Genomic DNA, 57,671 nt, shown 5'->3' with positions numbered 1-57,671 from the left:
TGTTCCAATGACCAAATATAATTAGAAGTTTTTTAATATTTTTATTACCGGCACCTAATGAGTATCTGTCAATTTACAATTATTTAATACAATTTTTTGATAAATTGTCGGTTTTCCTGAATCTGACAATTTGTATATATTTTTACTATTTAGTTTGTATATTCCAATAGAATCATTTTGCAAAAGAGACATTGTGTGCTCATTGGAGATTTGATTTGCAATATTATTTAATAAAAATCTATTTATTCCAATAACTGGTAATTCTTTGAGTGAGTCCATCATTCCACAATCATTGATTGATTTTTTAATACAATAATCCATAATAAAATAGTCATGGAATCTAGGGTATTTCATTGTATACTCGTTTAGTAGTTGAGCACAGTATTGCACGAGTTTATTGTTGGGTTTTGCATAAAAGAAATATGATATCCAAAACTCAGAAAAAACACCATAATGAGATGGAGAATCATGATGTAAACTATTAAAATCAAAATTAAAAAAATTATTATTTATGGGTCGAGTCATGAAAACTGTTGCATCTATCCAAAGTCCACCTTGTTGTGAAATTAGATTCATTCTTAATAAATCTGAAAAATGAGTCTTACTAATCTCATTGTTATGAAATCTATTCCAAACATGGTCCGGGAGTGTAAGAAATTCAGAAATATTCTGTTCTGTTAGTATTGTAATGGTGTGATTAGGAAAACTGTCTTGAATACTCTTTATGCAACACTTAACTAATTTAGGTGCATGTTCCTCACCTTGAAGCCAACAAATCCAAATACGTTCCATATATTTATTTGGAGGAGATAATTTGTAAGTTTTAGATACAGGTAATTTATCTAAGAGATTAAATATGAGCTTGTTTTTTATTCTTGCAAGTTTGTAGGTCAAATTATTTAAAATTTTGTATTTTTTTGTACAAAGAAATAGTAATGTTAAAAATTTTATCAAATAATACATAGAACCCTCGATTGAAGTTTGAATTAATTTTTTCTTTTCAGAAAAATTTGAAAATTTTGTTCTAGAAACATTAAGTTAATCACAAAAGAAACACAACTTATTGTTATAATACTATAAAAACCAAGTAGCCCCCAACTACTAATATTTGAAATTTTATTTGAAAAGGGTGTAATAAAAATACATGAGGTCAAAAATATAACACAATCAATTATTAATTGTCGAATTATATGCTTAATCTTGCAATCTAATATGTGTATATAACAATACCAAATATTGTAAAATAAACTAAATAAAAGTGAAATGCAAGTTCCGATTGCGACTCCAGTAAGATCAAATTTAAAAACCAATAAAACTGAAAACGAGAGATTCAAGACTGCTTCTAAATAACTTCCTAGTTGAGTTTCTTTAAACGCACCTGCTGAAAAAACTAAAGTCCGATATGGTAAACGTAATGCATATAGAAAAACAGCAAAGGTCATTACAAAGCCAAACACAGGTTGATTGTAATTTGCATCAGTAACCTGTTTGGTGTACAAAATTACAAACGGAGTAATTAATTGAAAAGTTGTACTTAACAAAATTGTTGACACTGTATGTAAAATCCATTCGATTTTTTGAAACTGCTCAATTAGTATAGTTTTGTCTTCCATATGAAGTGCACGACCAAAATATGGTCTCACCCCACTTGTTGCAGCATTTAGAAAGGTTTTAATACCTTGAAAAACTGTGTTGTATACAGCATAGACAGATACCGTAGATAGACTACTAAAAAATGACAATATAACAATATCGGTACTTTCTTGAATGGTATAGGCGATATGTTGTCCTATGCCATACCATTGTTGTTGCAATTTTAACTTTGTATCTCGATATTTCTTAGAAATATGATAGTGTTGGTGAACGTAGTAGCTAATAAAAACAGGGGGTATGATATAGACCAAAGCTGAAGCGAATTTTACAAGATAAATGGTGTGTCCACTATTTACTAAAATGACTGAAAGCAGTAGATTTGTAATATTTGCAAGTCCTTGTAATATTTCCTTTATAAATGCTTTTTGGTCAGAACCAAGAATAATTTGGCTAGTGATTCCAATAAAAAATTGCAACAAATGAGATAGGGAAAGAATTAAAATAAGTTCAATGATTTGGCTATTTGTAAAATTTCCAGATAGAGTCAGTGGAAGTAAAATGCACAGACCTGCAATATAAATAAGTAGACAGAAACCAATCCGATTAAAAAATTGTTGCGATTTATAATAAATTGCAGATAAAGTTGGAATGTCATCTTCTAACAAAGGTTTATACATACTTGCTTGAATGACAGCACCCATTCCTAAGTCAAGTAAACTGATTAATGTTAGATATTGTGTGATACTGGACATTAAACCATTTATCTCGGAACCATAGGCAGAAATAAAAAGTCGAGGTAATATCAAACTACAAATGATAGAAATACATTTATTCAATAAGGATACAATTCCGTTTATTTTTAGAGATTTTGTGTTCACGATGGCAACTTTCTTTGTAATGGAATAATATTTTCATTTTTTTTGGAATAAAGATAAAATATTTGATACAATAAATAAATGGATTAAATAAAAAAATATAGAGGGTAGTATGGCTATTATAACAGTATGTGTTCCAGTTTACAATTCATCATCTTTTTTAAAAGATTGCCTAGAATCAATTAGAAACCAGACCTTTTCCGACCTTGAAGTTATTTGTGTTGATGATGGCTCAACTGATAATTCTTTAAAAATATTAACAGAGTACCAAAAGATAGATTCAAGATTCAAGGTGATTGTTCAAGAAAAAAATATGGGTGTTGGCGCAGCACGGAATAGAGCAATCGATCTTGCAACTGGTCAATTTATGAGTTTTATTGATTCTGACGATTTTATTGAACCTGAAATGTTTGAAGAACTATATAAAAAAGCCATTGAAAAGGATGCAGAAATTGCAATTTGTGATGTCAACTTGTACAGTGATGGAGGTAGATTAGACAAAAGAAAATGGTTTACACCTATTGAAGGAAAAGCGACACCTGAAACCCTATATAAAAACACCCAACCCACCAATAAAATAGCATCATTGGATTTAATTAGACGAGAAGGATTTTATTTTTTAGAAGGAAATAGTGATGGAGTATATGTTGATTTAATGGTTGCCGCTAAAAATATTACTTCGGTTCATAAACCATTTTATAATTATAGAATTAGAGCAAATTCACTTAGCTCCGAATTTCGAGTAAAAAACATTCTTGAATCTGTGGCATCATGTAGATTATTACTATCTAACTGTAAAGCATATAAAGAATATTACGAATTCAAACTAATCGAGGCTCTATTACAGTTACTAATGGTTTCAATCAAAGAAAAAAATTATGAAACTTACAGTGCGGCTCGAAAAGAATTATCGGATTTGCGTTTTAAGGAAAACCATTATCTTTACTCTCTTTTAAAAAAAGAGCATTCCATTCCTGTATTTTGGGCAATGATAAACATTCTCCCACGAAATTATTTTATATCATCTATTCTGCTAAGAATGCTTCGTTAAAAAGTGTTTTTTTAGCATTAAAAGGTAAGAAAGAGATGAAACTCCAAAAAGTGAAGCGATGTAATAAAGAATTGGAACAGGCTTTGGCAAAGTCTTAATGGATTGTAAAAGATGTCTTCTCGTTGGTTTTATTTCCTTCAGTCCAAAATACCGCATAGCAAGATAATACTCTTGATAAGCTAATAGATTCGGTTCAGGAATGAGTTCTAGAGAACTATTTAAGATTCTGGCACGTTCAGAGACAATTTTATATCCTTGAACAACCTTTGAAACATTTTTTGAAATGCTATCATCTTGAACCTCATAAATAACTAGATCCTCTGCTAGTTTATAACCTTTACTAACTGTTAATAATTTTAAGAAGAGATCCCAATCTTGACAACTTGGTAGAGATTGATCCAAACCACCAACTTCCAAAAATAGCGATTTTTTTACCATTAGGGTTGAGAATCCCCCCAGATTATTTTGCAAGATAGTTTCTTTCAGTGGAATAATTCCTTCAGGTAAAACCTGTACCGTTTTTGCCCCAAAACCAGTGACGACAAATCCTACTTCGGGATATTGATTAAAGACTTTTAGCTGTTTTTCAAGTTTATCTGGTAGAAAATAGTCATCTGAGTCAAGAAAGGCGATATACTCACCTTTTGCATGGTCTACTCCTAGATTTCGACATGCGTTTGCTCCACTATTTATCTCTTGTTGAATAAGGAGCAAATTTGGAATAGATTTTTGTAAGTCTTGGATAATTGCAATAGAATTATCGGTTGATGCATCGTCAACAACAACGATTTCTAATGGTTGATAAGTCTGATTTAAGACACTCTCAAGTACCTCTTTTAATAGGTGTCCACGATTGAAGTTGGGAATTATTATAGATATAAGTGGTTTCATAATATCACTTTCTAGTCTTAGTTGTCTTTAATATTACTATAGGATAGTAATTTTTTCAAATAATATTCACGAAGGAAAGAATATGAATCTTCAAATAGAATCTCCATTGGTTAGTGTCATAATTCCTATGTACAATGCTACATTGTTTATTGAAGAGACAATACAAACCGTGCTACAGCAAACCTATTCAAATACGGAAATCATTGTTGTAGATGATTGTTCTACAGACTTATCATACAATGTTGTTTCGCAGCTTTGTCAACGGTATTCAAATATTACATTATTACAGAACAAAAAAAATAGTGGAGTAGGGATTTCTCGTAATGTTGGCGTTGCAAAAGCTACAGGAAGGTATATTTGTTTTTTAGATGCTGATGATTTATGGTTACCTACAAAGCTAGAGAAACAGGTAAAATTTATGCAAGAATCCGGCCATGCATTTACATTCACCTCATATGAGTTTGCTGATGAAAATGGAAATAAAATTAATAAAACAGTGGCAGTCCCTGAAAGAATGACTTATAAGGAAGCACTTCGAAATCATACCATTTTTACATCAACCGTAATGCTGGATATGCAACAACTAACAAAAAATCAAATCGCTATGCCTGATGTACGTAGAGGTCAAGATACAGCTACTTGGTGGAAAATCTTAAAAATTACTAAGTATGCATTTAGTTTAAAAGAGCCATTATCGATATATCGTCGTGTCAATTCGTCTTTATCTGCTAACAAACTAAAAGCAATTCAAAGGACATGGTATCTTTTCAGAAAAGTAGAGGGCTTATCCCTTTTTCAAACGATATTCCCTTTCTTGGGGTATGCGTATCATGCTGTCAAAAGGAGGATGTGATATGGTTATATTAATAGCAACAATTGATAATGAAAACGTTGAAAAATTGATTGAAACGATGAATCTTTCAAATGTTGATACAATTGTCATTAATCAGAATAGATCTGGTCGTAAGTATTCTGAACTAATAAAAAATGGCCGTTCCACAATTCTACAATCTAATCGTCTTGGCTTAAGCGCTAGTAGAAATGATGCTATATCACTTGCAAAAGATTCAGATATCTGTCAAATTGCGGATGATGATTTAGTTTTTGTCGACCAATATGAAAGAATTGTTGAGAAGGCTTACCGAGAATTTCCAGATGCAGATATAATTATTTTTGGGATGGATTTTCAAAATCATGCTATTCCTAAAAAAGAAATTGCAAAAGGTAGAATAGGATACTTGGCTTCAATGAAAGTTGTTTCATTTCAAATTAGTTTTAAAAAGTCAAGTCTCTCAAAAAAAGGAATTACTTTCGATGAAAGATTTGGAATAGGGGCAAAATATGGTTCTGGAGAAGAAAATATACTTTTGTTTGATGCTCTTCGAAATGGCTTAAAAATCTATAGTTATCCAGAAAAAATCGCAACTTTGATTTCTCGCCCCTCACAATGGGATCGTTCTAACTCACCTGAGGTTTGTAAAAAACGTGGAGCAATTTATAAAAGAATGTCCCCTCATTGGTATTGGATAATTATTATCCAATTTGCAATTCGTAAACGAAAAATGATGCCAAACGAGATTTCAATTCTCGATAATATAAAATATATGTTTGAAGGAGCGACAAAATTTATAAACAAGTAATAAAAAATAAGGTTAACGCAAAATAAGATAATTAATATGTTAAAGAATGCATATTATGTGACTTTTTTAGAAAAAAAGTATAGAATATTATAATAATTATAAAGCGTTATCATCAAAGAGGCAATTTGTTTGATGGTGAATCACTGATATAGTATGAGGGGAGGCAATTTTCTTGCTTGAGAAGAATGGTTTATGGTCTAATTTGGCTTACATCATTGAGGCTATTTTGATGATAATTGGTGTTACAGTAGCATTAACACCACAAAATGATTTTAGCCTTACATCCAGCAGTATTGAAAATTTCTTACCAACGATTCCTTGGTTAATTATTACCTATATTGTATTAAATAATTTTTTTGATACACATATTTATTACAATAGAACCAAAACAGTTATTATTTTATATTCTTTTTGTGTTCAACTAATTTTTTCATTTATTGTAACAGTAATTTGTCATATATATATAGATACATTTGATTTTAATATTTTTTTCCTAATTTTATATACCATCGTTGGGACCATTTTGTCAGGGACAGTTAATGTAGTTATTTTTACATACTTATCTCAAAAATCCAAGAGAAAAAAAGTATTAGTCATAGGTGATGCTCAATCAGTTTTTGAAGCATTAGATAACTTCAATGCTTCAAGAGAACCTCTTCATAGTATCTCTTATATTGTTATCGGTAATTATATGTCGCATCTTAAAGAAGTACTCGATCGTGTTGATGTAGTCTATATGGCAGGTCTTTTAGACAGAAATGAGAGTGCAGAAGTATATAATTTCTTAATTACGAAGGACAAGACAATATATTATACAGCAAACGTAGAGAATACGGCTGTTATCAATTCACGATTAATAAATATCACTGATGAAAGTATTATCAAGTTATCCCCCTACTCATTAACAATTGCGCAAGCAACGGTAAAACGCATATTTGATATAATAACTTCGTTAATCTTATTAGTTCTATTTTCGCCGATCATGCTATTGACTGCTATTGTCTTAAAAATAGAAAGTAATGGACCAGTATTTTATAGACAAGAACGTGTTACGCTAGGGAATAAAACATTTCAGATTTTAAAATTCCGATCGATGGTTGTAGATGCAGAAAAAGATTCAGGGCCTGTCCTTGCCGGAGCAAATGATTCGCGTGTTACCCGTGTTGGTAAATTTATTCGGGCAACCCGCATCGATGAAATGCCACAATTGATTAATGTATTGCGTGGCGAAATGTCGATTATTGGACCTCGACCTGAGAGACCAAAGTTTGTAGAGGAATTTACGAAAAGTAGTCAATTTTATCCACTCCGCCATAACGTTCGTGCTGGAATTACAGGATATGCACAAGTTTACGGCAGATATATTTCTAATTTTGAAAGCAAATTAAAATTCGACTTGCTTTATATAAAAAGCTACTCGTTAGGATTAGATATTAAGCTGATGCTGAAAACAGTTTTAGTGGTTTTTGATAAACTTAGTTCTAAAGGTCACGATGAATCACATTCTATGGTTCAAAATAATAATTTCTACAGCGAAGATGTCCAAATATTGAAATAATATGAAATATCTGTCATGAGCACTGATTTAATAGAGAGGCTTGCACTTGCAAGCTCCTCTTTTTTTGTGTAGAATAGAAACAGTGAGGTTTTAAAAATGAGTAAAAAAGACAAAAAAATTGAAATCCAGATTGAAGATGCAACTGTTGTTGTGAACAATGAAAAATATGATGGTTACCGTCTCGTCATTGGAAAAAAAGTTATTGGTGAGATCGCAGAATTAGCTGAAAATAATTTTACAATTGTTAAAAACGGAAATACCGAAGGCTTTTATAAAACATTGGAAAAAGCAGTCGGAAATATTATTGAAAATTATAATTTAAGCAACTAAAAGTATTGTAATTAGCTCTATTTTATGGTAGAATAGTGTCTGTTAGTGCACGGAGAGATAGCGAAGAGGCTAAACGCGGCGGACTGTAAATCCGCTCCTTCGGGTTCGGGGGTTCGAATCCCTCTCTCTCCATGTCTAAGATACTAAGGGCGTCAAACGCATAGTAAAAATAGGAAGTTGACTGCAAATCCTGATTTGCTAGGCGACTTATCTTTTTTACACAGCGTTTAGCCCGAGTTCATTTCAGAATACTATCTTAGAAAATTTTTTGGGGTATCGCCAAGCGGTAAGGCAAGGGACTTTGACTCCCTCATGCGTTGGTTCGAATCCAGCTACCCCAGTAAAGGTATTAGGCAAGTCCTAATTCGTCAAAGATGTCCAATTGTTGTCCTTGCGTGTGCCTTAATAAAATATATTTTATGTTGGGTGTAGAAACCCGATTGTCGGAGGTTTTTTTATAATGAACGAATTTGAAGATTTGTTGAACAGTGTAAGCGAAGTTACACCGGGTGATGTAGTAACTGCTGAAGTTTTGACAGTTGATGCTGGTCAAGCTAATGTAGCTATTGCTGGTACTGGTGTAGAAGGCGTATTGACTCTTCGTGAGTTGACTAACGACCGTGATGCTGATATCAACGACCTTGTTAAAGTTGGTGAAACACTTGAATTGCTTGTACTTCGCCAAGTTGTTGGTAAAGATACAGACACTGTTACATATCTTGTATCTAAAAAACGTTTGGAAGCTCGTAAAGCATGGGACAAGCTTATTGGTCGTGAAGATGAAGTCGTTACTGTTAAAGTAACACGTGCAGTTAAAGGTGGTTTAGCAGTTGAGTTTGAAGGCTTGCGTGGTTTCATTCCAGCTTCAATGATTGATAGCCGTTTCACTAGAAACACTGAGCGTTTTGTAGGTCAAGAATTTGATGCTAAAATCAAAGAAGTTGATCCAGCTGAAAATCGTTTCATCTTGTCACGTCGTGATGTAATTGAAGAAGCAGCTGCTTCAGCACGTGCTGAAGTATTCGGTAAATTGGCTGTTGGTGATGTTGTAACTGGTAAAGTTGCTCGTATTACTAGCTTCGGTGCTTTCATCGACTTAGGCGGTGTTGATGGTTTGGTTCACTTGACTGAGTTGTCACATGAGCGTAACGTATCTCCTAAATCAGCTGTAACTGTTGGTGAAGAAGTAGAAGTTAAAGTTCTTGCTATTGACGAAGTTGAAGGTCGCGTATCATTGTCATTGAAAGCTACACAGCCTGGCCCATGGGATGGCGTTGAGCAAAAATTGGCAGCTGGCGATGTAATCGAAGGTAAAGTAAAACGTTTGACTGATTTTGGTGCATTCGTTGAAGTATTACCTGGTATCGACGGTTTGGTTCACATTTCACAAATTTCACACAAACGTGTTGAAAATCCTAAAGATGCTTTGACAGTAGGTCAAGACGTAACTGTTAAAGTTCTTGAAGTGAATGCAGCAGATGAACGTGTGTCACTTTCTATCAAGGCTTTGGAAGAACGTCCAGCAACAGCTGAAGGCGAAGAAAAAGCTGAAAAACGTGCTCCACGTCCACGTCGCCAAAAACGTGAAGAAAAACGTGATTACGAATTACCAGAAACTCAATCAGGTTTCTCAATGGCTGACCTTTTCGGTGACATTGAATTGTAATTCACTTAAAAACTTGCCTCGGCAAGTTTTTCCTTTCCACCCTTAGTGTAATGGATATCACGTAAGATTCCGGTTCTTGAGATGGGGGTTCGATTCCCTCAGGGTGGACTAAATATACTTAAAAACCCTTGATTTACAAGGGTTTTTGTTATGTCTGCCCCAAATCATTGTAGTACACTAGAATAGAGGTGAACTACAATGATTGATTTTTTTATCCATAGAAGGACACAAAGAAGAGTATGATAGCCGTCATGCTTGGAAAACCCGCTATCCCTTATCTACTATTCTCTTTCTAGTTTTCGTTTGTCAATTGGCAGGGATTGAAACATAGAAAGAGATGGAAGATTTCATCGAAATGAACGAATCTGTCTTGGGAGAACACGTTGGCTTGAGTGTAGGCTGTCCTTCTAATGATACCTTGGAACGTGTAGTGAGTATCGTTAATCCAGATTTCTTGAAGGAAATCAAGGAACTCTCCATGAGGATATTGACCTTTAATTTAGTGATGCCAAAATATTATCTAAGTTGACAGAGAAAGGCTGTCATTATCAGACCATCGAAAAGGCACGCAGTCAGATTGAGGTGAGGGACTACTGGGTTTCTCACGATGTGAAATGGCTGAGCCAACGACACCCAAAATGGCATAACCTTCGTGGGATTGGGATGACTAAGAATACCATTGATAAAGACGGCATCATTATGGAAGAAGTTCGATACTTTATCCTCAGTTTCAAGGGTGATGTGCAAACTTTTTCTCAGGTTGTTCGTGGTCATTGGTCGATTGAGAGCCAACATTGGTTGTTAGATGTGATTTACTGAGAAGATAAGAACCAAACCCTAGATAAACGAGCCGCCTTCAATTTGAATGCTATTCGCAAAGTTTGTCTTCCTCTCCTACAAATGATGACATTCCCTAATGAGAAGTTGAGCTACCGTCGCAAACAACGCTATATTTCTGTCCATTTGGAGGATTATTTGCCACAATTATTTGGACATCGAGGATAAGGTGGGTGTAAAAAAGGTAGATACCCAGTTTAAAGCGGTTATTTCCGAGGACATAAGGAGAGAAGAAAGTTTTCATGCGTACGGCGTGAGTAATGCTGGGTGTTTATGATTTGCTAAAAGGAATGTGGTATAATAAAGATTATGAAATACAATGTAAAAATCAGTCATAAAATCAAGGAAATAGTTGGGTTAGAAAGTTCTGCAACTGATATTCTGATTCATGAAGAAAATCTTAAAAAGCATATGTTAAAAAGCAGACATCGAAAAATGATCAAATATATCCCAGATGTTACAGATATTTTGAATGCACCAGACTATATAGGTCAAAACAAGAACGTTGAATCAGAGAGTTTTGAAGCCATCAAAGTCCTTGCAGATAATGTTCTGGTCGCTGTCAAATTAGATAAGAAAAACGACTATTTCTTTGTGGCTTCGATTTATGACATTACAGATTCCAAATTAAACCACATGAAAAGAAATGGTCGCATCAAAGCATTTGACAAAACAGAAGATAAGTAGTAAACTAAATAAGATAAATGATAACGAGGTCAGAAAGGCTCCTGACGCACTCGAAAGAGTACCTGAGATGTTGGATACGCCGCCCAACCGCTATCATTGTATTTCAAAGCCCCTCAGCGATTGCTGGGGGATTTTTTAAAATCCTTGTTTTTGGATAAATAGACTGATTGCTCAAAATAGGTAAAATTGCTGTTTTTATGGGCATAAAAAGACCTTTTCCAGAGGTCTTGAAAAGTTGATTCATACAGTGTTTTTTGTGTGTCTGCACCAAATACACCACAAAGGGAAAAAATGAGTTGTTATGAGTATTAATTTCCTAAAATATTGCAAAGATAGGCAATTTTTGGTAGGATATATCTATTCACATTTTAGTCCCATTCGCTCAAGCTGGACTAACTATATTTAAAAACCCTTGTAGATCAAGGGTTTTTAAGTATCAACTTCCCAAAATTATAGGGGGAGTTTATTTTATACTGGAGGTATCTATGTTACATTTTGAAAATGATTATAATAAAGGTGTTCATCCTGCGCTTCTAGAAGCTATCATTGAAACAAACAATGAAGGGTTGTCTGGATATGGGACTGATCTTTATACTGTCCGTGCTGTAGAGAAAATACGCGAAGCAACGGATTGTCCGCATGCACAAGTTACTTTCCTTGCTGGGGGGACACAAACAAACCAATTGGTCATAAATTCAATGCTTGCATCATATGAGGGAGTAATCGCTGCAGACACAGGGCATGTGACAACTCATGAGGCAGGTGCTATTGAATTTTCTGGACATAAAGTTTTGGCTTTACCGCATTCACAAGGTAAGTTAGTAGCATCAGACGTTGAACAATACATAACTGACTTTTATGCTGATGACAATCACGAACATATGGTATTTCCTGGTATGGTCTATATCTCACATCCTACTGAATATGGAACCTTGTACACAGAACAAGAATTGAGTGACCTTGCTAGCGTTTGTAGACACTTTCAAATTCCTTTGTATTTGGATGGAGCTCGTTTGGGATATGGTCTAGCTGCAAGGGACACAGATCTCGATTTGAAAGCAATCGCTGCCTTAACAGATGTCTTCTACATCGGTGGAACTAAAATGGGAGCTTTACTTGGTGAAGCAGTTATTTTCACTAAAAATAATCAGCCAAAGCACTTTTCAACAATTGTAAAACAACATGGAGCATTACTTGCAAAAGGTCGTGTAGTCGGTGTTCAATTCGATCGATTTTTTACAGAAAATCTATATTTGGAAATTGGACGTCATGCGATTGAAATGGCAGAGCGTTTAAAAAGAATCTTGACTGAAAAAGGATATCAATTTTATTTGCAATCACCTACTAATCAACAGTTTATCATTGTTTCGAATACAGACCTAAAATATTTTGACAAATTAGGAATTGGTTATAGTTTTTGGGAAAAATATGATGAACATAGTACGGTAATTCGCTTAGCAACAAGCTGGTCTACAACTGAAGAAGATATCACTGAATTAGAAAGCTTGTTATAACATTACATTCATTTACACTGTAAATTTATAATCAAAACGAATAAAAATACAAAAAACAGTTGACAAATGTATAAATATGATTTAGAATAGCATAAACATACAAAAGTAACCACTGGTATGTTCGATATTATGATTTTTTATACAGGAGATTATTATGAAATTTAAGTCAATTTATAGGTTTGCAACTGTTTGTTTTGCCTCTACTATCCTTGTAGCTTGTAACTCAAGCTCAACTTCAAATACTTTGCAAAAAATTGAAGACAAAGGAAAAATTGTTGTTGCTTTAAATCCCGAGTTTCCTCCATTTGAATACAAAACCATTGTAGATGGAAAAGATACAATTGTCGGTGCGGATATTGAGCTAGCGAAAGCAATCGGGGAGGAGTTAGGAGTTGAAGTTGAATTCTCTAGCATGAGCTTTTCAAATGTATTAGCGAGTGTACAGAGCGGTAAGTCTGATATTGCCATTTCAGGTATTTCTGCAACCGAAGAGCGTGCAAAAATCTATGATTTTTCTGAGGCCTATTATCAATCGGTAAATAAAATGATCATAAAGAAATCTGACGCAACTCGCTTAGCAAGCGTTGAGGATTTCGTTGGTACATCAATTGGTACGCAAAAGGGTACCATTCAAGAAAGCGTCGGAAAAGAAGAATTCACTGGGGCTACATTGATTAGTTTAGATAAAAATGGCGATTTGATTCAACAATTAAAGGCTGGTCAGCTTGATGGTGTCATCTTTGAAGAGCCAATTGCCAAAGCCTACGTGGGGGTCAATAGTGACTTGCAAATAGTTGATATGGATATTGAATCTTCTATTTCGGATTCTTACGCGGTCGCAATGCCAAAGGGTAGTACCGAATTAAAGGAAAAAATTGACAAAGTCATTACTGAGTTAGTTGACTCTGGTAAAATGGATCAATTTGTTGAGGAAGCCTACCAGCAATCCATCAGTAATAATTAATTGTTTTTGAGAATAAATATTCAAATCGATTGGTTGACAACTGAATAAAAATACGATAGAATATTCACTATCGAATCAAAAAAGAATGATTTGGGAATGAATGAAAAGGAACTGTTTATTAATGAAATTGAAAAAAATGCTAACCCTTGCTGCGACATTTGTCGCTACCCTATCTCTAGCTGCTTGTTCAGATTCCAGCCAATCCACATTAGAAAAGATTAAAGAAAAAGGTACGTTGGTTGTTGCTACTAGTCCAGACTATGCACCATTTGAGTTTCAAGCCCTTGTTGATGGCAAGAATGAAGTCGTTGGTGCAGATATTATGCTTGCACAAAAGATTGCTGACGAATTGGGAGTGAAACTTGAAGTTTCAGCAATGAGCTTTGACAATGTGTTGTCAAGCGTTCAAAATGGAAAAGCCGACATCGCAATTGCTGGTCTATCTTACTCAGATGATCGTGCGAAAGTTTTTGACTTCTCAGAAAGCTATTACCAAATTGCTGATGTTTTGCTTGTCAAAAAAGATGATGCAAGTACCTTAACTTCAATCGATGCAATGTCAGGCAAAAACCTGGCTGTCCAAAAAGGTTCTACTCAGGAAACATATGCTAAATCAGAAATAAGTCAGTCTAAAATTGTTTCATTGACATTAATGGGAGAAGCAGTAAATGAACTAAAAGCTGGTAAAGTTGATGCTGTTTTGATGGATTCACCTGTCGCAGCTGGTTATGTTTCACAAAATTCAGATTTAGCCATTGCTTCAATTGAATTCCCAACTATTGATGAAAATTCAAAAGTTATTGCTCTTCCAAAAGGAAGTGATGACCTAAAAACAAGCATTGATAAGGTTATTAACGAAGTTAAGTCAAGTGGTGAATTTGATACCTTCTTAGAAAAAGCAGCCACTTATACAGCTGTTGAATAGAATACAAAAAACTTGTAAGTCTAAAAGTAGAGACTTACAAGTTTTTTTTACTTCATTCTCTCTAAATAGAAACTAGTTAAGCGTGGCATTGTTATCGTAACACCATTCTCATTTGGATAAATACTAAATGATTCCATTGGGATGGTACTAGATGAAAAGACTAGCTTATATTCGGATTCTGCAGGCAGATCCAAATGTACGTCGAAGAGTTCTTGGTCATTAAAATTATGGATCGTTAGAATTTCTTGGTCATCACTCATACGTGTAAATGCAAAGAGATTACTATCACCATCAATTTTTACCCAATTAAACCCTTTTTCGTAGGCTTGATAATCATACTTCCAAAAGGCATCGTTTTCTTTATAGAAAGTAGATAAGGTTTTCATCATTTGATAGAAGGATTGGTGAATTGGAAATTGTAGTAAATTCCAATCCATTTCAGTATATTCATGCCATTCACGAATATGTCCCCATTCATTGCCCATAAAGAGTAATTTTTTACCAGGATGGGCAAAATAGAAGCTATAGTAGGCACGCGCCAAATTAAATTGATCTTCATAATTTCCATCCATTTTCCCTATGATGGAGTGTTTCCCATGCACAACTTCATCATGTGAAAGTGGAAGAAGGAAATGCTCGTTTTGGTTGTAATACATTCCGAATGTTATTTCGTTTGAATGGTATTTGCGATAGACAGATGGGCGACCCATGTATTTTAGCGTATCGTTCATCCAGCCCAAATCCCATTTCATATCAAATCCGATACCGCCATCTTCTAAGGAATGGGTTACTTTTGGAAAGCTAGAAGAATCTTCTGCAATCATTAGAACACCTTTATAGTCCGTATGAACCATTGCATTGACACGTTTGATAAAATCGATGGCAGCATGGTTTATTTTGTCTTCAGTCGTTTCCCCTCGCCAATAAAGGAGATAGGATAGAGCGTCAACGCGTATGCCATCGAAATGGAAATATTCTAGCCAATATTTTAAATTTGAAAGTAAGAAAGACCGTGTCATTCCTTTACCAAGGTCAAAATTGGCAGTTCCCCACTGATGATTTTCTCGATCATGCTCATAAGGGTATTCATACAACCAACTACCATCAAACTGGTATAGACCATGTGCGTCTTTACAAAAATGTAATGGAACCCAGTCTAAGATAACGCCAATCCCAGCTTGATGAAGCTGATCAACTAAATATTTTAATTCGTCTGGCTTACCAAACCGACTAGTGGGACTATAATAACCTGTGACTTGATAGCCCCATGATGCATCTAATGGGTGCTCAGTAATTGGAAGCAACTCGACATGCGTATAGTTGTTTTCTTTGAGATGCTCGATCAAAAGTGGGGTGATATCCTTATAACTATTGAAGGCCTCTATCGGAGCCCCAGCCTCATTTCTATTGACGAATTTTTGCTTCCAAGATCCCAAATGCACTTCATAGATGGAGACAGGTTGTTCTTTGAAGTCATATTCCACTCTCTCATTCATCCAAGCTTGATCTTTGAATTTATAGCGTGAGTTGTAGGTGGTAGAAGCAGTCTCTGGGCGAACTTGACTGAAAAATGCGTATGGATCAGCCTTATACAATTCCCGACCGTCATGGGTAATAATCAAATATTTATAATTCTCAAGTGACTTTAATCCTTCAACATAGAGTTGAAAAACACCATCAATTTCCCACTGCATTTGATGACTTCTTTGCCACGCATTAAAATCACCAATCACAAATACTTCCCTAGCATTAGGAGCATAGACACGAAAATGGGTACCGAGTATCTTGTTTCTCTCTTTTACCATGTGTGCCCCCATCTTTTCGTAAAGGGTGGTATGTTCACCGGAATTCATATAATATAGGTCTAAATCAGTAAATTCTTTCATAGCAATCTCCATTGTGCAAAAGGAGTGGACGGGGGGTCTCACTCCAAATCAATCTTTATTTGTATTCTAACCACTTATTTCACGATAGAGCCAGATGTATTTTTCAGCCGAAGCAGTCCAGCTAAAGTCTCGTTTCATCGCTTGGTCAACCATCCTAAACCAATCTTCTGGCCGCTCATAGTAAGTTTGAAGGGCTAAATCGTAGACTTGACGCATATTGTAGGCATCACGTCCTCCAAAACTAAAACCAGTACCTTCTTTTGTTTCCATGTTATAAGGTGTGACGGTATCAACTAGCCCACCTGTTTCACGAACCAATGGGAGTGTTCCATAGTGCATAGAAATCAGTTGGCTAATACCGCATGGCTCAAACATAGACGGCATTAAGAAGAGGTCACTTGCTGCGTAAATTTGATGGGCGAGGGGCTCATTGTACCCACGATAGAAAGCGAATTTATCAGGATATGCCTGTTTGAAATGATTAAAGGCATTTTCAATGTCAGTTTCACCATTTCCTAATATCACAAATTGAACATGAGCTTGTAGAAGATGTCCGAGTACCTCTGTCAAAAGATAGAAGCCTTTCTGCCAGGTTAAACGTGATACAATTCCTACCAGAATGACATTCTCATCTTGTGGCAGTGCAAATTGGGCTTGTAATGCCAATTTGTTTGCTTTTTTCTCAGCTATATTTTCCAAGCTGTAATTCTTTACTAAATAGTGATCTGTTTGGCTATCCCAACTATCATAGTCTATACCATTGACAATACCGACAAGATCATGTTTACGCAACTCTAACACGTGTTGCATATTTTCACCAAATTCTTCTGTCAGAATTTCTCGCGCGTAGGTTTCTGAAACAGTTGTTACCTTATCAGCATACAAAATTCCTAATTTCATGAAACTGATGCATTCATCATGAAAACGTGCAATACCATCCAAGTAGTAGCTGTAGTCCATACCAAGTGCGGACCATAGTGCCTGCTTATGAAAAATACCTTGGAAGGCTAAATTATGAATGGTCAATACATGTTTGATGCTACGGAATTCCTCGCGGTAGCTATAGAATGTACGGCATAGGAATGGAAGTGCGGCTGTATGCCAATCATGCGTGTGCATGACATCTGGGAAGTAGTTCAGGGCTTCTAAGAGGCGACAAGTGGCATGTTGGAAATAACCAAATCGGATAGCGTCATCATCATATCCATATAATTCATCCCGTTCAAAGAAATCACGATGCTCAATGAAGTAGAAAGTCACACCATCAACGATTTGACGATAAACATTAGCCATGGATTGAATGTCGCCTGCTCGCACATCAAAGCTTGATACATAGTCAAAGTCAGAATGATTGTGTATTGCAATCTTTTTATAAAGAGGAAGGACAACCCTTACATCCAGACCTTGCTTAACAAGTTCTTTAGGAAGTGAGCCAATTACATCAGCTAAGCCACCAGTTTTGATGAATGGAAGTCCCTCAGACGCAACAAAGAGAACAGATTTTTTAGTCATATCAACTCCTAAATGATTTGATGAGGTTTCAGGTATGAAGGGGAAGTTTGACTTCCTTTGATGTCAATTGGGTGGATAATTTTGGTGGCTTTATCAACAATGGCATTTTCAATATTTGCGCCGGTCTTAATGGTTACACCATTGAGAATGATTGAGTTCTTTATCACAACACCCTCTTCAATGACAACATCACGGTCAATGACAGAATTTTCAACATGACCGTTGATATTCGCTCCATTTGCAATAATACAACCTTTTACTTCAGCTAGTGGACCATACAAGGTAGGAGAGGAGTCACTTGTCTGTGTATGGATAGGCCAGTCATGTTTGAAGAGCAATTTACGGGTATCCCGTTGAAGCAACTCCAGTTGAGTTGTAAAATAGGCTTCCACACTGTTGATACAAGCCACAAAATCTCGATGAGCATATCCCATGATTTTGTATTGGTCCACAACATCTCTTAGAATATCTTTAAGCCAGTATAAAGAAGAAACCTTATTCGCACGCTGAATCAATTCGATAAAGGTCGTACGTTTCATGAAGTAAGCTTCCAATGAAACGGGACGATTCTTGTATTTGCCATGATTTTCTTCAAATGCAATCACTCGACGGTCATCACCGAATTTCAAGGTTTGACAGCCGATGAAATTTTCCTTCGCATCTGAAACATTTTTATAGAGTACAGTGATGTCAGCTTCGTTTGCGATATGTTCCTCCATTACTTTTGAAAAATCTTGACTATAGATAAAGTAGGAAGGAGCGATTAAGACATATTCCTTCGTAGAGCTTTCGATATAATGGATATTTTCAGAAAATGCGTTAACATCATGCTGATAAACTGAGTTTGGATCTGTCACACTGTTCAGCAAGCGTAATGAGCCACGTTTACTGTTGATGTTGTAGTGTTTACCGGTACCAACGTGCTGAATGGTAGAACGCATTCTTGCAGGCATATAAACTTGAAATTCTGTAATGCCTGAGTTAGACATATTTGATAGCACAAAGTCGATTAGACGGTAGCGACCTAGGAAGCTAAAAGCTTGAACACCACGGTGACTCATAACGTCACCAAAATGCACATTGTTTCCTTCAATATTTACAATTCCGAGTGTATTTCTTAGCATAGCATTCCTTTCTTTCTTACTTACTTACATTTTTGTCAACCAAAAGAATTTTATCAAGTGTTCCTGAAAGTTTGACATTATCAGCAATTTTCACATCCTCAGCAACAATGACATAGTCAAGCTCTGCGCCTTCACCAATCACTGATCCCGGTAACAGAACAGAGTTTTTAACAACCGCATCCTTATTTACCTGAACATCGTTTGAAATAACGGAATGTTCAACATAACCATCAATAACAGCCCCTTTATCAATATAGGCAGATTTAACAGTTGCAGAAGTACTAATAACTTGGGCAGGTGAACCTTTGTCTTCAGAGTAAATTCTCCAAGTTCTGTCAGACAAATCTAAATCACCTGAATGGTCAATTAAGTCCATATTTGACTCCCATAGGCTATTCACTGTACCAACATCTTTCCAATAACCTTGGAATGGATGGGCAATGAGAGTACGGCCATCTGAAAGATATTTTGGTATAATATCGTGCCCAAAGTCGTGTGTAGAAGTTTCTGATTTATCGTCTTCTTGCAGATATTTTTTAAGCGTTTTCCAGGTGAAAATGTAAATCCCCATCGAAGCCAGGTTGCTCTTTGGATTCTCTGGTTTCTCTTCAAATTCTTGGATGCGGTATTCTTCGTCAGTATTCATGATACCAAAACGTGAAGCCTCTTTGATAGGGACTTCAATAACAGCGATAGTAGCATCCGCTTTCTTATGAATGTGCGTATCAAGGAGTTTATCATAGTTCATCTTGTAGATATGGTCGCCAGATAGAATAAGTACATACTCAGGATCATGGAGATCAATAAAGTCAATGTTTTGCGTAATCGCATCAGCTGTTCCTTTATATAACCCAAAACCTTCGATTTTTTCACTCGGTGGTAATACAAAGACACCAGATCCTTGTACATCAAGTCCCCAACGTTGTGATTGAGCAACATATGAATTCAAGAGAACAGGCTCATACTGGGTTAAAACACCAACAATATCAATACCTGAGTTGGCACAGTTACTGAGAGGAAAGTCAATAATGCGGTACTTGCCGCCAAATGCGACCGCTGGTTTTGCGACTTTTTTGGTCAACCCTTCTAAACGTGTTCCACGTCCACCAGCAAGAATCATAGCTAACATTTTATTTTGAGCCATCTAACCACTCCTTAATATATATGATACATGTATTATAGCACATAAAGGAAAAAAATGAAAGCGTTTCCTAGGTAAAAATTGAAAAATTTTCAATAATTTTACCAAACACTTTCACAAATATATTATATTAAGTTTTATAGACTTAATGACTTTAAACTTTATCAAATTTTACTTCTTCAAGTAGAAACTTGATAAACTTTTCCCCCATATCAGATAGAACGGCTTTCTCATGCTTGATATAGACCAATTCTATTTCATCATCATATTCTAGAGGGATTGAAACGATATTATCTCCGTTCAAATTCGAGTTAAGAATACCTGTTGCGATTGTATACCCATCAAGACCAATCAATAGATTAAAAAGAGTTGCACGGTCTGAGACAACGATAGACTTCTTATGGTGTTCTTGAGATAAAATTTCTTCTGAGAAGTAGAAGGAATTATGAATCCCTTGTTCGTAGCTGAGATAAGGGAAATCAACTAAGTCAGACAGTTTGATTGATTTCTTAGAAGCAAGTGGATTTGTTTTACTTACGAAAATATGAGGACGAGCAGTAAAAAGATAGGTATGAGACAAGCGATATTCATCTAATAATTTGAGAAGAACCTCTCGGTTATAATTATTTAAAAACAAAACACCTATCTCAGAGCGGAAATTCTTCACGTCATCAATAATTTCCCAAGTCCGCGTTTCCCTTAAGAATAGCTCATAGTCTTCCATCTCTGTCTCTTTTAACAAGGAAACGAAAGCATTTACGACAAAAGCATAGTGCTGGGAAGAGACACTGAATAACTGTCGTTTGGCATTCGGATTTTTATAGCGGTCTTCCAATAATTCAGTCTGTTCAACAATCTGCCGTGCGTAAGAAAGAAATTCCATCCCGTCCTTTGTTAAGGTAATTCCTTTGGGATTTCGATAGAATATTTTGATATTCATCTCTTTTTCAAGATCTCGCACAGCGTTTGAAAGACTTGGTTGTGTGATAAATAATTGTTTGGCAGCTTCATTCATACTGCCTGTTTCAGCGATTTTGATAATGTAAAATAATTGTTGAATTCTCATAAATCTATTTTATCATGAAAATTGACAAATGATATGAAAAAATGTATAATGCTGAAAATATAACCTTTAACTGAGTCCAGAGAGGCGAAGAAGGGAACGTGATAAAAAGGACAGATTCTGTCTTCTTTTCGTGTAACCTTGCTAGCCAGCAAGGTTTTTTCTCTGCACCGACTTTCTTGTATTCTGAGAATTATAGAATAGGGGAAAAATGATTTTAAAAGAACAAATGTTACTTGTTGAACAAGTACAACTTGCACCACGAATTTTTTCAATGATTTTGCAAGGAGAGATGGTTTCCGAGATGAGGATTGGACAATTTATCCATATTCGGGTTCCAAATGATGCAATGCTCTTGCGCAGACCGATTTCCATTTCTGAAATTGATTATGGTAAGTCCCAATGTCGGATTATTTACCGTGTGGAGGGTCTTGGGACAGATGTTTTCTCAAACATGGTTGCAGGAGATTATTTGGATGTCATGGGACCACTCGGAAATGGTTTTGAGATTGATTTTCTAAAAGACGGCGACCCGATACTTATTATTGGTGGTGGCATCGGTGTTCCTCCTCTGGTGGAGGTAGCAAAACAAGCTGCGAAGCGTGGTGCTAAGGTCACGTCAGTCATTGGCTTTGCCACTAAAGAAGCTGTGATTTTGGAGGAGGAGTTGGCGCAGTATGGCTCTGTTCATGTCACAACAGATGATGGTTCCTATGGAATTAAAGGGTCTGTGGCAACAGTAGTGGAGCAACTGACAAATGACTTTTTTGCCATCTATTCCTGTGGGGCGCCTGGTATGATGAAGTATGTTGACCAACGGTTCCAAGGTCATCCACATGCTTACCTCTCGCTTGAAGCCCGCATGGCTTGTGGGATGGGCGCTTGCTATGCCTGTGTTGTCAAACCAAAGCGAGGACAAGAGCACGAGAACAAGCGCGTCTGCAAAGAAGGTCCAGTGTTTGAGACTGGAAGTCTGGTTTTATAGGAGGACAGCATGGAGAAACGTTTAGCGATTTCCTTACCAGGTTTAGAATTAAAAAATCCCATTATTCCTGCATCTGGTTGTTTTGGTTTTGGTCAAGAGTATGCAGATTATTATGACCTTAACCAGCTTGGATCCATTATGATTAAGGCGACCACTCGTCATCCTCGCTATGGCAATGCGACTCCCCGTGTTGCGGAAACTCCAGCAGGTATGCTCAATGCCATTGGCCTTCAAAATCCTGGTGTTGATGCCGTCTTGTCCGAAAAACTCCCATGGTTGGAACAGCATTTTCCAGATTTGCCTATCATTGCCAATGTAGCTGGCTTTTCAAATGAAGAATATGCCTATGTTTCAGGAAAAATATCAAAGGCTCCGAATGTAAAGGCGATTGAACTAAACATTTCTTGTCCCAATGTGGACCATGGAAACAATGGTCTTCTAATAGGACAGGTGCCAGAATTAGCTTATGAAGCTGTAAAAGCAGCGGTTACAGCATCATCCGTGCCAGTCTATGTCAAACTCACACCTAGTGTAGCCGATATTACCCTTTTGGCTAAAGCGGCTGAGGATGCAGGTGCAAGTGGCTTAACGATGATCAATACCCTAGTTGGTATGCGATTTAATTTGAAAACTCGACAACCGATTCTGGCAAATGGTACGGGTGGTATGTCTGGCCCAGCTGTGTTTCCAGTTGCACTCAAGCTCATCCGTCAAGTCGCGCAGATAACGAATCTTCCTATCATAGGAATGGGCGGAGTAGATTCGGCAGATAAAGCCCTTGAAATGATGATTGCAGGCGCAGCGGCTATCGGTGTCGGGACTGCGAATTTCACGGATCCATTTGCATGTCCAAAGATTATTCAAGAATTACCAAATCGGATGGATTTCTATGGCATTGATCGTTTAGAGCAGTTACGGAGCGAGATTCGTACAAGCTTGAGTCAAGATTGACAAGCTTTAGATAAAAGAGTAATATAAAAGAAACTAACTCCTTTAACTATGTCCAGAGAGGCTGGGAAGGTGTCATGTAAATTGCTTGAAAATGTATTTTTCAGGCTGACTTCGTGTACAACCCTGTCTCAATTGGCAGGGTTTTTATGCATATTTGAAAGGATTTTATGAAAGAGAATCGACCAATTATTGCCCTAGATTTTGCAAGCAGAACAGAAGTGCAAACATTCCTAGAACAGTTTCCTAGCCAAGAAAAACTATTTGTAAAGGTAGGAATGGAACTATACTATGCGGAAGGTCCTGATATCATTCACTATTTGAAAGACTGCGGTCACAGTATTTTCTTAGACTTGAAACTCCATGATATTCCCAATACCGTTGAGTCTGCGATGCGAGTCTTGGCAAAACTCGGTGTGGATATGACTAACGTTCACGCTGCTGGTGGTGTGGAGATGATGCAGGCGGCTCGTAGAGGATTGGGGGAGGATGCGATTTTAATCGCTGTTACTCAGTTGACCTCAACTTCTGAAGAGCAGATGAGAAAGGACCAGAATATTCAAACCAGCTTACAGGATGCGGTAGTACATTATGCCCAAAAGGCTCAAGAAGCAGGTTTAGACGGAGTTGTCTGTTCCGCTCATGAAGTGAAACTTATAAAAGAAGCTACCAATCACGAATTTGTTTGTCTGACACCTGGAATTCGGCCAAGTGGTGGAGAAATCGGTGATCAAAAACGAGTCATGACACCAGCAGATGCTGCTCGAATCGGTAGTGATTACATCGTAGTAGGTCGCCCAATTACAAAATCTGAAGATCCTTATGAAACCTATTTGGCAATCAAAGAAGAATGGTGTCGTGTATGATTCAAATGAGGTAATGGGTCTTTCTTTGATAAATGGATTGATTTAAGAATCGAGGAGAAGATATGGGAAAGATTATTTCAAAGGATTTATTTTTTGATGGTTTTAAGTACCGTTTTGATGATGGTAAAGTTGAGCATTTTTCACCAAACTTAGTGTTAAATGGCTATAAAGGTGACAAGGGTTCACGAATAGAACCAGCATTTTTAGGTGGATACAAGGCTATTCGGCGGGATGGTCATGTAGAGAAGGCACGCATTTAAAAGGAGGTCTATAATGACATTAGCAACAGAAATCGCATCACACTTATTGGATATTAAGGCAGTTCATCTGCGTCCTGAAAAGCCTTTTACATGGGCATCAGGTATCAAATCCCCTATCTATACAGATAATCGTATTACACTATCTTATCCTGAAACTCGAAATCTGATTGAAGATGGATTTGTTCAACGAATTGAAGAGGAATTTCCTGAGGTTGAGGTGATTGCCGGAACTGCCACAGCCGGTATCCCACATGGAGCCATCATTGCAGATCGGATGAATTTGCCATTTGCTTATATCCGTAGCAAACCAAAAGATCATGGTGCAGGGAATCAATTAGAGGGTCGTATCGTCAAAGGACAAAAAATGGTTGTCGTTGAAGACTTGATTTCAACCGGTGGTTCTGTACTAGATGCCGTAGCAGCAGCTGAGCGTGAAGGCGCTGACGTTATTGGTGTGGTTGCTATTTTCACATATGAATTGCCAAAGGCAGATCGTAATTTTGACAATGCTGGCGTGAAATTGGTGACACTCAGCAATTATTCAGAGTTAATCAAGGTTGCAAAAGTTCAAGGTTATATCAGTGCTGATGGACTGAATTTGCTGAAAAAATTCCGTCAAAATCAAGAAACTTGGCAGGAAGACTAGTATTGGAGATAGGCTTGCGCACGATTTCTGGGAACTTGTCCTACAAAATGGTATAATGGACTCTAAGTATTTTGAGAATACAATAATTGACCGTATGAGGAGAAAAACATGATTTCAGTTATCGTGCCTTGCTTTAATGAAGAAGAGGCGATTCCCTATTTTTACGATGCTATGGAGAAAGTTCGTAAGGAAATGGGGGATCAATTTGAGTATATTTTTGTCAATGATGGTTCAAAGGATAGGACATTAACGGTTTTACGCCAATTGTCTGGTCAAGACCGAGCTGTTCGCTATCTTTCCTTTTCAAGAAATTTCGGTAAAGAAGCTGCTCTCTATGCAGGTCTACAAGCTGCGCAAGGGGATCTAATAACCGTTATGGATGTTGATTTGCAAGATCCACCTGAAATGTTGATGGAAATGAAGGCTATGTTGGATGGAAATCCAGATTTAGATTGCGTTGGAACCCGTCGTGTCAGTCGTGATGGTGAGCCACCGATTCGTAGCTTTTTTGCGAAATTATTCTACAAATTGATGAATAAAATCAGCCAGGTCGAGGTAGTAGACGGTGCCCGTGATTTCCGTCTCATGCGTCGTCACATGGTGGATGCTATTTTATCTGTATCTGAATACAATCGCTTTTCAAAGGGCATTTTTTCTTGGGTTGGATTCGAGACAGAATACTTGCCATATGAAAATGTTGAGAGGGTCGCTGGGGAAACTAGTTGGTCTTTCTGGAAACTACTCTCTTACTCAATTGAAGGAATCATCAATTTTTCAGATACACCTTTAAATATAGCATCCTACACAGGATTCTTTACATTCTTGTTGTCACTGGTTTTAATGGTTTTCGTAGTCATCAAAACCTTGGTATTCGGTGATCCTACAATTGGCTGGCCATCGACTATCTGTATTATCTTATTTTTAGGTGGTCTGCAGTTGATGACTATTGGTATACTTGGTAAATATTTGGCAAAAGTTTTCTTGGAAACGAAGAAACGTCCGATTTACATTGTTAAAGAGAGAAGTTCAAACTAGGAGTGATGTATGGAACATTCGGCTTGGCACGAATCGATAAAGGCACAGTTGCCGGATCATTATTTTAACAAAATCAATCAATTCTTAGATCAAGTTTATGCTAATGGTCCCATTTATCCGCCTCGTGAGAAGGTATTTGCTGCCATTCAAACAACGGATTTGGAAGAGGTTAAAGTAGTTATTTTGGGACAGGATCCCTATCACGGACCTGGTCAGGCACAGGGCTTGTCATTTTCTGTTCCGAACTCGGTACCAGCTCCGCCATCTCTTCAAAACATTTTAAAAGAATTGACGGATGATATTGGCGTCAAACAAGATCATGATTTGACGACATGGGCGGAACAAGGTGTGCTTTTGCTCAATGCTTGTTTAACTGTTCCAGCAGGTCAGGCCAATGGACATGCAGGGCAAATTTGGGAGCCTTTTACGGACGCTGTTATTAAGGTGGTCAATAGCTTAGACCAGCCTGTCGTCTATATTCTTTGGGGTGCTTATGCTCGCAAGAAAAAGGCGTTGATAACCAATCCAAAACATCTGGTTATCGAATCTGCTCATCCAAGCCCTCTTTCAGCCTATCGAGGTTTCTTTGGAAGCAAGCCCTTCTCACAAGCAAATGCCTACTTGACTTCACAAGGCAGAATAGGAATTGATTGGCTTCGATAGTAGATGGTAATGGCTTTGGTACTACAAAGGAGAATATGAATGTTATTAGTGAAAAATGGTCGAGTGTTGGATCCTCAAACTGGACTAGATAAAACTTGCGACATCTTAATAGATGGAAAGAGAATTGTAAAAATTGCGGAGTCAATTTCTGCTGACGTTGAACAGGTGCTTGATGCAACAGGATTAGTCGTTGCTCCTGGTTTGGTTGATGTTCATGTTCATTTTCGTGAGCCTGGTCAGACCCATAAAGAAGATATTCACACAGGAGCCTTAGCAGCCGCAGCTGGTGGCTTTACTTCTGTCGTCATGATGGCCAATACTAATCCGACGATTTCTACAGTAGAAATTCTAACTGAAGTTCTGGAATCTGCTAAAAAAGAAGCTATTCACATTTATAGTGTGGCAACCATTACAGATCGTTTCGATGGACAAAACCTGACCGATTTTCCTGCTTTGCTAGAAGCTGGAGCGGTGGCCTTTTCGGACGACGGTATTCCTTTGACAAATGCTGGCGTGGTTAGACAAGCTATGAAATTAGCCAAAGAGCAGGGCTGTCTCATCAGTCTGCATGAAGAAGACCCTGACCTGAATGGTGTCTTGGGCCTCAACGAGCAAGTAGCTGAAAAACATTTTCATGTTTGTGGTGCAACTGGTGTAGCAGAATACAGCATGGTCGCTCGCGATGTCATGATTGCCTATGAAACGGATGCGCGTGTTCATATCCAGCATCTATCCAAAGCCGAGTCGGTCAAGGTGGTTGAATTTGTTCAAGGTCTCGGAGCAAACGTCACGGCAGAAGTAGCACCCCAACATTTTTCACGGACAGAAGACTTACTTCTAACAAAAGGTGCCAATGCCAAGATGAATCCGCCGTTACGCTTGGAGAGCGATCGGTTGGCAGTGATTGAAGGATTGAAATCTGGTGTTATCTCTGTCATTGCGACGGATCATGCTCCTCACCATGCCGATGAGAAAAACGTTGAGGATGTCACTCAAGCACCGTCAGGAATGACAGGTTTAGAAACCTCGCTTTCGCTTGGCCTGACTCACTTGGTAGAAGAAGGACACTTGACACTCATGCAATTGCTGGAAAAAATGACTATTAATCCTGCCAAGCTCTACGGTCTTGATGCTGGCTATCTTGCGGAAAACGGTCCTGCAGACCTTGTTATTTTCAATCCAGATGCAAATCGAACGGTCACAGCTGATTTTGCATCAAAATCCGTAAATTCTCCATTTATCGGTGATAGTTTGAAAGGCGATGTCTTTTTTACAATTTCAGATGGAAGCATCGTTTATCATAAAAAATAAAAGAATTTGAAACTGTAGCCTGCTTGGTTGCAGTTTTTTTATCGTAAAAGCCATATTTTGATGCATCAAATAGGAAGTCAAGACTTGCTGAGATGGAAAAGATTGTGGAAGTGTTCAAAATATTTTCAAACAATCTAATGATAATTTCAACAGTCTCGTTTCAAATATCTGTTTAAACTATAAGGAATTCCTTCTAATATTCACTTTTGAATACCTCAATGCCATTCTCATACAAACATTTTACGAACATTTTAACTATGATAACGAATTCAATGTTTTTGTTTTTTGGTAAAAAAGTGTATAATAACTATATAACTCACTTAAGAAAGGTCGATTTATGAAAAAGAAAGATTTATTGTTGCCTGTGTTGTCTACCCTATTGTTGTCGCCGGTGATTTTGGCTCAACAAGTTCAAGCTGATGACGTACAGACTGCAGATACCTCATCAACTATTGTCCAACAGACTGAAACTACAGGGACAAGTGCATCTAATCCAGATGTGAACACACCGGAGGCAGTCTCTACTGTTTCAACAACGACAGAGGCTACAACAACTGAATTATCAGCTGCAGAAGTGGCTGTCGAGGCTAGTACCCCGATTGAAACAACTGCCTCTAGTACAGCCTCTGATTCAATTGATGCTGTTATTATTCATACGAACGACGTGCATGGTCGAATTCTTGAAGAAAAAGGCGTAATCGGTGATGCCAAGGCTGCTGCAGTCATTGAAGAAGAACGTAGTAAAGTTGAAAATACAATTGTGGTGGATGCTGGTGATGCCTTCCAAGGTCTGCCAATTTCCAACTCTACAAAAGGTGAAGACAGAGCCAATATTATGAACCAAGTCGGCTATGATGCCATGGCTGTTGGTAACCATGAATTTGACTTTGGGATGGACCAAGCAATTAAATACAAAGAGACCTTGAACTTCCCACTATTGAGTGCAAACACTTACGTTAATGGCGCTCGTGTTTTTGAAGCTTCAACCATCGTTGATAAAACGCCAACTGTTGTCGGTGATGAATTTATAGTTATCGGGGTAACAACACCAGAAACTGCTACAAAGACACACCCAAAAAATATTGAAGGTGTTACATTTGTAGATCCTATTACCGAAGTAAATAAGGTCATTGATGAAGTAGAAGCACGTGCACTTGCTGATAATCGTGTCTATAACAACTACATCATACTTGCGCACTTAGGTGTTGATGCGACAACTCCTGTAGAGTGGAGAGGTTCAACACTTGCTGAAGCCTTATCACAAAATACCAAACTTGCAGGCAAACGTGTGATTGTTATTGATGGCCATTCCCATACTGTTCAATCTGCTACATATGGTGACAATGTAACCTATAACCAGACAGGTTCCTATTTGAATAATATTGGTAAAGTTACCTTAAAATCTGAACAATTATTGGGTGAAGCAAGTCTCATTTCTGCTGCAGATACGGCCTCTGTGACACCAGATGCTTCAATTACTGAGCTTGTGAATGACATCAAAGCAAAATATGAAGCTGAAAATGCTCAAGTAGTGATTGAAAACAACCCAGTTGAATTGAATGGTGAGCGTTCAAATGTTCGTGTACGTGAAACTAACTTAGGTAATGCTGTAACAGATGCTATCTACGCATATGGTCAAACAGGTTTCTCAAATAAAACTAGTCTTGCTGTGACAAACGGCGGTGGTCTTCGTGCAACCATTGCTAAAGATCATCCTGTTACAAAAGGTGATATTATTGCAGTTTTACCATTCGGTAATATCATTTCACAAATTACAGTGACTGGTCTGCAAATTCAAGATATGTTTACGAAGTCATTGTCATCTGCCTTGCAAACCAATAAAGAAACTGGTGAATTCATCCTAGATGAAAATGGAGCGCCTCTCTTTGAGGCAAGTGGCGGATTCTTACAAATCTCCGGTGCGACAGTATTTTATGATCCAACTTTACCTGTTGAAGAGCGCGTGCTTCTTATTGGCATCTTAAATCCTGAGACTGGAGAATATGATGATTTGGATTTAGAAAAAACATATTATCTTGCTACAAATGATTTCTTAGCTGCAGGTGGGGATGGCTACACAATGCTTGGTGGTGCTCGCGAAGAAGGTCCGTCAATGGATAGTGTCTTTGCAGATTACCTAAAAACTGCAGACCTATCAGCCTACGCAGACATCAATCCATACTCTCGAATTATTCCTATAGATTCTACCTTGGATACTGATGAAGATGGTTATCCTGACTTCATCGAAGTCATTGTAGGTACAGATCCTGAAAATGCAGTTTCAAATCCAGAAGCGAATACAGAGGAGACGTCTTCAAATCAAGAAGATCCAACTACAAATTCTGAAACTAACCCAACTAGTACGATAGATGAACCTTCAAATCAAGGCTCAAATGGATCTACATCAGATAATAAGGGTCCTGTTGACACGCCTAAAGAAAAAGATGGCAAATCTGAAACTGTGAAAGGTAATGAAATTCTCAAAAAAGCACCACTGGCTAACGGAACCACTCCTGTGGCCAAGTCAGGAGTTTTACCAAATACTGGCGATCAATCAAGTCTTGGACTCAGCTTATTTGGTTTAGGTCTCGCGGGACTGGCAATGGCTCTACGTCGTAAAGAAGAAATGTAAGCAATTTTTTTGAAACAGGGTCTTCGGACTCTGTTTTTTAATGGAGGAACCATGCAAACTGTATTTCAATATCAAAGAGAAGGCAAACGTGAACCAATCTCATCCTATGTCTTGCTCAGTAATTCACCACGTCGTAAGGAGTTATTGAAGTTCTTGAAACCACATATTACCTCTGTTGAAGTGGATGAACGAGGAATTGAAGAATATTTTATGAACCAATTTGCTTCCGATGATTTTCTCACTCGAGCAGCTAAAACGTGTTGTGAGATTTCCAAGGCCAAGTCTGAGATCAAATTGACCCCAGGTCATCTCTATATTTCGGCAGATACAATTGTAATCGCAGATGAACAGATTTTTAACAAACCAAAAAATTTGACCGAGGCTGAAAAGATGTTTCGATCCTATTTTGGCAAGAGTCATTATGTGGTGACCTCAGTTTGTCTAAGAACGTCGCAATCACTGGATGTTTTTTATACGCTGGCACAGATTGATTTTGTTGACTATTATCCCGCACTAGAGAAGCTAATTCAGTCCTATATTTTTGAAAAGCAACCACTTGACAAGGCAGGGGCCTATGGTATTCAGGAGCTGGATCCACGATTTGTAGCGAGTATTTACGGGGATGTTCATACCATTATCGGTCTTCCAGTAGCGGAAATATCCCGCAGGATATTTGACGACAGCGATTTTGAAAAATAGCAGAGCTGGCAGGTTTGTTTGTGGTATAATGGAGGACGAAAAGGAGAGTTTATGAGTGTCGACATTGAAAAATACAAGCAATTGGCCCTGCAGAAGCAAGGTGAACACCGAAAATTTCTAGCAAATCTCAAGAAAAGAGCGCCTAAGAATTTAGACAGAATCGTACAGGACATTCACGCGGAAGTCTTTTCTGAAATTGATTGTACAGAATGTGCAAACTGTTGCAAAACATTGGGTCCACTTTTTACCGAAGCTGATATTACTCGCATTGCCAAACATCTTCGTATGAAACTACCTGTTTTCGAAGAAATGTATTTGCGTGTAGACGAAGATGGAGATAAGGTTTTTCAGGCCATGCCGTGTCCCTTCCTAGGTGGAGATAATCTGTGTAGCATCTATGATGCGAGACCAAAAGCTTGTCGAGAATTTCCTCATACTGATCGCAAAAAAATCTATCAAATCAACAATTTAACCATAAAAAACACCTTGATTTGCCCCGCAGCTTATCTCTTTGTTGAAAAACTGCGGGAAAAGATCAATTAATTTTTCCATTCATATTTGAATTTTCTACATAGGATTTTTTAGAAAACTTCCAGACTAATTTTCAAACTTTTGTTGCAAACGGTTCCGTAATGAGTTATAATATTTATATACATATCATAGATAGGAGATCTTTGTGAAACAATATAAGAATTATATCTTTGATTTTTATGGTACTCTAGTAGATATTGTAACAGATGAAAACAAGTTGGAATTATGGGAGAAACTGGCTGCCATCTATAATTCTTTTGGATGCTCTTATGGTGCTAGACAGCTGAGAAGTGCATTCCAAGAAACTGCGAATGAAGCAGAGCTTGATTTGATTCGAATTAGTCCTTACCAAGATGTCGAAATTGACTTAGAGAAAGTATTCGTTCAATTATTGACTGATACCAAATATGGACGGGAAACCCAAAATAAACCTGCTGATTTAAAGACTTTCGGACAAATGGTAGCTACTGTATTCCGGGTCCTTTCTCGTGAAAAATTAGAAGCTTATCAGCATACCTTAGCTACCCTAGAGGAACTACAAAATAGGGGTGCACGATTGTTTATCTTGTCCAATGCTCAGCGAATATTTACCCAAGCTGAGATTGAACTAACAGGGTGCGCAACCTTCATGGAGAAAATTTATATTTCCTCAGATTATCGCATTAAGAAACCTGAACCTGAATTTCTGCTAGGTTTAATGGGTGAAAATCAGTTAGATCCAGCTGAAACAGTCTTTGTCGGTAATGACTTGACTTCAGACATTGCTATTGCTCAAGCTGTTGGAATTGATGGTGTCTTACTGAATACTTTCCCTTATAGTCCTGATGAGATCTTTGCTTACCAAGAAAAAGGTTGGGACTTTACGATTATCGATGATATTATTGAATTGATTCGTTAGATGATAACCCTAAGAACTACCTTCATCAATTTGGAAGTAGTTCTTTTGATTTTCTTATTTTCAATTTTTTAAGAAGGAACATATTTTGAAACAAACTATTCAAGAACTTTTAGACAATTATCGACAAGCGGTTTTATATGGTCGAATGGATTAGCATTCAGACAAGGAACTGAGGCGCAGGTTGCTAGAACAGCCTAAAGGCTGTTCTAGGTTGGAAATAAGACTTGAGAAACAAGTCACTTTCGTAGAGTACGGCAAGGCAAAAGTGACGAAGTATCAAAGCGAATTCAAATGACTGATACAAAGATAAGGATTGATGATTTCCCTTCATCATGATGACATTTTTATCTATGATGTTGCTGGCCAATGGGCAATAAAAGGCAAACAAGAATTAATTGCAATGGTTGAGGATTGGTTTAAAAACATTTCCCTAGGTGAAGTAGTGGTTGATTTTTCAAATCTGACCATCAAATCTTCCCATACCTGTACCTTTGCCTATTTTGATGCAACTTTTTCAAAACTAAAAAATGAAGTGGTAGTGCAATCTGTTGTTAATTGATTTACGCTCTGTTTAGTGTTTGAGGATGGCTGGAAGATAATACACCAGCATGCTTGCCACCCTCTGGGAAGCAGTCATTGATAGAAGTGTTTACATAAACTATATTATGTAAATCTCAAAAACTACTTTTATCACCATGAGAGTAGTTTTTATCTTTTCCGGTCATTTTCTGGTATACTGGATAAGTATAAAATTTAGAAAGGTTCTGTTTTGGGTCATTCCCAAACAGTAGTCAGATATTCTGGCTAGAGGTATTAGTTTCATGTCTCAAACCCATATTAACGTAATCGGAGCTGGCCTTGCTGGTTCTGAAGCAGCCTATCAGATTGCCAAACGCGGCATTCCTGTCAAACTCTACGAGATGCGTGGTGTCAAGCCGACCCCTCAGCACAAGACTGATAAGTTTGCTGAGTTGGTATGTTCCAATTCATTCCGTGGCGATAGTTTGACCAACGCTGTCGGCCTTCTCAAGGAAGAAATGCGTCGCTTGGATTCCATTATCATGCGAGCTGGTGAAGCCCACCGAGTACCAGCTGGGGGTGCCATGGCCATGGACCGTGAGAATTTCTCTCAAGCAGTCACTGATGAGATTCACAACCACCCACTGATTGAGGTGATTCGTGAGGAGATTACAGAGATTCCTGAAGATGCTATTACAGTTATCGCGACGGGACCTTTGACATCTGACGCCTTGGCGGAGAAGATTCACGCGCTTAATGGTGGCGACGGTTTTTACTTCTACGATGCGGCAGCACCGATTGTCGATAGCTCGACCATTAACATGGACTTAGTTTATCTTAAGTCCCGTTACGACAAGGGAGAAGCTGCCTATCTCAATGCTCCGATGAACAAGGAGCAGTTCACCGCTTTCTATGAAGCCTTGATTTCAGCCGAGGAAGCACCACTCAATTCCTTTGAAAAAGAAAAATACTTTGAAGGCTGTATGCCTATTGAAGTCATGGCCAAACGTGGCATCAAAACCATGCTCTATGGTCCAATGAAGCCAGTTGGTCTGGAATACCCAGAAGACTACAAGGGACCTCGTGACGGCGAATACAAGACACCGTACGCAGTTGTCCAGCTCCGTCAGGACAACGCGGCAGGTAGCCTTTACAACATTGTTGGTTTCCAAACTCATCTCAAGTGGGGTGAGCAGAAGCGTGTCTTCCAAATGATTCCAGGACTTGAAAATGCTGAATTTGTCCGCTACGGCGTTATGCACCGCAATTCCTACATGGATTCGCCAAACTTATTGGAACAGACCTTTGCGACCAAGAAAAATCCAAATCTTTTCTTTGCAGGTCAAATGACAGGAGTAGAAGGCTATGTCGAGTCTGCCGCCTCTGGCTTAGTGGCCGGAATCAACGCTGTTCGCCGTTTCCGTGGCGAAGAGCCGGTCATCTTCCCGCAGACCACAGCTATCGGAGCTCTGCCATTCTACATAACCCACACCGAAAGCAAGCACTTCCAGCCTATGAATGTCAATTTTGGTATCATCAAGGAGCTGGATGGGCCGCGTATCCGCGATAAGAAGGAGCGTTATGAAGCAATAGCAGAGCGTTCCCTCAAGGACTTGGAAGAGTTTTTGGCTTATTAAGATATTTAGACTAACATCAGACACCTTAGGGTGTCTTTTGCTATGATTGACATTTTTCCTAATTCAGACTATAATGTTTACATAGTAAACATGGAGAGGTGATAGAAATGCCAACCTTATCAAAACCAATTGCTGTCCGATTTGATGAAGACTTGGTCCAGTTGATTGAAGAAGTTTCTTCTGGACAACATATGACCAAGACGGACTTCATTCGGGAAGCTGTTTTAGAGAAATTAGAGGATATGTACGATCTCGCTAAGGCGGAACAGACCTATCAAGAATGGTCTGAGAGCGGTAAGAAAATCTTTAGCCACGAAGAAATGATGAAACGTTATGGCTAAGTATCGCGTGGACTATGCACCGAGTTTCTTTGAAGATATGGATAAGCTCGATAAGGGAACCAGTCGGCAGATTGCTAGGTGGATTGATAAGCATCTGGTGGGTGTGGATTTTCCACGTTCTCCTGGAAAGTATTTGACAGGAAACTTAGCTGGCTATGTCCGCTTTCGTGTTGGAAACTATCGTATCATTGCTGTCGTTGACGAAGGAGAACTGGTTTTGCTCAATCTCCATGTAGGACATCGCTCCGATATTTATAAGAAGTTGAAATGAGAGAAATTCATGCCAGACACCTTCGGGTGTCTTTTGTGTTATACTGGAGACAGAATATGAGAAAGAGGACTACTATGAACCAAGATACTTGGAAGGGGATAATCTTAAAGAAACAGGGGCTACTTACAGCGCAAACTGTTCAAGAAATTTGCCAGAACCTGAATGGCTTGCAGGCACAATTTCAGCCCTATGTTCATATCGGTTTTCGTAATCGAATGACCAACGAAGCATTTCAAAATCAGGACTGGAAAGCCTCTCTGACACGTCAATGGTCACTTCGACGGACAGTTCATGCCTACCTCAAATCGGAAATTCCTCTCTATATTCATGAAGGGAGAATGGCAAGCGTTGATTATCTTGAAACAGTAAGTTGGGATGGTGCACTGCCACAGGTTAAGAAAAAATTTCATCAAGTTATTTTGGAAGCCTTAGAAACTGGCCCCATGACTCGTGAAGAGTTGAAAATTCTTTGTCGAGCTGAGAATATTGGAGTAGAAGAAGAAAAACAAGTTTTCAATGCCTGGGGTGGTCTCCTTCGTTATATGGTTGAACGAGGAGAAATTTACCAAGAGTATGGGGTAAAAAGGTTTCATCGGTTACGTGACTTTCAACCACTACCAAAGAAAGAAGCTGAGCTGGAAATAGCACGACGTTATTTTTCAGGTTTTGGTCCTGTCAGTTTGGCAGATGCTCGTTATTATTTTAAAGAAAATAAGTCAACCATTCTAGAGTGGATGGCACAATTAGATTTAAAAACAATTCAAGTAGCTGGAGAGGAACGGTTTTACCTTGGGGCGCTTGATGAGGCAGATTTACCTCAGTGTCTTTTCGTTGCTGGGTTTGATCAATTACTTTTGGGGTATGAAAAGAAAAACAACCCATTTTTTGATCAAAAATACATCCGTAACATTTATACGTTGACAGGTATTGTCAAACCTGTAGTTTTTTATAAAGGGCGATTTGTGGCAACTTGGAAACGTGATAAAGGTACTATTTTACTAGACATCTTTGAAGACATCAGCCAACAAGAAAAGAAAGAATTGGAAGATTACCGCCAAATGTACGAGGAAGTCTTGAAGCAATAGCTGGTTTATGTTCGGTAAATACGAAAGTTGTAAATAAATAACTAAATTTTCAGAATATTTCATAAAAACTATGATATAATACTTAAAATACCTATGAAAGAGATTACTATGAATAAGTCTTACTTTTATTTGGACATGAAAACACATGAATTAGAAGTTCCCTTCACAGGGAGGAACCGTCGTGTCCGTGTATTGTTGCCTAAGGGATATGCTGAAGATACGGAAAGGACCTATCCTGTTGTCTATTTCCATGATGGACAAAATGTTCTCTATAGCAAAGAAGCATTTTCAGGACATTCGTGGAAAGTTATTCCAACGATCAAGCGCAATCCAGATATTAGTAAAATGATTGTGGTGGCGATTGATAATGATGGAATGGAACGGATGCATGAGTATGCAGCTTGGAAGTACAGTGAAACAAGCATACCAGGTGTTCAATTTGGCGGGAAAGGGACCTTGTACGCCGAATTTGTCATGGATGTGGTAAAACCCTTTATTGATAAAGAGTATCGGACCAAATCCGACAAGGCACATACGGCTATGATTGGTTCGTCATTGGGTGGCAATATCACACAGTTTATGGGATTAGCCTATCAAGATCAAATTGGCTGTTTAGGCGTCTTTTCATCTGCTAACTGGCTTCATCAAGATGCATTTGATCGTTTTATTGAGCGTCAAAAACTAGACCCAAATCAACGAATTTACATATATGTGGGTACTGAGGAGGCTGATGATACTGACAAAACATTGATGGCAGGCAATATCAAGCAAGCTTATATCAATTCATCATTAACCTATTATCGACAGTTGATCTCTGGTGGAGTTCATTTGGACAATTTAGAGTTAGAAGTGATTTCAGGTGCTGTACACAATGAGGAGGCTTGGGCCTTATACTTACCAGATTGTCTACGTTTTTTAAGTGAACATTGGTCATAAATCAAAAAATATCAAAGGAGGACGTCATTATGCATGTCGAATTTTTAAGTCATTGGTCAGGAAATCTTGGTCGTGAAATGAACTTGAATCGTTATGGTCACGCAGGTATTCCGGTGCTCGTCTTTGCTTCATCAGGTGGTTCCTATAATGAATATGCTAATTTTGGGATGATTGAGGCTTGCCGCGGGTCTATCGAAGCAGGTCATGTACAATTTTTCACCCTTACCAGCTTTGATAATGAAAGTTGGTTGGCCGATTGGAAATCCATTCATGATAAGGCAGAGGCTCACCGTGCCTATGAACGCTATGTGATTGAAGAAGCGATTCCATTTATTAAACATAAAACTGGCTGGTTTGATGGTATGATGGCAACAGGTTGCTCAATGGGAGCTTATCATGCACTGAATTTCTTCTTACAACATCCAGATGTTTTTACAAAAGTCATTGCACTTTCTGGGATTTACGATGCACGATATTTCAATCATCATCAAGATTATGGAAATGATGAAGTTGTTTATCAAAACTCTCCAGCAGACTATATTTGGAATCAACATGATGGCTGGTTTATTGATAAATACCGCCAAGCGGATATTATTGTATGTACCGGTCTAGGCGATTGGGAACAAGATGGTCTGGATTCATTCTACAACCTAAAACGCGCATTTGAAGAAAAAAATATTCCTGCTTGGTTTGATACATGGGGTACAGATGTAGCTCATGACTGGGTATGGTGGAGAAAACAGATGCCATTTTTCCTTCATTCGATTGGATTATAAGCTAGAAAGGACCTTTTATGAATTATCTCGTCATTTCCCCTTTTTATCCTGAAAATTTCCAGCCATTTACTATTGAATTGGCAAAAAAAGAAGGCTTTACTGTTCTTGGTATTGGACAAGAGCCTTATGATCAGCTCCCTGAAGAACTTCGTAATGCCTTAACAGAATACTTCCGTGTTGAGAACCTTGAAAACTTGGATGAAGTCAAGCGTGCAGCAGCCTTTCTTATTTACAAGCATGGTCCAATGGATCGGGTAGAATCTCATAATGAGCATTGGTTAGAGACAGATGCAGCTCTTCGTGAACAATTCAATATCTTTGGGGCTAAGCCAAGCAATCTTAAAAAGACAAAGTTTAAGTCTGAAATGAAGAAATACTTTACTAAAGCAGGTGTTCCTGTAGTTCCAGGTATGGTTGTAAAAACTGAAAAAGATATTGAAAAAGCTGTGAAAAAGATTGGTTTCCCACTGATTGCTAAACCTGACAATGGGGTGGGAGCATCAGGAACCTTTAAGCTGACAAAGAAAGCCGATTTGGAAGACTTTAAAACAGCCTGGGATGGGCGTACAGCTTATTTCTTTGAGAAATTTGTCAATTCAAGTATCATTACAACTTATGATGGCTTGATTGACAGCAAGGGAAATGTTGTATTTGAAACAGGATTAACTTATGTACATACCCCTTTTGAATTGGTACAAAGTAAAAAAGATAATGCCTATTACATTGAAAAAGAGCTTGACCCCAAATTGGTATCCTACGGACGTGCCATTATCAAAGCATTTGGCATGAAAGAGCGTTTCTTCCATATTGAATTTTTCAAGGATGGTAAAGATTATATTGCTATTGAATACAATAACCGTATGGCCGGTGGCTTTACAGTAGAATCATATAACTATGCCCATTCAATTGATCTTTTCCGTGATTATGCCAATGTTGTTTCTGGAGGTTCAGTTGAGGAACGGCGTTTTGAGCCACAATATTGTTTGGTAGCAACCCGTCGTGATGCAACAGATTATGTACATTCTGCAGATGCTATTCGTGATCGTTATGCGGATAAGCTAAAAACAGTAAAACGCATGCCTGACGCCTTCGCAGAATTGCAGGGAAATGATGCCTATCTACTTGTAACCAAAAGCAAGGACGAATTAGATGAAATGATTGCCTTTATTGGAGAAACTAAATAGACTATATTGAAAGATGCCAGAAATGGTGTCTTTTTTCTTTCCTTACAAAGCTGTAAGTTTTTTAATCAGAACTGTAAGGGAACGAGGCAAAACAATTTTCTATAATAGACTCATAAGAAAACGAAAGAAGGAAATCATATGTCATTCAAATTTTTACAAGCAAAGAGAATAGAAGAAAAGGTATTCTCAGAAAAAGAGAAAGCTGAACTCTTGGAACAAGCCATATTCTTAGAAGAGCTCGCCCATGATTTGCAAAGTATACGATTTATGGCATACTAGAGGGAGGAAACTATGAAAAAGAAAGTAATTGGCTTGCTGGCTGTGGGCAGTATAATGCTAACTGCTTGTTCTTCCTCTTCAGCAGGCCTTAGCTTTGATGAGGGCTATCAAACTTTCCATTACAAGGGAAAAGACTATGCCGTTAGCAAACAGGAAGTTGCCGAAGATAGTATTCAAGGAACAGAAGTTCAGTTTATGGAATGGCCTGTTGTCAAAGAAGAAGGGGCAGTGAAACAGACAGTATCCTTGAATAATCTCTATGTAACAACTAGCAAGGAATGGGCCATCGGTGTCCAAGATAGTTATTACAAGGTGGATTTAGAAGATAATGTTGCTGAGTCAGACCGAATCGACTATCAAGCATTACTTGATGCAGTTGATTTTTCCAAAGAAAACAATTAGGAGTTTATATGTTATTAGAAATCAATCATTTAGAAAAAGTTTACCGCACGCGTTTTTCAAAAGAGGAAACTCGTGCCTTGCAAGATGTGGATTTTAAGGTAGAAGAGGGCGAGTTTATCGCTATCATGGGGGAAAGTGGTTCTGGTAAGACGACTTTGCTCAACATTCTAGCAACCCTGGACAAGCCGACGAGAGGTTCGGTTATCCTAAACAATCAAGATATTACGAAAATCAAGGAAAGTAAGCTGGCGGATTTCCGTTTGCGTAATCTGGGCTTTGTCTTCCAAGATTTTAATCTCTTGGATACCCTGTCCATCCAAGACAATATCTTTTTACCTCTGGTATTGGCACGTACCAGCCATGAGGAAATGGAAAAACGGTTGAAAGCTTTAGCTCCAAAATTACGCATTCAAGATTTGTTGAAGAAACGTCCTTTTGAACTATCTGGTGGACAAAAGCAGCGCGTGGCCATTGCCCGTAGTTTGATTACCCAGCCACAGATTGTCCTAGCAGACGAACCGACAGCTGCCCTAGATTACCGCAATTCGGAAGACTTGCTGAATTTGTTTGAAGACATCAACTTAGACGGGCAAACCATTCTCATGGTGACTCACTCAGCCAACGCAGCTAGTCATGCTAAGCGAGTACTCTTTATCAAGGACGGGCGGATTTTCCACCAATTGTACAAGGCAGGTAAGAGCAATCAAGACTTTGCCAAGGAAATTTCGCTCAATATGTCTGCACTTTTAGGGGGTGAGTAGATGTTTTACCTCAAACTTGCTGGGCAAAATATCCGAAAATCCATGGGTGTTTTTGCTCCATTCGTTTTAGCCAGTCTTGTGCTATTTACTCTGATTTGTTCCATGTTCTTACTCATGCTAAGTCCAGTTATGGAGACCATGGGCTCTGGTGCCGTTTCTATCGGTCTTGGTGTTGTTGTTCTGACCATTTTCTCGGTCATTATGGAGATTTATAGTTTTAATTTCCTGATGAAACAACGGGCGAGGGAATTTGGTCTCTATAACATGCTGGGGATGAACAAGAAAAAAGTAGCCTTGATAGCCAGCCTAGAATTGATGATGATATTCTTACTGGTTGTGGTTCTTGGTTCTGTCTTAGCTGGTGTGTTTGCAAATGTTCTCTACTTGATTTTTGTCAATATAACACATTATAGTGATTTGCATTTTGGAATAGCCCCTTTGGCCTTTGTCATGACCGCCTTTCTCTTTGCTGGTATCTTCTTTCTCTTGGAATTGCTAGCCATTCGGACCATTGGTAAGACCAGTCCGCTGATTTTGTTCCGAGCTAGTGAGAAAGGGGAGAAGGAGCCAAAAGGCAATGTTCTTCTAGCTGCTCTTGGTGTAGTGGGACTGGGTATTGGATACTACCTATCACTTTCATCTAAAGCAGAAGGTGTAGCTCTTATCTTTCGGTTCTTTATCGCTGTGCTCTTTGTCATTGCGGGGACCTATCTGTTCTACATCAGTTTTATGACTTGGTATTTGAAGGCTCGTCGGAAAAACAAGCGGTATTTCTATACGCCAGAGCATTTCATTACCACCTCGCAGATGATTTTTCGGATGAAGCAGCACGCAAAGGGTTTGGCTAATATTACGCTACTTGCGGTCATGGCCTTTGTGACCATTGCAACAACGACTTCACTTTATACTGGCATGTCAAGCATGACAAGTGGTCTTTATCCAAAGGAAACATCTATTACCTACAAAGTTGCGGATAGAAGTCAGGGTGAAAGTGCCTATCAGCAATCGGTGCTCAGCCATTTTCCAGAAAAAGCGGAAGATAGTCTGTCCTACCTGACCTACCAAGCTGGTCTGGTCTATGATGGTGGGAAAGAGATTGTCATTAGTCCAGAGACTATTGCCAATCCAAACTTTAGCAAGATGGCCTTTACCTACTTCATCACCCAAGATGATTTCAGGAAGTTGGGCAATGACCTGCCAGAGCTGGCTGCCAATCAAGTTGCCTTTATGCGTCCGAGTGAAAAACCATTGCTGAAGAAGCTTGTTTTGGGCGATCATACCTTTGAGAATGTAGCCAATCTTGACCAGGCTATTTTCCCAGACATCACCAATACGCTAAATGCCGCCGTTATGGTAGTCAGTGATGACACTGTATTGAATACTGTTCGTGAGTATTATGAGTCCAATAATCCGCAAGGCTATCAGGTTAGCCTGGACTACCGTGTCTTTACCGACTTGACTGATGAAGAGGTTACTTCAATTGGTGAGCAAACTGGGGACTCTTATAATATCAACGATGCAAACGGAGAATTCCTAGGATATGCTATGCAAAAATCCGATTTCAACAATTTACTGATGGGCTTTAGAGGCGGTTTCCTCTTTACAGGTTTCTTGCTGGGAATTAGTTTCCTACTGGGTGCAGCCTTGATTATCTACTACAAGCAGTACTCGGAAGGGCATGAAGACAAGAAATCCTACAAGATTCTACAAGAAGTGGGCATGAGTGCAACAGCAGTCAAAAAGACCATTAACTCGCAAACACTTACGGTCTTCTTTATGCCACTAGCTATGGCGACCTTGCATTTCGTGATTTCTCTTGTTATGCTTAAGCAAATGCTATTGACCTTAGGTGTCACCTCTTCGCTTATGATTTATACCGTCAGCGGAATTACCCTACTGGCAGTCGCTCTGATTTACTTTGTCATTTACAAGTGGACTAGTCGCACCTATTACCGCATTATTGAACGGTAGCAGAAGTCTCGCCTTGTGCGAGATTTCTTGCTTTTTCAGGGAAATGGTGTTACAATGGTAATACCAAAGGAATACTATAAGAGGTAAGAAAAATGGCAGCTATCACATTGAAAGTTTCTGAGCAGGACAAGCTCTTTATGCAGGCTATGGCAAAGTTTGAAGGTGTCAGCTTGTCAGAACTCATTCGGACTAAAACCCTTGAAGCCCTTGAAGATGAGTACGACGCCCGTGTGGCAGATATTGCTTGGGCAGAATACCAAGCAGACTTAGCAAAAGGAATTGAGCCAATAACACTAGAACAAATGGCTGAGGAGTTGGGCATTGAGCTATAAGGTTATTTTGTCTGCTAAGGCCCAAAAGCAAATTCGAAAGATGGATAAAACCGCTGCAAGTTTGATTTTGCGGTATCTTTACAAGCATATTGACGGGTGTGACAATCCCAGACAATACGGAAAAGCCTTGACTACCAATCGTTCTGGCCAATGGCGGTACCGTATCGGTAACTACAGGGTTATCGTCAGCATTGAAGATGACAAAGTGACAGTTACAAGTCTAAAAATGAGAAATGGAAGTATATAGAAAGCCAAGACCTGTGTCCTGGCTTTTGCAGAATGAAGAAGATGAAAAAAGAGAAGATTTATATTGTTGAAGATGATGAGATGATTGTCCAACTCTTGAAGCAACACTTGGGAAAATCTTATCAAGTGGAAAGTGTGCAGAATTTCCGGGCTGTCAGTCAGGAAGTTGCTGAAATCAAACCAGACTTGGTGCTGATGGACATTAGCCTACCCTATTACAACGGTTTTTACTGGACGACAGAAATCCGTAAAACCATGACCATGCCCATTATCTTTATCTCCTCTAGCGATGATGAGATGAATGCGGTTATGGCTATGAACATGGGTGGTGATGATTTTGTTTCCAAGCCATTTTCACTAGGAATTTTGGATGCCAAAATCGGCGCCTTCTTGCGTCGGGTTAATCAATTCAGCAAATCAACCGATTTGTCTATCGACCAGTTCCAGCTTAGTTTGGACGGACGATTCTCAAGCGAATTGGAGCAGGTTCAATTATCTCCTACGGAAACCAAGATTTTGTCCGCCTTACTAGAACGACAAGGGCAGATTGTTAGCAAGGAAGAACTCCTGGAAAAACTCTGGGAAAATGAAGAATTTATCGATCAGAATACGCTCAATGTCAACATGACCAGACTGCGTAAGAAGGTGAGCGAGGTCGGGTTTGAACGTATTCATACCGTTCGTGGCGTGGGGTACTTGGTCAAATGATAGCAAAATTTATCCGTGAATACCGGAGTTTTTACTTCTCCTACATTGTTCTGGCTACTAGTTTTATCTTGCTTTTCTTTCTCTATCAACTGCCCACCGAATTCCTGCAAAACGCTCTGCTATTGTCCCTAACCTTTTTAATCCTACTGACTGTAGGGCTTTTCTGGAAGTTTCGCAACCGCATAAAAGCCTTGGAAGACTATGTCCATGAAGAAGCTCTGCCCCTGCTGAATAAGCCTGTGGACCTTGCCTATCTCAACTTGATTGAAGCGGAGAAGGAGGCGACGCGGGAGCAGCTTTTGGTCTATAAGTCACGAGAAGAAGACCTGCAAGCTATGGTCAAAATGTGGTCCCACCAGATGAAAGTGCCTTTGGCTGCCCTGTCTTTGATGAGCCAGACTGACAATCTCAACCAGCAGGATGTCAATCACCAGCTCTTACGCTTGGATAATTACATGGCCAATCTTCTCAACTACCTCAAGCTGACCAACCATGCCAGCGATTTTCGATTTGAGCAGGTGGAAGTAAGAGAAGTGGTGGTGGATTTGGTCAAAAAATACCGCAATCAGTTCTTGCAAAAGGACATTTCAGTGATCATCGATGGAAATTGGCTACTGAAAACCGACAGAAAGTGGCTTAGTTTTGCCCTATCACAGATTATCGACAACGCCCTCAAGTACAATAAGACTGGTGGAAAGGTGGCCATTGAATTGAATGGAGGAATTTCCATTTTCGATACGGGAATTGGGATTCTGGCAGAAGACATTCCACGCCTGTTTGACGAAGGTTTTACAGGTTTTAATGGCCGTGAACACCAAAAAGCGACAGGATTTGGCTTGTATCTAACCAAGCGGGTCTTGAATCAGTTGGAACTAGCTATTTCCGTGGAAAGTCAACTGGAAGTTGGGACAATCGTTACGATTCGTCAATAGGAGAAGAGTATGAAAATTGGATTAGTAGCTGGTCTGATGTCGCATGGGCAAATTGAAGTACAATTAAATCGTATTGAAGAATATCTTAAAAATAATACAGCTTGTGACTTGCTGGTCTTTGGTGAAGCCTATCTGCAAGGTTTTTACGGATTGAATTGGAATTTTTGGGACGATTGTCAACTAGCCTGTAGTTTGGACTCACAGCCAATTCAAACCTTAAGAAAACTAGCCAAACAGTATGAAACAGCTCTGTCAGTCGGATTTATTGAACTTCTTGGTGAACATTTATACAGCAGCCAAATATTCATTGATCACTTAGGTCAGATACTTGATTGCTACCGAAGAATTTCAAAGGGCTGGAAAGAAACGGACAATGAGAATTACCGAGAAGGAAAAGAATTTTCAGCCCTAACATACAAAAACAAAAGATTTGCAACGGCAATTTGTGGGGATATTTGGTATGATCACTTGATTGATCAGCTGGCACAATTAGACTATGATTGCGTTCTTTGGTCTGTTTATATCAATTATTCAGAAGACTTATGGAATAAAGAAGGCAAGCAAGATTATTGCGAGCAGACAGAGAAATTGAATACCCCTGTGTTCATGGTGAATTCATTTGATACTCTAGCAGGTCAGACAGCCCGTGGTGGAGCCTTTCAATTTTCAAACGGAAAGATCATCAAACAGCTTGAACTAGGTAAAAATGGGGTTTGCATAGTTGATTTACCAAGTTTTTGAAACCGCTTTGAAAATATGATATACTAAATTTAGTTTGAAATAGGAGGTTACTATGTCCCACCATCACGTCTTGCAAAATGGATCAGATATTCGTGGCATTGCTATCGCTACAGACGAATACGCCGTCAATCTCACTCCACAAGCCACCAAGGAAGTGGTTCGCGGACTGATTCATTGGCTAACTCAAAAGCCAGAACTGGCGCAGGCCTATCAAAAAGGCCAATTGACCATCGGTATCGGTCGAGACAGCCGACTCAGCGGTCCAGATTTGGTCGCAGCCTTTACAGAAGAAGCCGTTCGTCTGGGAGTTCAGCTGATTGACTTCGGCATGGCCACCACGCCAGCCCTTTTCATGAGCACCCAGTATCCTCAGTTCAAGTGCCACGCTAGTGTCATGATCACTGCTAGCCACCTGCCTTATTACTTCAACGGCATTAAGATTTTTTCGGAAAATGGCGGAGCAGAGCACGAAGATATTGACTTCATCCTCTCGCATAGTGAAGACTTGCCAGCTTCATCCCTTGGAAGTGTGACCACCGCAGACCTGATTACGCCTTATGCCCAAGACTTGGTTGGTAAAATTCGTACCGCCTGTGGTGGACAAGAAAAACCACTGATAGGTCTTAATATTATCGTCGATGCTGGAAATGGTGCAGGCGGATTTTTTGCTGAGAAAGTGTTGGCAGAATTGGGAGCAGATACCACAGGCTCACAATTCCTAGACCCAGACGGAACTTTCCCAAACCATGTTCCAAACCCAGATAACAAGGAAGCTATGGAAAGCATTCGTCAGGCTGTCTTGAAGCAAGGTGCAGACCTAGGCATTATCTTTGATACCGACGTTGACCGTGCCGCCCTGGTCACCAAGTCAGGAGAAATTCTCAATCGTAACAACCTGATTGCCGTTCTCAGCCAGATTATCCTAGCTGAACATCCAGGAACCAGCATTGTGACCAATTCCCCAACGACTGAACACCTTAAGGTCTTTATAGAAAGCCTGGGAGGCAAACAAATTCGCTATATTTCAGGCTACCGTAATGTCATCAACCGTGCTATTTTAGCCAATCAAGAGGGAGTTGATTGCCAGTTGGCTATCGAAACATCTGGACATGCTGCCTTTAAGGAAAATTACTTCCTCGATGACGGAACGTATGTAGCGGCTAAGATTCTCATGCTCTTACCCAAACTGCAAGCGGAAGGCAAGTCCTTGGACGACTTGATTGCCCAGCTTAAACAACCGCTTGAAACCCAAGAAGTGCGTTTCAAATTAGAAGTGGCAGACTATCGAGCACTGGGTGAACAGGTCATTGCTGATCTCAGAAACACCAGCCTCGAAGGCTTTGCTTTTAACCCAGAAAACGAAGAAGGAGTGCGGTTTGACCTGACTGAGCCTTATGGCTCGTGGAGGCTCTTGCTCCGTATGAGCCTCCACGAGCCACTCTTGGTCTTGCAGGTGGAGAATGACCAGACTGGCTATATTCCAGCTGTTTTACGAACACTTTCAGCCTTTTTGGACCAGTACCCAGCAGTCAATCAGGACAAATTGAAAGCATTGCTATAATTGAAAACACGAGTAAGTTTGAGCTTACTCCATTATTGGTTTACATAATTAAAATTAAGCAACATTACAACTGATCCAGTGCATTTTTCTGCTCATCGTTGACGATATGGGTGTAGAGGTCGGTGACCTGGGTATTGGCGTGGCCCAGCTGATGACTGACCAGAACTTGCGACTTGGTGGCGTCGTAGAGCCGTGTTGCCAGCGTGTGACGGAGTTTATGGGGTGTCACACGTATCTTGAAGTCCGCAGAGTACTTGGCAACCATTTTTTCAATAGAAGAAGCGTCGATACGATTGGGCAGACCTCGGTATTCGGACAGAAAGAAGGCTGTATCCGTTTTTTCAGCCTTGTAGCGCTGCTGACGGATGCTCATATAGGCTTCCAAATAGGGCTTAGCAAACCCTGCCACATTAACCGAGTCCCGCTTGCCCCCCTTACGGGTTACTTCGATCATCATCATATTGAGGTTTACGTCTCGAAGATCCAAATTTACCGCTTCTGACAGACGGACGCCAGAAGCCAAGAGAAGCGCCAGAATCGCCAAATCCCGCTCCTTGTTTTTCTGGAAGGAGGAGAGGGCACGTTTGGATAACTTTACCTGGTATTCTTTATCGACATAGTCCAAAAACTCCATGGTTTCATCGCCCAAAAAGAGCTTCTGCTTGATGTTCTCAGCCCGCGCTGCCAAGGTTTCCTTCTTCTTCTTGGTCGACACCTTCTTCATGACATTACGGTAGAAGTAGGGCTCGCCCTGCTCATTTTCCACTTCTTCGGTTAAATACTTGAAGAGACTAGAAAGTGCCGACAGGGTACGGTTAATGGTGGTCTGCGACACACCATTCTGCGTTGTATTGGCGTTCAGCAAGGGACGCTCTCGCAGATATAGAATAAAGGACTCCATATCTTTTTTGGTCAGATGTTCCAGAACATCTAGCGGAATGTCAGCAATCCGTTCAACAGTGACCAAATCTGAATCCTGTAACCACTCAAAAAAACGACGGTATTCTTTCAAGTATTCGTACAAGGTGGTAAAACTGTAAGGCACAGCCAACTTTGACTGATAATATTCCATGATATACCAAGGCATGATTTCCTTCAGTTGATCAATTTTTTCCAATAACAACTCGCGTCTCATCATTTTCTCCTGATTTTAGTTTACTAGTTTGAAAAGTACAAAATAATACCCCTTAGAAAATCCAGTTTTTCCAAGAATAATGTACATTTTTTGAGAAAAAATTTTTTCCGGTTATATGACTAGTAGTATAGCATAACCGCATATAACTTTCAAGAAAATTATAGTTTTTCGGAAAGATGTGTGTAGGGATATTACAACTATAACCAAAAAAATTTTTTAGGAAAAATAACCAAGAATCTATATTATTTCACGGTAAACTTACTGAGCATTAGAATCTCCTTCGCAACCTCTTCTGGCTTCAAACTGTCTGTGTTTAACCTTTGCCCCGGGATATGACTTTCAAAAGCTTTTAAACAAACATCAAGATGACTTTTGGCCCAGATGTTGTCTTCATTGACTCGATTATCTAAACGTTCTAAAATGGTTGTTTTGTCAGCTAGCAAAATATACTGTTCCAAAGGAATCTTATCCTTTATCAATTGCTGAATAATCTCCTGATAATATTTTTTCTTATAGATTGTCATGGGAATAATAATAATCTTATCAGTTTTAGCCGCTAAATCAAATACTATTTTATAAGTAATCTGTCGCCAAACGGAATAATCTTGAAAATCTTCAGGACATACAGTCTGAGGTAATTGATGTTGTAAGAAATCACCTAGTAACTCGGGATCATATAGATATGAGTTTTCTATTCGTTTGTGTAATATATTTGCTAAAGTAGTCTTTCCGACACCGAATGGACCGTTTAACCAAATAATCATACAGCATTCCTTTCTATTTTTACAAAAAAGTTTACACAAAATAAATTATGTAAACTATTGTTTCTGACTTAATTGCATAATCAATTCTATCGCAGTTTTCCGATTACGAATATAGAGCTTAATTCCACTAGATTTCAATCGTTTTGTGAAGGCGCTTTGACTTAATTTCATTTTTTCGGCTATTGGCTTTTGTTTGAATTTCTCTTCGTATATGTTATTGCTGATTAAAGTCATAAAAAAATCAGTTTGTGACTTATTCCATGTTGCCTTAATGAAATCGCTAGAATTAAGCAAGGGATTGATAACACGATCTATTTGCTTGTATTCTGAAGAGAAAGCCAGTTTGCTGGTACTATAATCATTGTTACCTTTAACAATGTCAAGTGCTTTACGTGCTTCCCAATAAGCTGGTCCATCTGCTCCAATACTTTGTTTGGGGTCAATAGTTGTAAAGATCTCCCCTAAACCGACTCCAAATCGAAACTCAAGTTCATCACGAAAAGCCAACTGAATTTTATCAATCATTAGAAAAATATGAGGATTCGGCTTGCACAATGCTTGAAATTCATCTCCTTTTATGATTGTAAATGGAGATGCAAACTCTTGTGAATAGGAATGATTAATCCTATTTAGTTGCAGTTTTAAGCATTCTTGAATCTGTGAATGATTAGATACTTTTTTTGAATAGATAATATATCCGACAATCGCAATATAGTTCATAATAACCCTTTATTTTTATAGATATTTCTATTTTACCAGACATTATTGATAATGTCCATTTTTACGGAAATTTATATTTATTTCCGTTTTGACAGTGTTTTTATGTTGATTCTATTCCTTTAATCCTATTTTTTCAAAAAAAGCAATCTAGATTTCTTATTCCAGATTGCTTTTAAGAATATTTTCTTTTATTGTTCACTGCTAGGCTTGGTAATTGATAGTACAGAGTGTACACTATCAATTAGTAATTTCTTAGTGAAATAGCCATTTATAATTAATTCTCTGTAGTTCTGCACTGCTTCTACCATCGCATTATATTCTTCTTCAGTTATTGTTGATAGTTTTTTTACAGCTTCTTCTAGAGAAGTTACAACTAATCCTAAATGATTATCTTTGATTATCGCACAATTAGACAGGGTATCTTGTACAATTACTGGAATTCCTGCAGCTATATAGGTGCTCAATTTGTAGGAATTATTCAACTCATAATATTTTTCTTCTGTTTGTTGAGACCAAACTAATCCAAATCCACCTAATGTTGCTAGTGAATTCAAAAGCTCATGTTCAGCTTTCCATCCCTCGTTGATCACTGTTGTCAAATCTGCTGAGACAGAATCTGTAGTATAGAGGTGTAGAGGTATTTCATAGTGCCAATCATTTACAAAAGAAAACCGTTGAGGAGATCCCGCAAATTGTATTTTTCTAGCAAATTTTGGTCTATGGTATATTACTGATGTTGGATGATCCCACATATGCTGAATGACAATTTTTTCAGTTTTTAAGCCTCTGCGACGTAATTCAGACAACATTTTCTCCGATGGAACAACTAACAAATCTGCTTTATTATACGTTTCAATCGTCTGCTCCATAAGATATTCATTTGATTTAAACATTAAGGGCACTATATCGTGAATAAAAATAATAATCTTGATATTATGATATAGTTTTAATCGATTGACAAAAATTTCATCAAACTCAGTTGAATTCCACGATGGGGATTGTACAATTACGATGTCGTTGTTTCCAACTGAAGCAAACATTCCATCCATTCGCTTTCTTAATTCACTGGCAGTATCAGTTTGAACTGGATAAGAATAGATTCCAATTTCACGAAAGCCAAGCTGTCGAGCTATGTCTGCCACTGTATTTTGGGCAATCATTGCAATGCTATTAGGTGAGTGCCCGTATAGATTTGTGATGTGTGTTCTCATTTCTTATAGTAACCTTTTCTTTTTAATAATCTCTGAACATCGCTATCAACACAGCGTTATAAAATAACAGAATAATTAGCTTTGCATTCAGTTAATTTACGGAATTTCTCATAATAAAAAGCCATACAATGACTTTTTATTATGAAGAGTATAAATATCATTTTCTCTTCTTTTTAGCTTTTTTAATTTTATTTGCTTGGCGTTTCATGGCCTGTTTCATGGTAAATTCACCGATTTTGCCTTTCAAACCACCACCAAACATTTGAGAAATATCTGGCATACCTGCGCCACCCATTAGTTGGCTCATGTCTGGCATACCAGCTCCTCCCATCATATTTTCCAGAGCAGACATATCCATACCATTCATGTTTGGCATGTTTTTAGGAAGATTGTTTGGGTTGATACCCATTTGTTTCATCATTTTGTTCATATCACCAGACATAACTCCCTGCATCATTGACTTAGCCTGGTTGAAATCTTTGATGAATTTATTGACTTCAACAAAGCTATTTCCTGATCCAGAAGCGATACGACGACGGCGACTAGGAGTCAATAAATCCGGATTTTCACGCTCTTCTGGCGTCATTGATGACACAATCGCACGTTTACGGGCAATTTGTTTTTCATCGACTTTTAGATTGGAAAGAGCGGGATTTCCAGCCATACCTGGAATCATTTTGAGAAGGTCTTCCATCGGGCCCATATTTTGAACTTGATCTAATTGGTCAATGAAGTCATTGAAATCAAAGGTGTTTTCACGCATTTTTTCAGCGAGTTCCAATGATTTCTTCTCATCATATTCCTTGCTCGCCTTCTCAATCAAGGTCAGCATGTCCCCCATACCCAGAATACGCGAAGACATACGATCTGGGTGGAAGGTTTCGATATCGGTGATTTTTTCACCTGTACCTGTGAATTTGATTGGCTGACCTGTGATGTGACGAACAGACAAGGCTGCACCACCACGAGTATCACCATCAATCTTGGTCAAAATCACGCCGGTGATGGACAATTGATCGTTGAATTCACGTGCAACATTAGCAGCTTCCTGACCAATCATGGCATCGACGACCAAGAGAATTTCATTTGGTTGGGCAAATTCCTTGATTTCTCTTAACTCGGCCATAAGGGCTTGGTCAATTTGCAAACGACCAGCCGTATCAATCAAGACATAGTCATTGTGATTGGCTTTGGCTTGTTCTAAACCTTGACGGACAATCTCAAGAGCAGGAACTTGATTGCCCAACTCGAACACAGGTACATCAATTTGTTGACCAAGTGTTTTCAACTGGTCTATGGCAGCTGGACGATAAATATCGGCAGCAATCAAGAGTGGACGAGCATTTTCTTCCTGCTTGAGTTTATTAGCCAACTTTCCTGTGAAAGTCGTTTTACCAGCCCCTTGCAAACCAGCCATCATAATGATAGTTGGAATTTTCGGAGACTTAATGAGTTCGGAAGTTTCAGACCCCAATACAGCTGTTAACTCTTCATCAACGATTTTAATGATTTGTTGAGCAGGATTCAAGGTTTCAATCACTTCATGACCAATGGCACGTTCGCGTACTTTCTTGATAAAGTCTTTTACAACTGGCAAGGCCACGTCAGCCTCAAGTAAGGCCAAACGAATTTCCTTGGTTGCTTCCTGAATATCACTCTCAGAAATTTTTCCTTTACGACGCAGATTTTTAAAGACATTCTGCAAACGTTCTGTTAAGCTTTCAAAAGCCATATACTTCTCCTCTTAATCTCTATTATCGATACTAGTTAGAATAGCGATTTTCTCCTCTAAGTAATCATCACCCGGATACCTAGTAAGAATTTCATCAAAAATTTGACTACGCACTACATAATCAGAGTACATATGTAGTTTCATCTCGTAGTCTTCCAGCAATTTTTCTGTTCGTTTAATGTTATCATACACCGCTTGACGACTTACATTGAATTCTTCAGCAATTTCTGCCAGACTATAATCATCTGCATAATAGAGCTCAATATAGTTCATTTGCTTATCCGTCAGCAAGGCTGCGTAGAATTCAAATAAAGCATTCATTCGGTTGGTTTTTTCAATTTCCATAAACTTTATTATATCAAAATTTTTATCTTTTATAAATAAGAAAATCCGTCATCTATTGAAAGAACAAGCGGATTTTCTAAAATATGTTACATAATTTAATGTATGTCAATTATTTTCTAAATAAAACTCAAAGCGTTCGCCCACGTATTGGCTATTAACAAATTCAAATGCTTGACCATCTTCCAAATAGGAAACTTGTTTTAAAGCAAGTATAGCCTGATTCTTAGTAATTTCTAAGTACTGAGCAACTTTTTCATTCGCCAAACGAGCAAAGATTGTTTGCTTACTTGTTCCAATACGATAACCATTATCTACTAGTGTTTTAAAAAAATGATTGGTTACTTCTTCTTTTGGAACATTTTTAATCAAACGCTCCGGAATGCTGGCTACTTCATAAACAACCGGTACATTGTCAGCATAGCGAACTCGTTCCATTCGAATGATTGATTCCCCTCGAGACAAACCGAGCTCTTCAATTTCTTTTTCGTTTGGTTTTGTACGAGTGTATGACAAGAGCTTGCTCGTAGGTGTTTTCCCTTGAAGCAGTACCAATTCAGTAAAGGAAGTTGTTCCCCGCATCTTCTCTTGCACTCGAGTGCTGGCTACATAGGTGCCAGAACCCACTTTTCGTTGCAAGACTCCCTCTTCTACTAATAGCGTAATGCCTTGCCGTAAGGTCATGCGAGATACTCCAAATTCTTCTGATAAATCTCTTTCACTCGGCAAGCGCTGACCGATGGTCCAAATCCCCTGGTCAATTTGTTCCTTTATCTTATCATGAATCGTAATATATGCTGCTTTCATCTCGACCAACCTTTTTCTTTCTAGTGTACCAAAAATATTCTCATTTGACAAAAATAGACCGATTTTTATGTGGAAAAATGATACCGCAAACAATAAGAAAGCTTTTCCTAAAATAAGCAATGTAAAAAATAGAAAAATACGAACACTTTGTTTTTATAAATTACTCATAGTTTGCAAAACAGATATTTATGAAATATAGTTTGGAAAATGTTCGCTTTTATGATAAAATATGTACTAGTATTTGAATTTATTTCAAAACGAAAGGGTAAAACATGACAAAACAAGATGTCCAAAAAATCATTGTACTAGATTATGGTAGCCAGTACAATCAGCTCATTTCGCGTCGTATTCGCGAATTTGGTGTCTTTTCAGAATTGAAAAATCACAGAATAACTGCCGATGAAGTTCGCACCATCAATCCAATTGGTATTGTACTTTCAGGTGGTCCTAACTCTGTTTACGCAGAGAATGCTTTCGATATTGATCCAGAAATATTTGAATTGGGTATTCCAATCTTGGGTATTTGTTACGGAATGCAACTCATCACTCACAAGCTAGGTGGTAAGGTTGTGCCTGCTGGTGAAGCTGGAAATCGTGAATATGGTCAATCTAACCTACAATTGAAAACCGAGTCAGCTTTATTTGCGAATACACCTGAAGAGCAACTAGTGCTTATGAGCCACGGCGATGCTGTCACAGAAATCCCAGCAGATTTCCATCTTGTTGGTCTTTCATCTGACTGTCCTTACGCAGCAATTGAAAACACAGAACGCCGTATCTACGGTATCCAATTCCACCCAGAAGTTCGTCATTCTATTTATGGTAATGACATTTTGAAAAACTTCGCATTTGGCATCTGTGGTGCACGTGGCGATTGGACGATGGAAAACTTCATAGAAACTGAAATCGAAAAAATTCGTCAAACAGTTGGCGATAAGAAAGTCTTACTCGGTCTCTCTGGTGGTGTTGACTCATCTGTCGTTGGTGTTCTTCTTCAACGTGCTATCGGTAATCAATTGACTTGTATCTTTGTTGACCACGGTCTTCTTCGTAAAAATGAAGGCGATCAAGTCATGGAGATGCTAGGCGGTAAATTTGGACTGAATATTATCCGTGTTGATGCGGCTAAACGCTTCTTAGATTTGCTTGCTGGCGTATCTGATCCAGAGAAAAAACGTAAAATCATCGGTAATGAATTTGTTTACGTATTTGACGATGAGGCGAGCAAGTTAACAGATGTTGAATTCTTGGCTCAAGGAACACTTTATACCGATATCATTGAGTCCGGTACAGATACAGCTGAAACCATCAAATCTCACCATAATGTTGGTGGTTTGCCTGAAGATATGCAATTCAAATTAATCGAACCACTCAATACATTATTTAAAGATGAAGTTCGTGCCCTAGGTACTGCTCTCGGCATGCCTGACGAAGTTGTGTGGCGCCAGCCATTCCCGGGTCCAGGTCTTGCTATCCGCGTTATGGGTGAAATTACAGAAGAAAAACTCCAAACTGTTCGTGATTCAGATGCCATTTTGCGCGAAGAGATTGCCAAAGCTGGTCTAGACCGCGATGTTTGGCAGTATTTCACGGTCAATACTGGCGTACGCTCAGTGGGGGTTATGGGAGACGGTCGTACTTACGACTATACGATTGCTATTCGCGCTATCACTTCTGTCGATGGAATGACGGCTGACTTCGCCAAACTTCCTTGGGAAGTTCTTCAGAAAATTTCTGTCCGCATCGTAAATGAAGTAGCTCACGTCAACCGCATTGTCTACGATATCACAAGTAAGCCACCAGCAACAGTTGAATGGGAATAATGGAGAGGCTTGATTTACCTTCAAAATAGCGATTCTACAGCAGTTTAGCAGGAACAAACTAGTCTAAAAAGGGTGAATCTTCGTTTGATTCCCCCCTAAATCCCCCCGAAAAAAGAATTAGCTAGAAATTTTTTCTGGCTAATTCTTTTTATATACTATTGATTTGTTTCAAATCCGTCATCAAATTCTTCACTGTGATAAGAACGTTCGTCTCCATCGTTTTCAAATGTTTTTGAAAATAATTCATCAGTATTTGCTGAAGTAAATAGATTGTTAAAATTCGTATACCTATTTGATTGCAAGGCATTCCAGTCATCCCCTAGAGGTATTTTTTTAGGTAACTCTTTCGCCTCCCCTTTAAATACTATTGAATCACAACAAAAAAGGCAATCAACTAAGTTTTTCTTAATTGATTGCCTGGTATCTTCTTAAAGACTTGAAATCCCCTCAAAAACCCGATATAATGGGTTTACAGATATTTAAGTATCTGATTAATAAAGTAATTAAATACTTTACCAAATTTTGGGTCTCGACTTCTTTAATTGATTGGTGGTAATCAATTAAGGCTCGCAGTTAAAGTTTCTCAGGCTTTAACTGGTCGTGGCTCTTTTTTTGTATTCTTTATTCAGTTCGTTGTTTCGTTATATCTAGTATATCGCTTTTTAAAAAAATAAGCAATGATTTCGTGCATTATTCACACGAAATCATTGCTTTTTTCTTCTTCCATTTCTAACTCCAATGTTACTTGTTCTGTTTCTGGTTCTGGTTCTGTTGGCTCATTTGGGATTAAATCCACTACTAGCGTTGAGTTAGTTAACTTTGCAATTTGTTCTAGTGTTTTTATGGTTGGATCTGATTTTCCTGATTCTATTCGTGAATAATTTGATCTACTCATTTCTAATTCTTGGGAGAATTTTTCTTTTGATTTGGTACCTCTCATCTTTTTTAAGCTTTCTCTAAATGCTAGTTCCAAGTTTCTCCCCCCTCTTTTTGTGTCATAAAATTCACGCTTTATTTAAATTATAGCTTTTAATATCTTAATAAACAAGTGATTAATCACTTGTGATTTGTGATAAGTGATTTGTGATTAATATATAAAAGCCCTCTTTAAAGGGCTTTTATGTTTATTTTGAAAAAGAGATAAAATCAATATATCCCTTTTCCCCAATTTTTACAACGGCATTGTAGGGCTTTTTCTCTTTGTTTTTGATTCCTTTTACCAGGGTTTCTTTTCCCTCCAGTAATTCTTTTACATTCGTTTTGGTTAGTTTTTTCTTTCTAAAATGTTCAGCTAAAGTAAACTTACATTCAGGATAATTTGAACAACCATAAAACGATTTTTTTAATACAATATTGTTGCCACACTTAGGACATTTTCCTACAAGGGGTCCCGAGCGCTTAGTGGGAATTTGTACCCCTTATCGATACAAATTCCCCGTAGGCGCTAGGGACCTCTTTAGCTTCTTGGAAGCTGTCAGTAGTATATCTAATAATTTATCTCCATTCCCTTTAGTAACGTGTAACTTTCCAAATTTAAAAAAGCGACTCATAGAATTATTTCCTCCCGTTAAATAATAGATAACTATTAAAAATAGACAATACTTGCTCATAAGTAATGGTACTTAAATTGTTTACTTTGGCGTGTTTCATTGCTTGATGAAACTGATTTTTAGTAAACAGTTGACGATATTCTCGATTGACCCATTTTGAAACAAAGTACGTAT

58 protein-coding genes, 3 tRNA genes and 2 pseudogenes are annotated in these 57,671 nt (G+C 38.5%); 45 read left to right on the top strand and 18 right to left on the bottom strand.

Going from position 1 to position 57,671, the window contains the following annotated elements:
* Positions 1-54 precede the first annotated feature (54 nt).
* Positions 55-963 carry a capsular polysaccharide synthesis protein gene (locus tag K6V43_RS04175; protein ID WP_222381822.1) on the bottom strand — a complete coding sequence of 303 codons (909 nt, stop codon included), beginning with the start codon at positions 961-963 and terminating at the stop codon, positions 55-57.
* A gap of 23 nt (positions 964-986) precedes the next feature.
* A complete protein-coding gene (locus K6V43_RS04170; protein WP_222381820.1) occupies positions 987-2,399 on the bottom strand; it encodes an MATE family efflux transporter in 1,413 nt (470 codons plus the stop codon).
* Between the two features lie 181 nt (positions 2,400-2,580).
* Here K6V43_RS04170 and K6V43_RS04165 point away from each other — a divergent pair, with 181 nt between their 5' ends.
* Positions 2,581-3,519 carry a glycosyltransferase family 2 protein gene (locus K6V43_RS04165; protein WP_222381819.1) on the top strand — a complete coding sequence of 313 codons (939 nt, stop codon included), beginning with the start codon at positions 2,581-2,583 and terminating at the stop codon, positions 3,517-3,519.
* Here the strand turns inward: K6V43_RS04165 and K6V43_RS04160 are convergent.
* The gene (locus K6V43_RS04160) at positions 3,502-4,410 is read right to left on the bottom strand and encodes a glycosyltransferase family A protein (protein ID WP_222381818.1); all 909 of its coding nucleotides are present in this window, start codon (positions 4,408-4,410) and stop codon (positions 3,502-3,504) included. The two genes, K6V43_RS04165 and K6V43_RS04160, sit on opposite strands and share 18 nt — an antisense overlap.
* Positions 4,411-4,492: 82 nt before the next feature.
* On the opposite strand from K6V43_RS04160, the gene K6V43_RS04155 reads away from it, so the two are divergent.
* The 13 genes and pseudogenes from K6V43_RS04155 (at position 4,493) to K6V43_RS04095 (ending at position 14,531) form a co-directional block, all read left to right on the top strand.
* Positions 4,493-5,263 (top strand): glycosyltransferase family 2 protein, encoded by a 771-nt coding sequence (locus tag K6V43_RS04155; protein WP_222381817.1) that lies wholly within the window; start codon positions 4,493-4,495, stop codon positions 5,261-5,263.
* Between the two features lies 1 nt (position 5,264).
* Positions 5,265-6,050, top strand: coding sequence for a glycosyltransferase family A protein (locus tag K6V43_RS04150; protein WP_222381816.1), 786 nt, complete (start codon positions 5,265-5,267; stop codon positions 6,048-6,050).
* 172 nt (positions 6,051-6,222) lie between these two features.
* Positions 6,223-7,608, top strand: a complete 1,386-nt coding sequence (locus tag K6V43_RS04145; RefSeq protein ID WP_172006452.1) for a sugar transferase — start codon at positions 6,223-6,225, stop codon at positions 7,606-7,608.
* Between the two features lie 96 nt (positions 7,609-7,704).
* A complete protein-coding gene (locus tag K6V43_RS04140) occupies positions 7,705-7,938 on the top strand; it encodes a DUF2969 domain-containing protein (protein WP_024404645.1) in 234 nt (77 codons plus the stop codon).
* Between the two features lie 51 nt (positions 7,939-7,989).
* Positions 7,990-8,070, top strand: a tRNA-Tyr gene (locus tag K6V43_RS04135).
* Between the two features lie 137 nt (positions 8,071-8,207).
* A tRNA-Gln gene (locus K6V43_RS04130) sits at positions 8,208-8,279 on the top strand.
* Positions 8,280-8,398: 119 nt separating this feature from the next.
* A complete protein-coding gene (rpsA, locus tag K6V43_RS04125) occupies positions 8,399-9,604 on the top strand; it encodes a 30S ribosomal protein S1 (RefSeq protein WP_222381815.1) in 1,206 nt (401 codons plus the stop codon).
* Between the two features lie 36 nt (positions 9,605-9,640).
* Positions 9,641-9,712 (top strand) — tRNA-Arg (locus K6V43_RS04120).
* A gap of 90 nt (positions 9,713-9,802) precedes the next feature.
* Positions 9,803-10,609, top strand: a pseudogene (locus K6V43_RS04115) (ISAs1 family transposase).
* Between the two features lie 141 nt (positions 10,610-10,750).
* The gene (locus K6V43_RS04110) at positions 10,751-11,128 is read left to right on the top strand and encodes a PBECR3 domain-containing polyvalent protein (protein WP_222381814.1); all 378 of its coding nucleotides are present in this window, start codon (positions 10,751-10,753) and stop codon (positions 11,126-11,128) included.
* Positions 11,129-11,613: 485 nt separating this feature from the next.
* A complete protein-coding gene (locus K6V43_RS04105) occupies positions 11,614-12,642 on the top strand; it encodes a beta-eliminating lyase-related protein (protein WP_222381813.1) in 1,029 nt (342 codons plus the stop codon).
* A 151-nt stretch (positions 12,643-12,793) separates the two neighbouring features.
* Entirely contained in the window at positions 12,794-13,606 is an 813-nt protein-coding gene (locus K6V43_RS04100) for a transporter substrate-binding domain-containing protein (protein WP_496108336.1), read from the top strand.
* A gap of 127 nt (positions 13,607-13,733) precedes the next feature.
* The gene (locus K6V43_RS04095) at positions 13,734-14,531 is read left to right on the top strand and encodes a transporter substrate-binding domain-containing protein (RefSeq protein ID WP_222381830.1); all 798 of its coding nucleotides are present in this window, start codon (positions 13,734-13,736) and stop codon (positions 14,529-14,531) included.
* Between the two features lie 47 nt (positions 14,532-14,578).
* Here the strand turns inward: K6V43_RS04095 and glgB are convergent, their stop codons facing one another.
* From glgB to K6V43_RS04070, 5 genes are all read right to left on the bottom strand, one after another.
* The gene (gene glgB / locus K6V43_RS04090; RefSeq protein ID WP_222381812.1) at positions 14,579-16,417 is read right to left on the bottom strand and encodes a 1,4-alpha-glucan branching protein GlgB; all 1,839 of its coding nucleotides are present in this window, start codon (positions 16,415-16,417) and stop codon (positions 14,579-14,581) included.
* A 66-nt stretch (positions 16,418-16,483) separates the two neighbouring features.
* Positions 16,484-17,929 (bottom strand): glycogen synthase GlgA, encoded by a 1,446-nt coding sequence (glgA, locus tag K6V43_RS04085; protein WP_222381810.1) that lies wholly within the window; start codon positions 17,927-17,929, stop codon positions 16,484-16,486.
* A gap of 8 nt (positions 17,930-17,937) precedes the next feature.
* Positions 17,938-19,053 (bottom strand): glucose-1-phosphate adenylyltransferase subunit GlgD, encoded by a 1,116-nt coding sequence (gene glgD / locus K6V43_RS04080; RefSeq protein ID WP_222381808.1) that lies wholly within the window; start codon positions 19,051-19,053, stop codon positions 17,938-17,940.
* 16 nt (positions 19,054-19,069) lie between these two features.
* Positions 19,070-20,197 (bottom strand): glucose-1-phosphate adenylyltransferase, encoded by a 1,128-nt coding sequence (locus K6V43_RS04075; RefSeq protein ID WP_024392171.1) that lies wholly within the window; start codon positions 20,195-20,197, stop codon positions 19,070-19,072.
* A gap of 151 nt (positions 20,198-20,348) precedes the next feature.
* Positions 20,349-21,260: a LysR family transcriptional regulator gene (locus K6V43_RS04070; RefSeq protein WP_172018121.1), complete on the bottom strand. Its 912-nt coding sequence runs from the start codon at positions 21,258-21,260 to the stop codon at positions 20,349-20,351.
* Positions 21,261-21,468: 208 nt separating this feature from the next.
* Between K6V43_RS04070 and K6V43_RS04065 the strand changes: the two genes are divergently transcribed.
* The 30 genes from K6V43_RS04065 to K6V43_RS03920 all read left to right on the top strand — a co-directional run bounded on the left by K6V43_RS04065 (position 21,469) and on the right by K6V43_RS03920 (position 47,413).
* Positions 21,469-22,242, top strand: coding sequence for a dihydroorotate dehydrogenase electron transfer subunit (locus tag K6V43_RS04065; RefSeq protein ID WP_222381807.1), 774 nt, complete (start codon positions 21,469-21,471; stop codon positions 22,240-22,242).
* A gap of 9 nt (positions 22,243-22,251) precedes the next feature.
* On the top strand, positions 22,252-23,193 hold the full coding sequence (locus tag K6V43_RS04060; protein WP_222381806.1) for a dihydroorotate dehydrogenase: 942 nt from the start codon (positions 22,252-22,254) through the stop codon (positions 23,191-23,193).
* A 167-nt stretch (positions 23,194-23,360) separates the two neighbouring features.
* Positions 23,361-24,056 (top strand): orotidine-5'-phosphate decarboxylase, encoded by a 696-nt coding sequence (gene pyrF, locus K6V43_RS04055; protein WP_222381805.1) that lies wholly within the window; start codon positions 23,361-23,363, stop codon positions 24,054-24,056.
* A 62-nt stretch (positions 24,057-24,118) separates the two neighbouring features.
* Positions 24,119-24,316 carry a hypothetical protein gene (locus K6V43_RS04050; RefSeq protein WP_105127153.1) on the top strand — a complete coding sequence of 66 codons (198 nt, stop codon included), beginning with the start codon at positions 24,119-24,121 and terminating at the stop codon, positions 24,314-24,316.
* A 13-nt stretch (positions 24,317-24,329) separates the two neighbouring features.
* Positions 24,330-24,962 (top strand): orotate phosphoribosyltransferase, encoded by a 633-nt coding sequence (gene pyrE, locus K6V43_RS04045; RefSeq protein ID WP_024404661.1) that lies wholly within the window; start codon positions 24,330-24,332, stop codon positions 24,960-24,962.
* Positions 24,963-25,070: 108 nt separating this feature from the next.
* Positions 25,071-25,997: a glycosyltransferase family 2 protein gene (locus tag K6V43_RS04040; protein WP_024404662.1), complete on the top strand. Its 927-nt coding sequence runs from the start codon at positions 25,071-25,073 to the stop codon at positions 25,995-25,997.
* A gap of 9 nt (positions 25,998-26,006) precedes the next feature.
* A complete protein-coding gene (locus tag K6V43_RS04035; protein WP_222381803.1) occupies positions 26,007-26,660 on the top strand; it encodes a uracil-DNA glycosylase in 654 nt (217 codons plus the stop codon).
* Positions 26,661-26,699: 39 nt separating this feature from the next.
* A complete protein-coding gene (locus K6V43_RS04030) occupies positions 26,700-27,971 on the top strand; it encodes a dihydroorotase (protein ID WP_222381801.1) in 1,272 nt (423 codons plus the stop codon).
* Positions 27,972-28,308: 337 nt separating this feature from the next.
* A complete protein-coding gene (gene nt5e, locus K6V43_RS04025) occupies positions 28,309-30,603 on the top strand; it encodes a cell surface ecto-5'-nucleotidase Nt5e (protein ID WP_222381799.1) in 2,295 nt (764 codons plus the stop codon).
* Between the two features lie 51 nt (positions 30,604-30,654).
* Positions 30,655-31,302 carry a Maf family protein gene (locus K6V43_RS04020; protein ID WP_222381797.1) on the top strand — a complete coding sequence of 216 codons (648 nt, stop codon included), beginning with the start codon at positions 30,655-30,657 and terminating at the stop codon, positions 31,300-31,302.
* 51 nt (positions 31,303-31,353) lie between these two features.
* Positions 31,354-31,845 carry a YkgJ family cysteine cluster protein gene (locus K6V43_RS04015; RefSeq protein WP_222381795.1) on the top strand — a complete coding sequence of 164 codons (492 nt, stop codon included), beginning with the start codon at positions 31,354-31,356 and terminating at the stop codon, positions 31,843-31,845.
* A gap of 133 nt (positions 31,846-31,978) precedes the next feature.
* Positions 31,979-32,731: an HAD family hydrolase gene (locus K6V43_RS04010; protein WP_172071067.1), complete on the top strand. Its 753-nt coding sequence runs from the start codon at positions 31,979-31,981 to the stop codon at positions 32,729-32,731.
* Between the two features lie 316 nt (positions 32,732-33,047).
* Positions 33,048-33,290: a hypothetical protein gene (locus K6V43_RS04005; RefSeq protein WP_222381793.1), complete on the top strand. Its 243-nt coding sequence runs from the start codon at positions 33,048-33,050 to the stop codon at positions 33,288-33,290.
* A 262-nt stretch (positions 33,291-33,552) separates the two neighbouring features.
* Positions 33,553-34,887, top strand: coding sequence for a methylenetetrahydrofolate--tRNA-(uracil(54)-C(5))-methyltransferase (FADH(2)-oxidizing) TrmFO (trmFO, locus tag K6V43_RS04000; protein ID WP_024404669.1), 1,335 nt, complete (start codon positions 33,553-33,555; stop codon positions 34,885-34,887).
* 107 nt (positions 34,888-34,994) lie between these two features.
* Positions 34,995-35,228 carry a type II toxin-antitoxin system RelB family antitoxin gene (gene relB, locus K6V43_RS03995; RefSeq protein WP_024392156.1) on the top strand — a complete coding sequence of 78 codons (234 nt, stop codon included), beginning with the start codon at positions 34,995-34,997 and terminating at the stop codon, positions 35,226-35,228.
* On the top strand, positions 35,221-35,499 hold the full coding sequence (locus K6V43_RS03990; protein WP_172017897.1) for a type II toxin-antitoxin system RelE family toxin: 279 nt from the start codon (positions 35,221-35,223) through the stop codon (positions 35,497-35,499). Before relB (K6V43_RS03995) ends, K6V43_RS03990 begins: the two co-directional genes overlap by 8 nt.
* A gap of 74 nt (positions 35,500-35,573) precedes the next feature.
* Entirely contained in the window at positions 35,574-36,584 is a 1,011-nt protein-coding gene (locus K6V43_RS03985; RefSeq protein WP_172017936.1) for a DNA glycosylase AlkZ-like family protein, read from the top strand.
* A gap of 108 nt (positions 36,585-36,692) precedes the next feature.
* On the top strand, positions 36,693-37,520 hold the full coding sequence (locus K6V43_RS03980) for an alpha/beta hydrolase (protein WP_024392153.1): 828 nt from the start codon (positions 36,693-36,695) through the stop codon (positions 37,518-37,520).
* 29 nt (positions 37,521-37,549) lie between these two features.
* Positions 37,550-38,296 carry an alpha/beta hydrolase-fold protein gene (locus K6V43_RS03975; protein ID WP_172017900.1) on the top strand — a complete coding sequence of 249 codons (747 nt, stop codon included), beginning with the start codon at positions 37,550-37,552 and terminating at the stop codon, positions 38,294-38,296.
* A 17-nt stretch (positions 38,297-38,313) separates the two neighbouring features.
* On the top strand, positions 38,314-39,480 hold the full coding sequence (locus tag K6V43_RS03970) for an ATP-grasp domain-containing protein (protein WP_024392151.1): 1,167 nt from the start codon (positions 38,314-38,316) through the stop codon (positions 39,478-39,480).
* Positions 39,481-39,618: 138 nt separating this feature from the next.
* Positions 39,619-39,759, top strand: a complete 141-nt coding sequence (locus K6V43_RS03965; RefSeq protein WP_222381791.1) for a hypothetical protein — start codon at positions 39,619-39,621, stop codon at positions 39,757-39,759.
* 12 nt (positions 39,760-39,771) lie between these two features.
* On the top strand, positions 39,772-40,161 hold the full coding sequence (locus K6V43_RS03960) for a NisI/SpaI family lantibiotic immunity lipoprotein (RefSeq protein WP_222381789.1): 390 nt from the start codon (positions 39,772-39,774) through the stop codon (positions 40,159-40,161).
* A gap of 8 nt (positions 40,162-40,169) precedes the next feature.
* Entirely contained in the window at positions 40,170-40,922 is a 753-nt protein-coding gene (locus K6V43_RS03955) for an ABC transporter ATP-binding protein (RefSeq protein ID WP_105120532.1), read from the top strand.
* Positions 40,923-42,893 (top strand): FtsX-like permease family protein, encoded by a 1,971-nt coding sequence (locus tag K6V43_RS03950; protein ID WP_222381788.1) that lies wholly within the window; start codon positions 40,923-40,925, stop codon positions 42,891-42,893.
* Positions 42,894-42,985: 92 nt separating this feature from the next.
* Positions 42,986-43,225, top strand: a complete 240-nt coding sequence (relB, locus tag K6V43_RS03945; protein WP_024418295.1) for a type II toxin-antitoxin system RelB family antitoxin — start codon at positions 42,986-42,988, stop codon at positions 43,223-43,225.
* The gene (locus K6V43_RS03940) at positions 43,215-43,472 is read left to right on the top strand and encodes a type II toxin-antitoxin system RelE family toxin (RefSeq protein WP_222381787.1); all 258 of its coding nucleotides are present in this window, start codon (positions 43,215-43,217) and stop codon (positions 43,470-43,472) included. Before relB (K6V43_RS03945) ends, K6V43_RS03940 begins: the two co-directional genes overlap by 11 nt.
* A gap of 41 nt (positions 43,473-43,513) precedes the next feature.
* Positions 43,514-44,179: a response regulator transcription factor gene (locus K6V43_RS03935; protein WP_222381828.1), complete on the top strand. Its 666-nt coding sequence runs from the start codon at positions 43,514-43,516 to the stop codon at positions 44,177-44,179.
* A complete protein-coding gene (locus K6V43_RS03930; RefSeq protein WP_222381786.1) occupies positions 44,176-45,111 on the top strand; it encodes a sensor histidine kinase in 936 nt (311 codons plus the stop codon). The genes K6V43_RS03935 and K6V43_RS03930 overlap by 4 nt, the downstream gene beginning before the upstream one ends.
* 9 nt (positions 45,112-45,120) lie before the next feature.
* Positions 45,121-45,852, top strand: coding sequence for a carbon-nitrogen hydrolase family protein (locus K6V43_RS03925; RefSeq protein WP_105107152.1), 732 nt, complete (start codon positions 45,121-45,123; stop codon positions 45,850-45,852).
* Between the two features lie 52 nt (positions 45,853-45,904).
* Positions 45,905-47,413 carry a phosphohexomutase domain-containing protein gene (locus K6V43_RS03920; RefSeq protein ID WP_222381784.1) on the top strand — a complete coding sequence of 503 codons (1,509 nt, stop codon included), beginning with the start codon at positions 45,905-45,907 and terminating at the stop codon, positions 47,411-47,413.
* A gap of 64 nt (positions 47,414-47,477) precedes the next feature.
* On the opposite strand, the gene xerS is transcribed toward K6V43_RS03920, so the two are convergent.
* The 7 genes from xerS to K6V43_RS03885 form a co-directional block, all read right to left on the bottom strand.
* Positions 47,478-48,548 (bottom strand): tyrosine recombinase XerS, encoded by a 1,071-nt coding sequence (gene xerS / locus K6V43_RS03915; protein WP_105129416.1) that lies wholly within the window; start codon positions 48,546-48,548, stop codon positions 47,478-47,480.
* 242 nt (positions 48,549-48,790) lie between these two features.
* Positions 48,791-49,312, bottom strand: coding sequence for an AAA family ATPase (locus K6V43_RS03910; protein ID WP_222381782.1), 522 nt, complete (start codon positions 49,310-49,312; stop codon positions 48,791-48,793).
* Between the two features lie 54 nt (positions 49,313-49,366).
* Positions 49,367-50,032: a SatD family protein gene (locus tag K6V43_RS03905; RefSeq protein ID WP_024404686.1), complete on the bottom strand. Its 666-nt coding sequence runs from the start codon at positions 50,030-50,032 to the stop codon at positions 49,367-49,369.
* A gap of 188 nt (positions 50,033-50,220) precedes the next feature.
* A complete protein-coding gene (locus K6V43_RS03900; RefSeq protein ID WP_024404687.1) occupies positions 50,221-51,243 on the bottom strand; it encodes a sugar transferase in 1,023 nt (340 codons plus the stop codon).
* 157 nt (positions 51,244-51,400) lie between these two features.
* The gene (gene ffh, locus K6V43_RS03895) at positions 51,401-52,975 is read right to left on the bottom strand and encodes a signal recognition particle protein (protein ID WP_222381780.1); all 1,575 of its coding nucleotides are present in this window, start codon (positions 52,973-52,975) and stop codon (positions 51,401-51,403) included.
* Between the two features lie 12 nt (positions 52,976-52,987).
* Positions 52,988-53,320: a putative DNA-binding protein gene (locus K6V43_RS03890; protein ID WP_024392132.1), complete on the bottom strand. Its 333-nt coding sequence runs from the start codon at positions 53,318-53,320 to the stop codon at positions 52,988-52,990.
* Between the two features lie 105 nt (positions 53,321-53,425).
* The gene (locus K6V43_RS03885) at positions 53,426-54,124 is read right to left on the bottom strand and encodes a GntR family transcriptional regulator (protein WP_024392131.1); all 699 of its coding nucleotides are present in this window, start codon (positions 54,122-54,124) and stop codon (positions 53,426-53,428) included.
* Between the two features lie 272 nt (positions 54,125-54,396).
* Between K6V43_RS03885 and guaA the strand changes: the two genes are divergently transcribed.
* Positions 54,397-55,947 (top strand): glutamine-hydrolyzing GMP synthase, encoded by a 1,551-nt coding sequence (guaA, locus tag K6V43_RS03880; RefSeq protein ID WP_222381778.1) that lies wholly within the window; start codon positions 54,397-54,399, stop codon positions 55,945-55,947.
* 694 nt (positions 55,948-56,641) lie between these two features.
* Here guaA and K6V43_RS03875 read toward each other — a convergent pair.
* The 3 genes and pseudogenes from K6V43_RS03875 to K6V43_RS03865 form a co-directional block, all read right to left on the bottom strand.
* A complete protein-coding gene (locus K6V43_RS03875; RefSeq protein ID WP_024407057.1) occupies positions 56,642-56,920 on the bottom strand; it encodes a helix-turn-helix transcriptional regulator in 279 nt (92 codons plus the stop codon).
* A gap of 151 nt (positions 56,921-57,071) precedes the next feature.
* Positions 57,072-57,332 (bottom strand): annotated as a pseudogene (locus tag K6V43_RS03870) (topoisomerase C-terminal repeat-containing protein); the annotation flags it as partial.
* A gap of 169 nt (positions 57,333-57,501) precedes the next feature.
* A partial coding sequence (locus tag K6V43_RS03865; protein WP_222381826.1) for an rRNA adenine N-6-methyltransferase family protein occupies positions 57,502-57,671 on the bottom strand: 170 nt, incomplete at its 5' end.

This window comes from Streptococcus suis, assembly GCF_019794615.1.
Classification (GTDB): Bacteria; Bacillota; Bacilli; order Lactobacillales; family Streptococcaceae; genus Streptococcus; species Streptococcus suis_AI.
The sequence above is the reverse complement of the archived record's forward strand: the minus strand, read 5'-3'. Positions and strand labels throughout refer to the sequence as shown.

What these genes read in the sequence shown, in the direction of transcription:
- glgA (WP_222381810.1), bottom strand. Translation starts at nt 17,929, where the DNA reads ATGACTAAAAAATCTGTTCTCTTTGTTGCGTCTGAGGGACTTCCATTC.
- K6V43_RS04165 (WP_222381819.1), top strand. Translation starts at nt 2,581, where the DNA reads ATGGCTATTATAACAGTATGTGTTCCAGTTTACAATTCATCATCTTTT.
- K6V43_RS04150 (WP_222381816.1), top strand. Translation starts at nt 5,265, where the DNA reads ATGGTTATATTAATAGCAACAATTGATAATGAAAACGTTGAAAAATTG.
- K6V43_RS03955 (WP_105120532.1), top strand. Translation starts at nt 40,170, where the DNA reads ATGTTATTAGAAATCAATCATTTAGAAAAAGTTTACCGCACGCGTTTT.
- K6V43_RS03970 (WP_024392151.1), top strand. Translation starts at nt 38,314, where the DNA reads ATGAATTATCTCGTCATTTCCCCTTTTTATCCTGAAAATTTCCAGCCA.
- K6V43_RS04040 (WP_024404662.1), top strand. Translation starts at nt 25,071, where the DNA reads ATGATTTCAGTTATCGTGCCTTGCTTTAATGAAGAAGAGGCGATTCCC.
- K6V43_RS04015 (WP_222381795.1), top strand. Translation starts at nt 31,354, where the DNA reads ATGAGTGTCGACATTGAAAAATACAAGCAATTGGCCCTGCAGAAGCAA.
- K6V43_RS04140 (WP_024404645.1), top strand. Translation starts at nt 7,705, where the DNA reads ATGAGTAAAAAAGACAAAAAAATTGAAATCCAGATTGAAGATGCAACT.
- rpsA (WP_222381815.1), top strand. Translation starts at nt 8,399, where the DNA reads ATGAACGAATTTGAAGATTTGTTGAACAGTGTAAGCGAAGTTACACCG.
- xerS (WP_105129416.1), bottom strand. Translation starts at nt 48,548, where the DNA reads ATGAGACGCGAGTTGTTATTGGAAAAAATTGATCAACTGAAGGAAATC.
- K6V43_RS03965 (WP_222381791.1), top strand. Translation starts at nt 39,619, where the DNA reads ATGTCATTCAAATTTTTACAAGCAAAGAGAATAGAAGAAAAGGTATTC.
- K6V43_RS04155 (WP_222381817.1), top strand. Translation starts at nt 4,493, where the DNA reads ATGAATCTTCAAATAGAATCTCCATTGGTTAGTGTCATAATTCCTATG.
- glgD (WP_222381808.1), bottom strand. Translation starts at nt 19,053, where the DNA reads ATGCTAAGAAATACACTCGGAATTGTAAATATTGAAGGAAACAATGTG.
- relB (WP_024418295.1), top strand. Translation starts at nt 42,986, where the DNA reads ATGGCAGCTATCACATTGAAAGTTTCTGAGCAGGACAAGCTCTTTATG.
- K6V43_RS04110 (WP_222381814.1), top strand. Translation starts at nt 10,751, where the DNA reads ATGAAATACAATGTAAAAATCAGTCATAAAATCAAGGAAATAGTTGGG.
- K6V43_RS03925 (WP_105107152.1), top strand. Translation starts at nt 45,121, where the DNA reads ATGAAAATTGGATTAGTAGCTGGTCTGATGTCGCATGGGCAAATTGAA.
- trmFO (WP_024404669.1), top strand. Translation starts at nt 33,553, where the DNA reads ATGTCTCAAACCCATATTAACGTAATCGGAGCTGGCCTTGCTGGTTCT.
- K6V43_RS03885 (WP_024392131.1), bottom strand. Translation starts at nt 54,124, where the DNA reads ATGAAAGCAGCATATATTACGATTCATGATAAGATAAAGGAACAAATT.
- K6V43_RS04030 (WP_222381801.1), top strand. Translation starts at nt 26,700, where the DNA reads ATGTTATTAGTGAAAAATGGTCGAGTGTTGGATCCTCAAACTGGACTA.
- K6V43_RS03960 (WP_222381789.1), top strand. Translation starts at nt 39,772, where the DNA reads ATGAAAAAGAAAGTAATTGGCTTGCTGGCTGTGGGCAGTATAATGCTA.
- K6V43_RS03950 (WP_222381788.1), top strand. Translation starts at nt 40,923, where the DNA reads ATGTTTTACCTCAAACTTGCTGGGCAAAATATCCGAAAATCCATGGGT.
- K6V43_RS03905 (WP_024404686.1), bottom strand. Translation starts at nt 50,032, where the DNA reads ATGAACTATATTGCGATTGTCGGATATATTATCTATTCAAAAAAAGTA.
- K6V43_RS04065 (WP_222381807.1), top strand. Translation starts at nt 21,469, where the DNA reads ATGATTTTAAAAGAACAAATGTTACTTGTTGAACAAGTACAACTTGCA.
- K6V43_RS03980 (WP_024392153.1), top strand. Translation starts at nt 36,693, where the DNA reads ATGAATAAGTCTTACTTTTATTTGGACATGAAAACACATGAATTAGAA.
- relB (WP_024392156.1), top strand. Translation starts at nt 34,995, where the DNA reads ATGCCAACCTTATCAAAACCAATTGCTGTCCGATTTGATGAAGACTTG.
- K6V43_RS03930 (WP_222381786.1), top strand. Translation starts at nt 44,176, where the DNA reads ATGATAGCAAAATTTATCCGTGAATACCGGAGTTTTTACTTCTCCTAC.
- K6V43_RS04105 (WP_222381813.1), top strand. Translation starts at nt 11,614, where the DNA reads ATGTTACATTTTGAAAATGATTATAATAAAGGTGTTCATCCTGCGCTT.
- K6V43_RS04060 (WP_222381806.1), top strand. Translation starts at nt 22,252, where the DNA reads ATGGAGAAACGTTTAGCGATTTCCTTACCAGGTTTAGAATTAAAAAAT.
- K6V43_RS03900 (WP_024404687.1), bottom strand. Translation starts at nt 51,243, where the DNA reads ATGAGAACACACATCACAAATCTATACGGGCACTCACCTAATAGCATT.
- K6V43_RS03975 (WP_172017900.1), top strand. Translation starts at nt 37,550, where the DNA reads ATGCATGTCGAATTTTTAAGTCATTGGTCAGGAAATCTTGGTCGTGAA.
- K6V43_RS04160 (WP_222381818.1), bottom strand. Translation starts at nt 4,410, where the DNA reads ATGAAACCACTTATATCTATAATAATTCCCAACTTCAATCGTGGACAC.
- K6V43_RS03910 (WP_222381782.1), bottom strand. Translation starts at nt 49,312, where the DNA reads ATGATTATTTGGTTAAACGGTCCATTCGGTGTCGGAAAGACTACTTTA.
- K6V43_RS04050 (WP_105127153.1), top strand. Translation starts at nt 24,119, where the DNA reads ATGGGAAAGATTATTTCAAAGGATTTATTTTTTGATGGTTTTAAGTAC.
- K6V43_RS04005 (WP_222381793.1), top strand. Translation starts at nt 33,048, where the DNA reads ATGATTTCCCTTCATCATGATGACATTTTTATCTATGATGTTGCTGGC.
- glgB (WP_222381812.1), bottom strand. Translation starts at nt 16,417, where the DNA reads ATGAAAGAATTTACTGATTTAGACCTATATTATATGAATTCCGGTGAA.
- pyrF (WP_222381805.1), top strand. Translation starts at nt 23,361, where the DNA reads ATGAAAGAGAATCGACCAATTATTGCCCTAGATTTTGCAAGCAGAACA.
- K6V43_RS04075 (WP_024392171.1), bottom strand. Translation starts at nt 20,197, where the DNA reads ATGGCTCAAAATAAAATGTTAGCTATGATTCTTGCTGGTGGACGTGGA.
- K6V43_RS03935 (WP_222381828.1), top strand. Translation starts at nt 43,514, where the DNA reads ATGAAAAAAGAGAAGATTTATATTGTTGAAGATGATGAGATGATTGTC.
- K6V43_RS04020 (WP_222381797.1), top strand. Translation starts at nt 30,655, where the DNA reads ATGCAAACTGTATTTCAATATCAAAGAGAAGGCAAACGTGAACCAATC.
- guaA (WP_222381778.1), top strand. Translation starts at nt 54,397, where the DNA reads ATGACAAAACAAGATGTCCAAAAAATCATTGTACTAGATTATGGTAGC.
- K6V43_RS03985 (WP_172017936.1), top strand. Translation starts at nt 35,574, where the DNA reads ATGAACCAAGATACTTGGAAGGGGATAATCTTAAAGAAACAGGGGCTA.
- K6V43_RS04175 (WP_222381822.1), bottom strand. Translation starts at nt 963, where the DNA reads ATGTATTATTTGATAAAATTTTTAACATTACTATTTCTTTGTACAAAA.
- ffh (WP_222381780.1), bottom strand. Translation starts at nt 52,975, where the DNA reads ATGGCTTTTGAAAGCTTAACAGAACGTTTGCAGAATGTCTTTAAAAAT.
- K6V43_RS04035 (WP_222381803.1), top strand. Translation starts at nt 26,007, where the DNA reads ATGGAACATTCGGCTTGGCACGAATCGATAAAGGCACAGTTGCCGGAT.
- K6V43_RS03890 (WP_024392132.1), bottom strand. Translation starts at nt 53,320, where the DNA reads ATGGAAATTGAAAAAACCAACCGAATGAATGCTTTATTTGAATTCTAC.
- pyrE (WP_024404661.1), top strand. Translation starts at nt 24,330, where the DNA reads ATGACATTAGCAACAGAAATCGCATCACACTTATTGGATATTAAGGCA.
- nt5e (WP_222381799.1), top strand. Translation starts at nt 28,309, where the DNA reads ATGAAAAAGAAAGATTTATTGTTGCCTGTGTTGTCTACCCTATTGTTG.
- K6V43_RS03990 (WP_172017897.1), top strand. Translation starts at nt 35,221, where the DNA reads ATGGCTAAGTATCGCGTGGACTATGCACCGAGTTTCTTTGAAGATATG.
- K6V43_RS03920 (WP_222381784.1), top strand. Translation starts at nt 45,905, where the DNA reads ATGTCCCACCATCACGTCTTGCAAAATGGATCAGATATTCGTGGCATT.
- K6V43_RS04070 (WP_172018121.1), bottom strand. Translation starts at nt 21,260, where the DNA reads ATGAGAATTCAACAATTATTTTACATTATCAAAATCGCTGAAACAGGC.